General features: G+C 40.6%; 55 protein-coding genes and 3 pseudogenes. 43 read left to right on the forward strand and 15 right to left on the reverse strand.

The window, feature by feature from the left end:
- The first annotated feature begins 134 nt into the window (after positions 1-134).
- Complete coding sequence (locus tag ADI58_RS02355; protein ID WP_049521314.1) at positions 135-692, forward strand: sugar O-acetyltransferase; 558 nt, start codon at positions 135-137, stop codon at positions 690-692.
- A gap of 151 nt (positions 693-843) precedes the next feature.
- Here the strand turns inward: ADI58_RS02355 and ADI58_RS02360 are convergent, their stop codons facing one another.
- Positions 844-1,527, reverse strand: coding sequence for a DUF4956 domain-containing protein (locus ADI58_RS02360; protein WP_049521315.1), 684 nt, complete (start codon positions 1,525-1,527; stop codon positions 844-846).
- Positions 1,520-2,296, reverse strand: a complete 777-nt coding sequence (locus ADI58_RS02365) for a polyphosphate polymerase domain-containing protein (protein ID WP_049521316.1) — start codon at positions 2,294-2,296, stop codon at positions 1,520-1,522. The genes ADI58_RS02360 and ADI58_RS02365 overlap by 8 nt, the downstream gene beginning before the upstream one ends.
- Before the next feature lie 229 nt (positions 2,297-2,525).
- Between ADI58_RS02365 and ADI58_RS02370 the strand changes: the two genes are divergently transcribed.
- Positions 2,526-3,758, forward strand: coding sequence for a carbohydrate-binding domain-containing protein (locus tag ADI58_RS02370; RefSeq protein ID WP_049521317.1), 1,233 nt, complete (start codon positions 2,526-2,528; stop codon positions 3,756-3,758).
- A gap of 249 nt (positions 3,759-4,007) precedes the next feature.
- On the opposite strand, the gene ADI58_RS02375 is transcribed toward ADI58_RS02370, so the two are convergent.
- Complete coding sequence (locus tag ADI58_RS02375; RefSeq protein ID WP_049521318.1) at positions 4,008-4,241, reverse strand: hypothetical protein; 234 nt, start codon at positions 4,239-4,241, stop codon at positions 4,008-4,010.
- Positions 4,238-4,435, reverse strand: coding sequence for a hypothetical protein (locus tag ADI58_RS02380; protein WP_001215751.1), 198 nt, complete (start codon positions 4,433-4,435; stop codon positions 4,238-4,240). The genes ADI58_RS02375 and ADI58_RS02380 overlap by 4 nt, the downstream gene beginning before the upstream one ends.
- 419 nt (positions 4,436-4,854) lie before the next feature.
- On the opposite strand from ADI58_RS02380, the gene ADI58_RS02385 reads away from it, so the two are divergent.
- The 12 genes and pseudogenes from ADI58_RS02385 (at position 4,855) to rpsD (ending at position 17,132) form a co-directional block, all read left to right on the forward strand.
- Entirely contained in the window at positions 4,855-5,571 is a 717-nt protein-coding gene (locus ADI58_RS02385; protein WP_049521319.1) for an ABC transporter ATP-binding protein, read from the forward strand.
- A 1-nt stretch (position 5,572) separates the two neighbouring features.
- Entirely contained in the window at positions 5,573-6,655 is a 1,083-nt protein-coding gene (locus tag ADI58_RS02390) for an ABC transporter permease (RefSeq protein ID WP_049521320.1), read from the forward strand.
- Positions 6,656-6,694: 39 nt separating this feature from the next.
- Positions 6,695-7,318 carry a TetR/AcrR family transcriptional regulator gene (locus tag ADI58_RS02395; protein ID WP_049521321.1) on the forward strand — a complete coding sequence of 208 codons (624 nt, stop codon included), beginning with the start codon at positions 6,695-6,697 and terminating at the stop codon, positions 7,316-7,318.
- A 272-nt stretch (positions 7,319-7,590) separates the two neighbouring features.
- Positions 7,591-8,355, forward strand: a complete 765-nt coding sequence (locus ADI58_RS02405) for a nucleoside phosphorylase (RefSeq protein WP_049521322.1) — start codon at positions 7,591-7,593, stop codon at positions 8,353-8,355.
- A gap of 33 nt (positions 8,356-8,388) precedes the next feature.
- A complete protein-coding gene (locus tag ADI58_RS02410; protein WP_049521323.1) occupies positions 8,389-9,768 on the forward strand; it encodes a TrkH family potassium uptake protein in 1,380 nt (459 codons plus the stop codon).
- Positions 9,769-9,781: 13 nt separating this feature from the next.
- Positions 9,782-10,447, forward strand: coding sequence for a potassium channel family protein (locus ADI58_RS02415; protein WP_049521324.1), 666 nt, complete (start codon positions 9,782-9,784; stop codon positions 10,445-10,447).
- Positions 10,448-10,605: 158 nt separating this feature from the next.
- The gene (locus tag ADI58_RS02420; RefSeq protein WP_049521325.1) at positions 10,606-11,622 is read left to right on the forward strand and encodes a glycosyltransferase family 2 protein; all 1,017 of its coding nucleotides are present in this window, start codon (positions 10,606-10,608) and stop codon (positions 11,620-11,622) included.
- Positions 11,623-11,737: 115 nt separating this feature from the next.
- Positions 11,738-13,979, forward strand: a pseudogene (locus ADI58_RS02425) (SSURE domain-containing protein); the annotation flags it as partial.
- Between the two features lie 353 nt (positions 13,980-14,332).
- Positions 14,333-14,455: pseudogene (locus ADI58_RS11720) on the forward strand (LPXTG cell wall anchor domain-containing protein); the annotation flags it as partial.
- 123 nt (positions 14,456-14,578) lie between these two features.
- A complete protein-coding gene (locus tag ADI58_RS02430; RefSeq protein WP_049521327.1) occupies positions 14,579-15,277 on the forward strand; it encodes a response regulator transcription factor in 699 nt (232 codons plus the stop codon).
- Positions 15,274-16,326 carry a sensor histidine kinase gene (locus ADI58_RS02435; protein WP_049521328.1) on the forward strand — a complete coding sequence of 351 codons (1,053 nt, stop codon included), beginning with the start codon at positions 15,274-15,276 and terminating at the stop codon, positions 16,324-16,326. The genes ADI58_RS02430 and ADI58_RS02435 overlap by 4 nt, the downstream gene beginning before the upstream one ends.
- 194 nt (positions 16,327-16,520) lie before the next feature.
- The gene (gene rpsD / locus ADI58_RS02440; RefSeq protein ID WP_000092756.1) at positions 16,521-17,132 is read left to right on the forward strand and encodes a 30S ribosomal protein S4; all 612 of its coding nucleotides are present in this window, start codon (positions 16,521-16,523) and stop codon (positions 17,130-17,132) included.
- Between the two features lie 156 nt (positions 17,133-17,288).
- Here rpsD and ADI58_RS10580 read toward each other — a convergent pair.
- Positions 17,289-17,525: pseudogene (locus tag ADI58_RS10580) on the reverse strand (tyrosine-type recombinase/integrase); the annotation flags it as partial.
- Positions 17,526-17,960: 435 nt separating this feature from the next.
- On the opposite strand from ADI58_RS10580, the gene ADI58_RS02445 reads away from it, so the two are divergent.
- The 11 genes from ADI58_RS02445 (at position 17,961) to ADI58_RS02495 (ending at position 29,356) form a co-directional block, all read left to right on the forward strand.
- Positions 17,961-18,113 carry a hypothetical protein gene (locus tag ADI58_RS02445; protein WP_239683521.1) on the forward strand — a complete coding sequence of 51 codons (153 nt, stop codon included), beginning with the start codon at positions 17,961-17,963 and terminating at the stop codon, positions 18,111-18,113.
- Positions 18,114-18,163: 50 nt separating this feature from the next.
- Positions 18,164-18,439: a hypothetical protein gene (locus tag ADI58_RS02450; protein WP_080978055.1), complete on the forward strand. Its 276-nt coding sequence runs from the start codon at positions 18,164-18,166 to the stop codon at positions 18,437-18,439.
- A 79-nt stretch (positions 18,440-18,518) separates the two neighbouring features.
- Positions 18,519-18,818, forward strand: coding sequence for a DUF7675 family protein (locus ADI58_RS02455; protein ID WP_049521329.1), 300 nt, complete (start codon positions 18,519-18,521; stop codon positions 18,816-18,818).
- A gap of 61 nt (positions 18,819-18,879) precedes the next feature.
- Complete coding sequence (locus ADI58_RS02460) at positions 18,880-19,149, forward strand: hypothetical protein (protein ID WP_000590877.1); 270 nt, start codon at positions 18,880-18,882, stop codon at positions 19,147-19,149.
- A gap of 44 nt (positions 19,150-19,193) precedes the next feature.
- Positions 19,194-19,436, forward strand: a complete 243-nt coding sequence (locus ADI58_RS11310; RefSeq protein ID WP_049521330.1) for a hypothetical protein — start codon at positions 19,194-19,196, stop codon at positions 19,434-19,436.
- 38 nt (positions 19,437-19,474) lie between these two features.
- The gene (locus ADI58_RS02470) at positions 19,475-19,702 is read left to right on the forward strand and encodes a hypothetical protein (RefSeq protein WP_049521331.1); all 228 of its coding nucleotides are present in this window, start codon (positions 19,475-19,477) and stop codon (positions 19,700-19,702) included.
- A gap of 745 nt (positions 19,703-20,447) precedes the next feature.
- Positions 20,448-21,254, forward strand: coding sequence for a coiled-coil domain-containing protein (locus ADI58_RS02475; RefSeq protein WP_049521332.1), 807 nt, complete (start codon positions 20,448-20,450; stop codon positions 21,252-21,254).
- A 21-nt stretch (positions 21,255-21,275) separates the two neighbouring features.
- Entirely contained in the window at positions 21,276-22,523 is a 1,248-nt protein-coding gene (locus ADI58_RS02480; RefSeq protein WP_049521333.1) for a toxic anion resistance protein, read from the forward strand.
- Positions 22,524-22,836: 313 nt separating this feature from the next.
- Entirely contained in the window at positions 22,837-26,205 is a 3,369-nt protein-coding gene (locus ADI58_RS02485) for a type I restriction endonuclease subunit R (RefSeq protein WP_080982439.1), read from the forward strand.
- A gap of 158 nt (positions 26,206-26,363) precedes the next feature.
- Entirely contained in the window at positions 26,364-27,581 is a 1,218-nt protein-coding gene (locus ADI58_RS11495; RefSeq protein WP_049521334.1) for a restriction endonuclease subunit S, read from the forward strand.
- 173 nt (positions 27,582-27,754) lie between these two features.
- The gene (locus ADI58_RS02495; RefSeq protein ID WP_049521335.1) at positions 27,755-29,356 is read left to right on the forward strand and encodes a type I restriction-modification system subunit M; all 1,602 of its coding nucleotides are present in this window, start codon (positions 27,755-27,757) and stop codon (positions 29,354-29,356) included.
- A 122-nt stretch (positions 29,357-29,478) separates the two neighbouring features.
- On the opposite strand, the gene ADI58_RS02500 is transcribed toward ADI58_RS02495, so the two are convergent.
- The 3 genes from ADI58_RS02500 to rpmF all read right to left on the reverse strand — a co-directional run bounded on the left by ADI58_RS02500 (position 29,479) and on the right by rpmF (position 31,752).
- Positions 29,479-30,963 carry an RNA-binding domain-containing protein gene (locus ADI58_RS02500; RefSeq protein ID WP_049521336.1) on the reverse strand — a complete coding sequence of 495 codons (1,485 nt, stop codon included), beginning with the start codon at positions 30,961-30,963 and terminating at the stop codon, positions 29,479-29,481.
- Positions 30,964-31,404: 441 nt separating this feature from the next.
- The gene (gene rpmG / locus ADI58_RS02505) at positions 31,405-31,554 is read right to left on the reverse strand and encodes a 50S ribosomal protein L33 (protein ID WP_001265622.1); all 150 of its coding nucleotides are present in this window, start codon (positions 31,552-31,554) and stop codon (positions 31,405-31,407) included.
- Positions 31,555-31,569: 15 nt separating this feature from the next.
- Positions 31,570-31,752 carry a 50S ribosomal protein L32 gene (rpmF, locus tag ADI58_RS02510; RefSeq protein WP_000290417.1) on the reverse strand — a complete coding sequence of 61 codons (183 nt, stop codon included), beginning with the start codon at positions 31,750-31,752 and terminating at the stop codon, positions 31,570-31,572.
- Positions 31,753-31,982: 230 nt separating this feature from the next.
- Here rpmF and ilvD point away from each other — a divergent pair, with 230 nt between their 5' ends.
- Positions 31,983-33,686, forward strand: a complete 1,704-nt coding sequence (gene ilvD / locus ADI58_RS02515; RefSeq protein ID WP_000137346.1) for a dihydroxy-acid dehydratase — start codon at positions 31,983-31,985, stop codon at positions 33,684-33,686.
- 256 nt (positions 33,687-33,942) lie between these two features.
- Here ilvD and ADI58_RS02520 read toward each other — a convergent pair whose 3' ends face one another.
- Positions 33,943-34,284 carry a metal-sulfur cluster assembly factor gene (locus ADI58_RS02520; protein ID WP_001206380.1) on the reverse strand — a complete coding sequence of 114 codons (342 nt, stop codon included), beginning with the start codon at positions 34,282-34,284 and terminating at the stop codon, positions 33,943-33,945.
- A 123-nt stretch (positions 34,285-34,407) separates the two neighbouring features.
- Between ADI58_RS02520 and ADI58_RS02525 the strand changes: the two genes are divergently transcribed.
- The 14 genes from ADI58_RS02525 (at position 34,408) to ADI58_RS02595 (ending at position 45,267) form a co-directional block, all read left to right on the forward strand.
- The gene (locus ADI58_RS02525; RefSeq protein ID WP_049521337.1) at positions 34,408-35,259 is read left to right on the forward strand and encodes a helix-turn-helix domain-containing protein; all 852 of its coding nucleotides are present in this window, start codon (positions 34,408-34,410) and stop codon (positions 35,257-35,259) included.
- 200 nt (positions 35,260-35,459) lie between these two features.
- Positions 35,460-36,707: an MFS transporter gene (locus ADI58_RS02530; RefSeq protein ID WP_049521338.1), complete on the forward strand. Its 1,248-nt coding sequence runs from the start codon at positions 35,460-35,462 to the stop codon at positions 36,705-36,707.
- Between the two features lie 228 nt (positions 36,708-36,935).
- Positions 36,936-38,216 carry a histidine--tRNA ligase gene (gene hisS, locus ADI58_RS02540; protein ID WP_049521339.1) on the forward strand — a complete coding sequence of 427 codons (1,281 nt, stop codon included), beginning with the start codon at positions 36,936-36,938 and terminating at the stop codon, positions 38,214-38,216.
- Positions 38,216-38,680 carry a hypothetical protein gene (locus ADI58_RS02545; protein WP_065428648.1) on the forward strand — a complete coding sequence of 155 codons (465 nt, stop codon included), beginning with the start codon at positions 38,216-38,218 and terminating at the stop codon, positions 38,678-38,680. Before hisS ends, ADI58_RS02545 begins: the two co-directional genes overlap by 1 nt.
- Before the next feature lie 9 nt (positions 38,681-38,689).
- On the forward strand, positions 38,690-38,896 hold the full coding sequence (locus ADI58_RS02550; RefSeq protein WP_001176231.1) for a helix-turn-helix transcriptional regulator: 207 nt from the start codon (positions 38,690-38,692) through the stop codon (positions 38,894-38,896).
- Positions 38,896-39,084, forward strand: a complete 189-nt coding sequence (locus tag ADI58_RS02555) for a hypothetical protein (RefSeq protein WP_033687972.1) — start codon at positions 38,896-38,898, stop codon at positions 39,082-39,084. Before ADI58_RS02550 ends, ADI58_RS02555 begins: the two co-directional genes overlap by 1 nt.
- Positions 39,071-39,268, forward strand: a complete 198-nt coding sequence (locus tag ADI58_RS02560) for a hypothetical protein (RefSeq protein ID WP_049521341.1) — start codon at positions 39,071-39,073, stop codon at positions 39,266-39,268. The genes ADI58_RS02555 and ADI58_RS02560 overlap by 14 nt, the downstream gene beginning before the upstream one ends.
- Before the next feature lie 2 nt (positions 39,269-39,270).
- Positions 39,271-40,005 (forward strand): DUF3169 family protein, encoded by a 735-nt coding sequence (locus ADI58_RS02565; RefSeq protein WP_049521342.1) that lies wholly within the window; start codon positions 39,271-39,273, stop codon positions 40,003-40,005.
- Positions 40,006-40,015: 10 nt separating this feature from the next.
- Positions 40,016-40,840 carry an ABC transporter ATP-binding protein gene (locus tag ADI58_RS02570; RefSeq protein WP_000621677.1) on the forward strand — a complete coding sequence of 275 codons (825 nt, stop codon included), beginning with the start codon at positions 40,016-40,018 and terminating at the stop codon, positions 40,838-40,840.
- A complete protein-coding gene (locus ADI58_RS02575; RefSeq protein ID WP_049521343.1) occupies positions 40,833-41,531 on the forward strand; it encodes an ABC transporter permease in 699 nt (232 codons plus the stop codon). Before ADI58_RS02570 ends, ADI58_RS02575 begins: the two co-directional genes overlap by 8 nt.
- Positions 41,532-41,540: 9 nt before the next feature.
- Positions 41,541-42,182, forward strand: a complete 642-nt coding sequence (locus ADI58_RS02580) for a CPBP family intramembrane glutamic endopeptidase (RefSeq protein WP_049521344.1) — start codon at positions 41,541-41,543, stop codon at positions 42,180-42,182.
- A gap of 17 nt (positions 42,183-42,199) precedes the next feature.
- Positions 42,200-42,430, forward strand: coding sequence for a hypothetical protein (locus ADI58_RS02585; RefSeq protein ID WP_000832186.1), 231 nt, complete (start codon positions 42,200-42,202; stop codon positions 42,428-42,430).
- A gap of 154 nt (positions 42,431-42,584) precedes the next feature.
- Entirely contained in the window at positions 42,585-44,348 is a 1,764-nt protein-coding gene (aspS, locus tag ADI58_RS02590; RefSeq protein WP_033675768.1) for an aspartate--tRNA ligase, read from the forward strand.
- Positions 44,326-45,267: a YitT family protein gene (locus ADI58_RS02595; RefSeq protein WP_000806276.1), complete on the forward strand. Its 942-nt coding sequence runs from the start codon at positions 44,326-44,328 to the stop codon at positions 45,265-45,267. The genes aspS and ADI58_RS02595 overlap by 23 nt, the downstream gene beginning before the upstream one ends.
- A gap of 28 nt (positions 45,268-45,295) precedes the next feature.
- Here ADI58_RS02595 and ADI58_RS02600 read toward each other — a convergent pair whose 3' ends face one another.
- The 5 genes from ADI58_RS02600 to ADI58_RS02620 all read right to left on the reverse strand — a co-directional run bounded on the left by ADI58_RS02600 (position 45,296) and on the right by ADI58_RS02620 (position 50,755).
- Entirely contained in the window at positions 45,296-46,282 is a 987-nt protein-coding gene (locus ADI58_RS02600; RefSeq protein ID WP_033675771.1) for a LacI family DNA-binding transcriptional regulator, read from the reverse strand.
- Positions 46,283-46,291: 9 nt separating this feature from the next.
- Positions 46,292-47,092: a DUF1189 domain-containing protein gene (locus ADI58_RS02605; protein ID WP_049521345.1), complete on the reverse strand. Its 801-nt coding sequence runs from the start codon at positions 47,090-47,092 to the stop codon at positions 46,292-46,294.
- A gap of 145 nt (positions 47,093-47,237) precedes the next feature.
- The gene (locus ADI58_RS02610; RefSeq protein ID WP_004236955.1) at positions 47,238-48,080 is read right to left on the reverse strand and encodes a sugar ABC transporter permease; all 843 of its coding nucleotides are present in this window, start codon (positions 48,078-48,080) and stop codon (positions 47,238-47,240) included.
- A gap of 1 nt (position 48,081) precedes the next feature.
- Positions 48,082-49,374, reverse strand: a complete 1,293-nt coding sequence (locus ADI58_RS02615) for a sugar ABC transporter permease (RefSeq protein WP_049521346.1) — start codon at positions 49,372-49,374, stop codon at positions 48,082-48,084.
- 109 nt (positions 49,375-49,483) lie between these two features.
- On the reverse strand, positions 49,484-50,755 hold the full coding sequence (locus ADI58_RS02620; protein ID WP_000095473.1) for an extracellular solute-binding protein: 1,272 nt from the start codon (positions 50,753-50,755) through the stop codon (positions 49,484-49,486).
- Positions 50,756-51,240: 485 nt separating this feature from the next.
- Between ADI58_RS02620 and malQ the strand changes: the two genes are divergently transcribed.
- The 3 genes from malQ to ADI58_RS11655 all read left to right on the forward strand — a co-directional run bounded on the left by malQ (position 51,241) and on the right by ADI58_RS11655 (position 55,483).
- Positions 51,241-52,758, forward strand: coding sequence for a 4-alpha-glucanotransferase (gene malQ / locus ADI58_RS02625; RefSeq protein WP_049521347.1), 1,518 nt, complete (start codon positions 51,241-51,243; stop codon positions 52,756-52,758).
- Between the two features lie 25 nt (positions 52,759-52,783).
- Complete coding sequence (glgP, locus tag ADI58_RS02630) at positions 52,784-55,042, forward strand: glycogen/starch/alpha-glucan family phosphorylase (protein WP_049521348.1); 2,259 nt, start codon at positions 52,784-52,786, stop codon at positions 55,040-55,042.
- A gap of 234 nt (positions 55,043-55,276) precedes the next feature.
- Positions 55,277-55,483 (forward strand): hypothetical protein, encoded by a 207-nt coding sequence (locus ADI58_RS11655; RefSeq protein WP_049521349.1) that lies wholly within the window; start codon positions 55,277-55,279, stop codon positions 55,481-55,483.
- 355 nt (positions 55,484-55,838) lie between these two features.
- Here the strand turns inward: ADI58_RS11655 and ADI58_RS02640 are convergent, their stop codons facing one another.
- Positions 55,839-56,687, reverse strand: coding sequence for a putative RNA methyltransferase (locus ADI58_RS02640; RefSeq protein ID WP_049521350.1), 849 nt, complete (start codon positions 56,685-56,687; stop codon positions 55,839-55,841).
- Positions 56,688-56,817 lie beyond the last annotated feature (130 nt).

The following is a 56,817-nucleotide window of genomic DNA, read 5'->3' on the forward strand; positions in this document are numbered from 1 at the left end:
TTGAGTACGGCAAGGCGACGTTGACGCGGTTTGAATTTGATTTTCGAAGAGTATCAATTGTAGAAAGTGCTCCTTATTCTAGTCAGATACGTAGAAAATTTGATATGATAGTAGGGAACAAGGAGAAGAATACAATGACCAGTGAATACCAGAAAATGATAGCGGGAGAGGTTTACCGTCCATCGGACCCAGAATTGCGGTCCTTGGCTCAGGCTTCTCGCCAAAAACAGTCTGCCTTTAACAAGGAAGAAGATCCCTTGAAGGGAGTCGAAATCATCAAGACTTGGTTTGGGTCAACCGGACAAAATCTTTATGTTAATCCACGCCTGGTGGTCGATTATGGGGTCAATATCCATCTAGGGGAAAATTTTTATTCTAATTGGAACTTGACCATGCTGGATGTTTGTCCAATTCGCATCGGGGACAATGCTATGATTGGTCCCAACTGTCAGTTCTTGACTCCCCTCCATCCATTGGACCCGCAGGAACGTAATTCAGGTGTGGAATACGGAAAGCCCATTACCATCGGAGACAATTTCTGGGCTGGAGGTGGTGTCATTGTCCTTCCTGGAGTAACACTGGGGAATAATGTTGTTGCTGGAGCAGGGGCTGTAATCACCAAGTCCTTCGGCGACAACGTTGTCCTAGCTGGTAATCCTGCGCGTGTGATTAAGGAGATACCTGTTAAATAAAGAGATTGGTAAAAAAGTTTTTAAGATAAGAAAAGCGCATCATATCAGGTGTTTAAAAAACGTTGATATGATGCCTTTTATCATAAATTAGATTAACTTTTTTTCAATTGAGTGTTTACCTAGCTTTTTGAGAGGTTTCACGCTAGAAGTTTTACAAATTCTTTCTCTTCTTAGCATTTTTGGTCAGGGAAACCTGGTAAGTATCCTGTTCTCTAGTGAGGTAATTGATGATTTGAAAGTCGTTGGTTTGAGCCTTGAAATCCACTTCATAGACAGTGGTGACCTGTTCTCCATCATTGCTGGTATCAATCGAGATAAGGTCTAACTCAGTACAGAATTGTGATAGCCCAGATTGGATAGTTTGGAGTTGCTTTTCTTGGTTGGCAATTGTGATGGTTAATAGTCTGCGACGTTGGTGATTGCTCTTGCTTTGTTGCTTTTCTAAAAGAAGCCATACTGCTAAGATAAAGACGGTGAAGAGAATAGCTAGAGCTAGGTAGCCTGTCCCTGCTGCCAGCCCGATAATCATGGCAAGGAAGATCGCAATTAGCTCCCGTGAGCCACTGGTAGCTGAACGGAAACGAATGAGGCTAAAGGTTCCTGCAACAGCGATAGAGGTTCCTAAGCTGCCATTTACCAGAAAGATGACCAAGGTCATCAAGCAGGGGAGTAGGGTCAAACTAACAGCAAATTCCCGTGTATAGAGGGTACGGTGTTTGTAAGCCCAGGTCAGCGCCAAACCTAAAATCAGGCTGACCAAGAGAGCCAGAAAGAGCTGGATAGGATTGGCAGTGGCAGTTGTGTCGTTGAAGATAGAGTTGAAAAGATTAGACATAAGTAGTACCTACACTTTCTGTGCTTGGTCGTGGGCTATAGTCCAGCCCTTGAGACTTGTGGTAGGCACAGCTGTATTTTGAAAATTTCTGCTCTACCAGTCCATATTGGTCGAGAATATCTTGTAGCCATTGGGGTTTTCTACCAGGTGCTTTAATTTCCATGATGACAATGTCCTCGTTTAGTAGAGGGCAACCGTCCTTTCCTGAGAATAAACTGACATTATTATCACGATAGGTTAGATTTTGGTCAATGGTGATACGAATTTTATTGTAGGGAAATTCGCTAATCTCTTTCTTTTCCTTGAGAGAAAAACGGTCGTAGTAAATATACATACGAGGGATAATTGCTTGCTGATATTCCTCTTGGAGTTGTTGAATTTTTTCAATTATCATTCGGTCCTTGATACTGCTATCCAGCTGTCCCTTGGTCATAAACTGGGTGATAGACTGGGGAGTCGATAAGAGACGATGTTTTCGTCCGACACCAGCTCTGTCCTTAGATTTGATTTCTAAAAATACCTGACTATCAGGCTGGACTTGACTGAGATAGGTTCGCATCCGAATCTTTTCTTTACGCTTAGTACCTTGGCCATCCTCCTGAATCATATCAAATTGCTCTGTATCAAAGTAGATGTTGGAAATGGTCGAAGTTGGATAATCATCCTCGACGAGGTATATTTTTAAGTCCTCTATTAAATTAGCCAAGTCAGCTTTGGCAACGACATATTTGGTTTCAATTCGTTTAAAGCTTGTTTCAATTGGTTTCATAAATCCTGTCTCCTTTATCAAACTATTTCAGTACACTATCTTATTAGCAGATAGGTGTGTCTGGGCAAGTTGAACTTGCTTGTAATTAGTCTATGGAATTTTCCTAAAACTTTTGTTAAAGATAACTTAATTGAAACTGAACTTAAGAAAACTTTCAGAAAAAGTTTAGATTTTTTTCAGACTTACCCTGTAAACTAAGGTCAAGCTAAAGGAAGGCGAGGAAAAAAGTATGAAATCAAAAAAATGGACTCTAATCTTAACCAGTTTAACAGCTTTGACCTTGATGACAGCTTGTGGGCAGTCAACGACCAAGTCAAGTACAACTGCAGCGGCAGATACCACTGCTATCACAACTTCAGCTAAAAACAGTCAATCTTCTTACTTTACAGAAAAGGACTACGACACTTCTTATGATGAAAGCACTGCTTCTAAGATTGAGTTATCTGGCTCATCTGCAAGTATCTCTGGAGACGGGGTGACAGTTTCTGGCTCAACGGTGACCATCTCAAAAGCAGGTACCTATGTGATTTCAGGTCAGTCTGACGGAGTGCAGATTAAGGTAGAGGCAGATAAGTCGGCAGATGTTCATCTAGTCCTAAAAGGTGCGACCATGACTAATACCAATGCAGCAATTTCTGCGACGTCAGCAGGTCATGTCTACCTCACTCTAGCAGAGGGAACCACCAACAGTCTCTCTGACTCAAACTCTAACAGTGATGAAAAGGCAAATGCCGCTCTCTTTTCTAAGGTTGATTTGACCATCAATGGCTCAGGAACTCTCACTGTAGATAGTAAGAAAAGCAATGCTATCAAGGCTAACGACACCCTCCACATCACAGGTGGAACCTTTAACATCACATCAGTTGGCGATGCCTTTAATGTCAATGATGAACTTAATGTCACTGGTGCGACCATGACGATCGATGCTAAGGAAGATGGTGTCAAAGTTGACAATGATGACGATATGACTGTCGGAAATATGTATTTGGCGAACAATACCATAACAGTCACAGCAGGCGAGGACGGCATTCACGCTTCTGGAAATCTAGTGATTGATAGTGGTACTTACACAGTCAAGAATGCGACTGAAGGAATTGAAGGGAAATCCATTACAATCAATGGTGGCGATATCAATGTCTACTCGACAGATGATGGGGTGAATGCAGCTAATAAAAATGCCCAGCAAAGTGATATTTACTTTACCATGACAGGTGGCAATCTAACTGTTGAAGTCGGTCAAGGGGACACAGATCCAATCGACTCAAACGGAAATATCACGGTCACAGGCGGTACTATTAAAATGACTGGTCAAACAGGTTTTGACTTTGATGGAACCGCGACCTATACAGGCGGAGACATCTATCTAAATGGCGAAAAACAAACGGAAATCGTTAACTCTATGTCTGGAGGCGGAGGTCCGAATGGAGGTCCTGGCGGTCCAGCCCCTGGCGGACGAGGATAAACAAAAAGGATAGCATTTTAAGAGAAATGTTATCCTTTTTATATCGGTAATAGATTGATATATTACGAGTGATTTTATAATCGTAGCTTTCAAAGGCTAAATTGTTCAGTCATCCGTTTTTGTTTACTTAAATTTCTTGAATTTTAAGAAGGTATTGAGTAGTTTTCCCTTAAATGTTTTGTTTTGGTAGGCGATTGTGAGGGAATTGAAAAATTCAACTGCTAGGTGTTCTTGGTGACCGAGCTCCATCTAGCTTGGGGTTTCTTCTGGGGAAAAGACGCCTAATTTGATGCGGAGTCCACCTTTTTTCATCTTGAACTGATGCATACCATACATCTTGATATCAAGGCTTGTATCGGACATGAGAGTAGCAGTATCACCTGCCATAGAAATTTTTGTATCGGCATCCGGAACGCCTGTTTTTTCAGTATCTAGACTGATAAAGATTTTTTGATAAGTTGGTTGACCGTACTCTCCAATCAACTCCTCACTTCCTGTCCACCGTGAACTCCAGCAAATACAAAATGTTCAGGGTGAATTTTAAAAGGAAGTGCTTGGTCACCCATTTTATTTAGTCCTTGGTTGAAGGCGAAGAAATCTCTCAAAGTAAATCCATCCACGTAAGCAGCTTGTAGGTTACGTCCCTTAACCGAATTCTTAGAAATGCCATGCCGCATTTGGTCTGATTCTGCTAGACGGTCAGCGTAGAGTTCGAGGATTTTTTGACTTCCAAGGGCTAATTTGGTTTCAATTAGGTCTTGAAAATTTCTTAGTCTGTTTCATATAAAAATGAGTAAAATGAATTCCCATTACCAAGGTCATTAGAGTTGCGATAGCAATGACGATGGTTGGATTAGCCGAGAAAAGTAGAGGGAAAATAGGCCTTTAAAAAGTGGACAGAAAGACCATTTCGGAGTATAGAGAGGAAGTTCAAAAATATTTTTAGAAATAAGACATGTGCATTATAAACATCAGATACGAATCTGGTGCTTTATTTTTTAAAGAATTTCAACTTTTTTCTTGACAAGTGAGTAAACACTCACTATAATAGGTCTATATTCAGTAAGTGAGTAAACACTCACCTAGGAGGAAGCATATGAAAAAATTGCTACATTTACAAGATTTGGATAAGTCTTTTTGTCGTCAAATGGTTTTGAATCATGTCAGCTTTGAATTGCAGCCGGGAGAAATTATAGGCTTAATAGGTCCGTCTGGTGCTGGTAAATCGACTATGATTAAGACTATGTTAGGGATGGAAAAAGCTGATGGAGGGGTTGCTTTGGTATTGGATCATACTATGCCCAATCGTCATATTTTAGTAGATATTGGTTATATGGCCCAGTCAGATGCCTTATATGAGGCTTTGTCAGGTCAAGAAAATCTGGAATTTTTTGGTCAGCTAAAAGGGCTATCCAAAAGAGATCTGACAGCTGAAATTGCCCATGTGGCTCAAGTTGTGGATCTGACAGAGCATTTGAATAAAACGGTATCCGGTTATTCTGGAGGAATGAAGCGACGCTTGTCTTTAGCCATCGCGCTTCTGGGGAATCCTCAGCTCTTGATTTTGGACGAACCGACAGTTGGAATCGACCCTTCTCTTCGGAAGAAAATCTGGAAAGAATTATTCGCGCTTAGAGACAATGGGGTTGGGATATTAGTTACTACCCATGTTATGGATGAAGCAGAGTTAACGGATAAGGTCGGCTTATTATTAGGTGGAAAAATCATTGCTTTTGATACACCGCAACACTTAAAAGAAAGTTATCAAGTTTCAAGTATTGAAGAAGTATTTTTGAAAGCAGAAGGAGAGTAAGATGAGAACCATTGCTATTGCTAAAAAAGTTATCAAAGAATTGCTTCGTGACAAACGAACCTTGGCTATGATGTTTGTAGCGCCGGTATTTATTATGTGGCTGATGAACCTCATGTTTTCAGCTAGTACAACCGTGAATGTCAAGTTAGCGACACAAGATCTACCAACTGGTTTGATAACGAAAATGGATGAGCTTGATCATGTGGACATCGAGACTTATCAAGACTTAGATCAGGCCAAAGAAGCGCTAGCAAATGAAAAAGTCGATGCTGTGATTTCTTATAAAGACGGTGAGTATCAGGTCGACTACGCAAATACAGATGCCTCCAAGACATCTATGATACGACAAGTGTTACGAACAAGTATCGCCAGTGAAGGCACCGATCAGTTACTATCTCGTATCAAACAAGATCTTCCACAATTGAAATTAGATGCAAAGGCGCCTGAAATCAAAGAATCTTACCAATATGGAGATAAAAATACTGGATTCTTTGCACGTATGATTCCAATTTTAATTGGCTTTGTGGTCTTCTTCTTTGTCTTTTTGATTTCTGGTATGGCACTTTTGAAAGAGCGCACAAGTGGAACCTTGGATCGCTTGTTAGCAACCCCAGTGAAACGTTCTGAAATTGTCTATGGCTATATGTTGTCTTACGGTATTATTGCGATTTTTCAAACGGCAGTTGTCGTCTTAGCAGCAATTTGGCTACTAGATGTAGAAGTTGTAGGAAATATTTTAAATGTTATAATAGTTAATGTGGTACTGGCTCTTGTAGCACTAGCTTTTGGAATTCTCTTGTCTACTCTAGCAAAATCAGAATTCCAAATGATGCAATTTATTCCTCTCGTGATTATGCCTCAACTCTTTTTCTCAGGGATTATTCCATTGTCATCCATGGGAGCATGGGCTCCAACTGTGGGGAAATTTTTGCCATTAACCTATTCTGGTGATGCAATAAGCCATATTATTCTTTACGGACACAATCTTGGTGATATTTTGCCAAATCTTGGTGTTTTAATGATTTTCTTGATCATTTTAACAATTCTCAATATTGTTGGATTGCGTCGTTATCGTAAAGTTTAGAAATCAACATAAATAATGCTAAAAAGGTGTGAAGATTAGATGGATAAGACTGTTTTTGAATCGTTTGAAGATTACTTAGAAGAAGCGAATTACCCTCAAGGAAAGAAAAAAATCATGCAGGCAGCAGTGGATCTCATATCAACTAGGAGTTACCATGGGACCTCAACTCTTCACATAGCTGAGCGTGCTGGACTAAGCCAGGCAACTTTGTTTAAGTATTTTAAGACGAAGGATGATCTACTGACGGCTATTTTACATCCTGTAGTCCCAGGCATTTTCGGTAGTTTTGTTGAGGAACTCTTAGCTTTTGAAACGACAGAAGAGAGGGCTCGTTATCTCGTCCACGATCGTATGAGCTATCTCAAAAAAAATCGTGCTTTGATGAAAATCATTCTGCAGGAGAGTTTTTCAAATAAGAAACTAAAAAATGAACAGATTTTTATCTGGAATGCTATTCAAGATAAACTTCGAGTGCTTCATAAAGAATTGCTAGCAGATCCACGTGTAAATCCAGAGTTAACGATTCCTCAAATGGTTCGTATTTGTGTTGGTCCATTGTTGGCTTACTTCGCTCAACTTTATATCGTTAGCGACAACGGAGAAATAAAGGAAGAGGACCTAGACTTATTAGAAAAACAGATTTTAGGTGGTTTGTGGAAATAAGGGAGTTCTAGAAGAGCTAAGATTTATTTACTTGACTTTCAAACAAGCTAAAAAAGACATGTTCTGCTTATTTCAGATTCATGTCTTTTTTGTTGTTGGATTTTGTATTCTTCATAAGTCCTCAATCGCTTTGCCAAAACAGAAACCGACTTCTCCAGCGGTGCAACGATTTCTCAAGTGTATGGAAGAGGAGATTTCTGGCTTGCTAAAGAGAATTCCTTGACACTCGGTCAGCATTTGATACAATAGTACAAAATTAGAGGAGGTAGGTTATGATTCAGAAACATGCGATTCCTATTTTAGAGTTTGATGACAATCCTCATGCGGTCATCATGCCTAATCACGAGGGGCTGGACTTGCACTTGCCCAAGAAGTGTGTCTATGCTTTTTTAGGTGAGGAGATTGACCGCTATGCTAGGGAAGTAGGGGCGGACTGTGTCGGCGAATTTGTTTCTGCCACCAAGACTTATCCAATCTATGTCGTGAACTACAAGGGCAAGGAGGTCTGTCTGGCTCAGGCTCCTGTTGGTTCAGCTCCAGCAGCCCAGTTTATGGATTGGTTGATTGGCTATGGTGTGGAGCAGATTATTTCCACTGGAACCTGTGGTGTGCTAGCTGATATAGAAGAAAATGCCTTTCTAGTACCTGTTCGGGCTCTGCGAGATGAAGGAGCTAGTTATCACTATGTGGTAGCTTCTCGTTATATGGAAATTCAGCCAGAGGCTATTGCTGCTATTGAGCGAGTTTTGGAAGTCAGAGGGATTCCCTATGAAGAAGTCATGACCTGGACGACAGATGGTTTTTACCGAGAAACGGCTGAAAAGGTGGCTTATCGTAAGGAAGAGGGCTGTGCTGTTGTGGAGATGGAGTGTTCTGCACTTGCGGCAGTAGCGCAATTGCGTGGGGTCCTCTGGGGAGAGTTGTTGTTTACAGCTGATTCTCTAGCGGACTTGGACCAGTACGATAGTCGTGATTGGGGTTCAGAAGCTTTCGAAAAGGCCTTGGAACTCTGCCTTGAGATAGCCTCTCAGATCTAGGTCCTCTCCTTCTTTTTATGGTACAATGGATGTATGTTATTCAAATTATTTGTGAAAAAACTTGAAAGGGTCTTTGGCGGACTTTCGCCAGCTCGTCGGATTTTCTTAAGTTTCGCTGGAGTTATTTTTATAGGTTCTCTCCTTTTGAGTTTGCCTTTTGTTCAGGCGAGTGGCTCGCAGGCTACTTATTTTGACCATCTCTTTACGACGGTGTCTATGGTCTGTGTGACTGGGCTTTTTACGCAACCAGTGGCTACCACCTATAATGTCTGGGGGCAGTTGATTTGTATGCTCTTGATACAGATTGGTGGTCTGGGGCTCATGACCTTTATCGGGGTCTTTTATATTCAGGGGAAACAAAAGCTCAGTCTTCGCAGTCGTGAAACTATTCAGGAGAGTTTTAGTTACGGGGAGACTCGGTCACTGAAGGCCTTTATGCGGTCCATCTTTTTGACGACTTTTCTGGTGGAGGGATTGGGTGCCTTTCTACTTAGTTTCCGTTTTATTCCTGAGTTCGGCTGGGGACGGGGCATTTTCACCTCTATCTTTTTAGCTATTTCAGCCTTTTGTAATGCTGGTTTTGATAATTTCGGCAGTAGCAGTTTAGTGAATTATCAGACGGATCCTTTAATCAATCTGGTCATTGCAGGTTTGATTATCACGGGTGGTCTCGGCTTTATGGTCTGGTTTGACTTGGCAACCCAGCTAGGAAAGAAGAAAAAACGTCGTCTGCGTTTCCACACCAAGTTGGTCCTCTTCTTGACTGCAGGAATTTTGCTGTTTGGGACAGTATCCACACTCTTTACGGAGTGGCACAATCCAGGAACGATTGGCAATCTCAGTGTCCCAGAGAAAGTGCTGGTTAGCTTTTTCCAAACCGTTAGTATGAGAACGGCTGGCTTTGCTTCTATTGATTACACTCAAGCTCGGCCTGTGACCTTGTTTATCTATATCTTACAGATGTTTCTCGGAGGGGCGCCTGGAGGAACGGCTGGGGGGCTCAAGATTACGACTTTCTTTGTCTTGTTGGTCTTTGCGCGTAGTGAATTGCTGGGCTTGCCTCATGCCAATGTTGCCCAGAGAACCATTGAGGCTCGTACAGTCCAAAAATCCTTTAGTGTCTTCATTATCTTTTTGATGACCTTCTTGTTGGGCTTGATGTTGTTGGGAATTACAGCAGAAGGAACACCGCGATTTATCTACCTCATGTTTGAGACCATTTCCGCCCTTGCGACAGTTGGGGTAACGGCAAATCTGACGCCAGAATTGGGCAAGTTAGCCCTCAGCATTGTCATGTTGCTTATGTTTATTGGCCGTATCGGTCCCTTGACCTTGCTGGTTAGTCTAGCGGATTACCAGCCGGATAAGAAAGATTTGATTCAGTATATGAAAGCAGATATTAGTATTGGATAAGAAAGGAAGAACGATGTCAGATCGTACGATTGGAATTTTAGGCTTGGGGATTTTTGGGAGTAGTGTCCTGACGGCCCTCGCCAAGCAAGATATGAATATCATTGCTATTGATGACCACGCTGAGCGTATCAATCAATTTGAGCCAGTTTTGGCGCGTGGAGTAGTTGGCGATATCACAGATGAGGAACTCCTCAGAACCGCAGGAATTGATACCTGTGATACGGTTGTGGTGGCAACAGGGGAAAATCTAGAGTCGAGTGTGCTTGCAGTTATGCATTGTAAGAGTCTAGGGGTACCAAGGGTTATTGCCAAGGTCAAGAGCCAGACAGCCAAGAAGGTACTGGAAAAAATCGGTGCCGACTCGGTGATTTCACCAGAGTATGAAATGGGGCAGTCTCTAGCACAGACCATTCTCTTTCATAACAATGTTGATGTCTTTCAGCTGGATAAAAATGTGTCTATCGTGGAGATGAAAATTCCGAGTGTTTGGGCTGGTCAAAGCCTGAGCCAGCTGGATCTACGTGGCAAATACAACCTCAATGTCCTAGGGTTTCGTGAACAAGAAAATTCACCACTGGATGTCCAGTTTGGGCCTAATGACCTCTTGAAAGCAGAAGCCTATATCTTGGCTGTTATTAACAACCAGTATCTAGATGACTTGGCAGAACTAAATTCGTAAGGAGGGGAATCCCCTCTTTTTTGATGTCCAAGATAGGAAATAGAGTCAGAACCCCTTGTATTCTAGTAAAAGTCCTTCAAAAACTAGACTTTATGGTAAAATAGAAAGAAGTGACAAGAGAGAGTAAGAAAAAATCAGTCCCCCTAAAGGAGTAGATCATGAAATTATTGTCTATCGCCATCCCTAGCTATAATGCCGCTGCCTATCTTCATTACTGTGTGGAGTCGCTAGTGATTGGTGGTGAGCAAGTTGAGGTTTTGATTATCAATGATGGGTCCCAGGACCAGACTCAGCAAATAGCTGAGCGTTTAGCCAGTAAGTATCCTAGCATTGTTAGAGCCATCCATCAGGAAAATAAAGGCCATGGCGGTGCGGTCAATCGTGGCTTGGCGGAGGCTTCTGGGCGCTATTTTAAAGTAGTTGATAGTGATGACTGGGTGGATCCTCGTGCCTACCTGAAAATTCTTGAAACCTTGCAGCAACTAGAGAGCGAGGGGCAGGAAGTTGATGCCTTTGTGACTAATTTTGTCTATGAAAAGGAAGGCCAGTCTCGAAAGAAGAGTATGAGTTACGAGTCAGTCTTGCCTGTCCAGCAGATTTTTGGCTGGGACCAGGTCGGAAATTTCTCCAAAGGCCAGTATATCATGATGCACTCGCTGATTTATCGGACAGATTTGTTGCGAGCGAGTCAGTTTCAACTGCCTGAGCATACCTTTTATGTCGATAATCTCTTCGTCTTTACCCCCCTTCAGCAGGTCAAGACCATGTACTATCTGCCTGTCGATTTCTATCGTTATTTGATTGGGCGTGAGGACCAGTCTGTCAATGAGCAAGTGATGATTAAACGCATTGATCAGCAACTCAAGGTCAATCGACTCTTGGTAGACCAGCTTGACTTGTCCAAAGTAAGCCACCCCAAAATGCGAGAATATCTGTTGAATCACATTGAAATCACGACGGTGATTTCCAGTGCCCTGCTCAACCGAGCTGGAACAGCGGAACATCTGGCAAAAAAACGTGAGTTGTGGACCTATATTCAGCAGGAAAATCCAGATGTCTTTCAAGCTATCCGTAAGACCATGCTCAGCCGTTTGACCAAACATTCAGTCTTGCCAGCTCGGAAACTTTCCAATGTCGTCTATCAAATCACCAAGTCTGTTTATGGATTTAATTAATATAAGTATTTTATAAGAGGGATTTAAGAAAAATTTTAACTTTTTCTTAATCCTTTTTAATTTTAGGAGATTATACTAGAGTCATCAAATAAAGAAAAACTCTAAGGAGAATCCTATGAAATTCAATCCAAATCAAAGATACACTCGTTGGTCTATCCGCCGTCTTAGTGTCGGTGTTGCCTCAGTTGTTGTAGCCAGTGGCTTCTTTGTTCTAGTTGGTCAACCAAGTTCTGTACGTGCCGATGTAGTCAATCCAACCCCTGCTCAAGTTGGGCCAGATGCTACTTCGGTGAGTGAAAAGAGCGACTTACCAGCAGAACTTCTCAAAGAAGCAGTCGATACAGCTCTTCCTTCAGAACAGGCAGACTCAACACCTAAAGCAAGCTTGGATACTACAAACTCTCCAGAAAAAGCAGCTACGGGTGCTAAAGATCAAGTGGTAGCGCCAAAAGAAGAAGTGCAAGCAAAACCAGAATCTAAGAAAGAAACAGAAGATGCGGTTAAACCTGCGACAAATCCTGCTCCTACAGTTCCTGGACAAGACCGTGAAGCAAATGAAGTTCAACCAGCAACTACCCCAGCTGAGGTGCAAAAGGGTGTGGCCGACAATACTAAAGACACAGTAGATGTTCCAGCTACTTACTTGGATAAAGCCAATTTCCCAGGTCCATTCACAGCCGGCGTCAACCAAGTTATTCCATATGAATTCTTCGCTGGTGACGGTATGTTAACCCGCCTTATCTTGAAAGCATCTGACAAGGCCCCATGGTCAGACAATGGTTCAGCTAAAAACCCCGCTCTTCCACCAGTAGAAAAATTGGGCAAAGGTCTCTACTTCTATGAAGTGGACTTGGCAGGTACCCAAGGTAAATCTGATAAAGAGCTTCTAGACCTTTTGAAACAAAATGGCACTCAAAGTTACAAGGCAACTATCAAGGTGTACGGTGCCAAAGATGGCAAGGCTGATTTGACTAATATCGTAGCGACTAAGGATTTGGATGTCAACTTGAATGGCTTAACTACTCCAGCTGAAGTGCAAAAAGGCGTGGCTGACAATACTAAAGACACAGTAGATGTTCCAGCTACTTACTTGGACAAGGCCAACTTCCCAGGCCCATTCACAGCCGGTGTCAACCAAGTTATTCCATATGAATTCTTCGCCGGTGACGGTATGTTAACTCGCCTTATCTTGAAAGTATCAGATAAAGCCCCATGGTCAGACAACGGATCAGCTAAAAATCCTGCTCTTCCACCAGTAGAAAAATTGGGCAAAGGACTCTACTTCTATGAAGTAGATTTGGCTGGTACCCAAGGCAAATCAGATAAAGAGCTTCTAGACCTTTTGAAACAAAACGGCACTCAAAGTTATAAAGCTACTATTAAAGTGTACGGTGCTAAAGATGGCAAGGCTGATTTGAGCAATCTTGTAGCGACTAAGGATTTGGATGTCAACTTGAACGGCTTGACTACCCCAGCTGAAGTGCAAAAAGGCGTGGCCGACAACACTAAAGACACAGTAGATGTCCCAGCTACTTACTTGGACAAAGCCAACTTCCCTGGTCCATTCACAGCCGGCGTCAACCAAGTCATTCCTTACGAATTCTTCGCTGGTGACGGTATGTTAACTCGCCTTATCTTGAAGGCTTCAGACAAGGCTCCATGGTCAGACAACGGCTCAGCAAAAAATCCAGCTCTTCCACCAGTAGAAAAATTGGGCAACGGCCTCTACTTCTACGAAGTGGACTTGGCCGGCACCCAAGGTAAATCAGATAAAGAGCTTCTAGACCTCTTGAAACAAAACGGTACTCAAAGTTATAAAGCTACCATCAAGGTATATGGTGCGAAAGATGGCAAGGCAGATTTGAGTAATCTCGTAGCAACAAAAGAATTGGATGTCAACTTGAACGGCTTGACTACTCCAGCTGAAGTGCAAAAAGGCGTAGCCGACAACACTAAAGACACAGTAGATGTTCCAGCTACATACTTGGACAAAGCCAACTTCCCAGGCCCATTCACAGCTGGTGTCAACCAAGTCATTCCATACGAATTCTTCGCTGGTGACGGTATGTTGACTCGTCTGATTTTGAAAGCCTCCGACAAGGCTCCATGGTCAGATAACGGTTCAGCAAAAAATCCAGCTCTTCCACCAGTAGAAAAATTGGGCAAAGGTCTTTACTTCTATGAAGTAGACTTGGCAGGAACTCAAGGTAAATCAGACAAAGATTTATTAGACCTCTTGAAACAAAACGGCACTCAAAGTTATAAAGCTACTATCAAAGTGTACGGTGCGAAAGACGGCAAGGCAGACTTGAGCAATCTTGTAGCGACTAAGGATTTGACAGTAAACTTGCATGGACATCAGTCTCTGATTCCGATGCAGTCAGGTTTCGTCCCATCTTCTAATGGTTCAGCTATGCCGGCTCCAATGATGAATAGTCATCAAGATGCGTCTAAGATGAACGCTCAAATGCCTAGTGCCAATCAAGATGAGATGAAATCTAAAATGCCAGCTGCTAGTCAGGATAAGATGATGCCTAACAAAGAGCAGGATAAAACCATGAATACTAGCCAGCCTATGGCAACACCAGGCATGAAACAAGATCAGGATCAAGTTCCAGCAGCCTCAAGCAAAATGCCTGATGAAGGCAAGATGGCATCTAATAACAAGGTGTCAACTCCAATGACGGCTGATCAAATGAAAGACCAAAAAGACATGCTTCCATATACTGGTGAAGCCCAAACCTCAATGGCTACTATTGGATTCTTTGGATTAGCATTGGCTGGCCTGCTAGGTGGACTCGGTTTGAAAGCTAAAAAAGAAGAAAATGACTAGTCTAGCTACAGACTTTCTATCTAGGATATGAAAAATCTAGATATCGTTTAGAATGTTCGTAAAGAGATTAAAATAGTGTTATACTATTGTGGTATAGCACTGTTTTTTTCAAAGGAGAGACAGATGGGAAAGACAATTTTACTCGTTGACGACGAGGTAGAAATCACAGATATTCATCAACGTTATCTGGTTCAGGCAGGATATCAGGTTTTGGTGGCCCATGATGGAGTAGAGGCCTTAGAAATCTTCAAGCGAAAACCGATTGATTTGATTATTACAGATATCATGATGCCTCGGATGGATGGTTATGATTTGATTAGTGAGGTTCAGTATCAATCTCCAGATCAGCCTTTTCTCTTTATCACGGCTAAGACTAGCGAGCAGGACAAGATTTATGGCCTGAGCCTAGGGGCAGATGACTTTATTGCCAAGCCCTTTAGCCCTCGTGAGCTGGTTTTGCGTGTCCACAATATCTTGCGTCGCCTTCATCGTGGAGGTGAGACAGAAGTCGTCAGTCTCGGGGATTTACGGATGAATCACGGTAGTCATGAGGTCCAAGTCGGAGATGTGGCGCTTGATTTGACAGTCAAATCCTTCGAACTTCTATGGCTTTTAGCCAGCAATCCAGAGCGGGTTTTCTCTAAGACAGACCTCTATGAAAAGGTCTGGCAGGAAGACTATGTGGATGATACCAATACCTTGAATGTTCATATTCATGCTCTTAGACAGGAGTTGACTAAACATGCTAGTGCAGAAACACCGACCATCAAAACCGTCTGGGGCTTGGGCTACAAAATTGAGAAAGCACGAGGTAGTCAATGAAATTAAAAAGTTATATTTTAGTGGGGTATATCATTTCAACACTCCTAACGATTATCGTGGTTTTTTGGGCCATCCAGCGAATGCTAATTGAAGAAAGAGAAATTTATTTCCTAGTGGGTATGACTCTCGTGGCTAGTTTTATCGGTGCTGGGATTAGTCTCTTTCTTTTATCACCGGTCTTTACTTCATTGAGCAAACTCAAGGAACATGCCAAGCGAGTAGCGGACAAGGACTTTCCATCAAATCTGGAGGTTCAAGGCCCTGTAGAATTTCAACAATTAGGCCAAGCTTTCAATGAAATGTCCCATGATTTGCAGGCCACCTTTGATTCCTTGGAAGAAAGCGAGCGAGAAAAGGGTTTGATGATTGCCCAGCTGTCGCATGATATCAAGACCCCTATCACTTCGATCCAAGCGACGGTAGAAGGGATTTTGGATGGGGTTATCAAGGAAGGAGAACAGGACCATTATCTAGCAACCATTGGACGCCAGACAGAAAGACTCAATAAACTGGTTGAGGAGTTGAATTTTTTGACTCTAAACACAGCTAGAAATCAGGTCGAAACGACCAGCAAAGACAGCATTTTTCTGGACCAGCTCTTGATTGAGTGCATGAGTGAATTTCAGTTCTTGATTGAGCAGGAAGAGCGAGATGTCCATTTGCAGGTAATTCCAGAGTCTGCCCGGATTGAGGGAGATTATGCCAAACTTTCTCGTATCTTGGTTAATCTGGTCAATAACGCTTTTAAATACTCAGCTCCAGGAACCAAGCTGGAAGTGGTGGCTAAGCTGGAAAATAGCCGTCTTTCAATCAGTGTGACAGATGAGGGACAGGGGATTGCCCCAGAGGATTTGGAGAATATTTTCAAACGCCTTTATCGTGTAGAGACTTCGCGTAACATGAAAACAGGTGGTCATGGCTTAGGGCTTGCGATTGCGCGTGAATTGGCCCATCAATTGGGTGGAGAAATTACAGTCAGCAGCCAGTACGGTCTAGGAAGCACCTTTACCCTCGTTCTAAACCTTTCTGGCAATGAAAATAAAGCTTAAAACCCCTTTACAAATCCAGCCATTCATGGTAGAATGGATTTTGTGCGAAATATCAGCAGGAAAGCATGAAGCTCGTCAACAGGTGTCTTATGATAAGTAACCTTGGCTGTTTAGGCGAAGGGCATCTGCACGAATCAGGGCTTTCTAAGTGACTATTTCCACCGAAATATTATTTATATCAGGAGGACATTCACATGTCACGTTATACAGGACCATCTTGGAAACAAGCTCGTCGCCTTGGCCTTTCACTTACAGGTACAGGTAAAGAATTGGCACGTCGTAACTACGTACCAGGACAACACGGACCAAACAACCGTTCTAAATTGTCAGAATACGGTTTGCAATTGGCTGAAAAACAAAAACTTCGTTTCACTTACGGTGTAGGTGAAAAACAATTCCGTAACTTGTTCGTACAAGCTACAAAAATTAAAGGCGGAATCTTAGGTTTCAACTTCATGCTTCTTTTGGAACGTCGTTTGGATAACGTTGTTTACCGTCTTGGTCTTGCGACTACTCGTCGTCAAGCTCGTCAATTCGTAAACCACGGTCACATCCTTGTTGACGGAAAACGCGTTGATATCCCATCATACCGCGTAACTCCAGGTCAAGTGATCTCAGTTCGTGAAAAATCATTGAAAGTTCCAGCTATCCTTGAAGCAGTAGAAGCTACTCTTGGACGTCCAGCATTCGTATCATTCGACGCTGAAAAATTGGAAGGTTCATTGACTCGCTTGCCAGAACGCGACGAAATCAACCCAGAAATCAACGAAGCACTTGTCGTTGAATTCTACAACAAAATGTTGTAATATTTTATTAAATAAGATAGGCTGTAAAGCCTTGATATTAAGCACTTTGGGGCGCTTTCCCTTAGTGCTTTTTTTGTTTTTACTACCCTTTTAGTTACCCTTAACTAATTTTAGGTATAGTAAGAGGGTAGCCCCAAAATGGGACACCCTTATTATTTATAAATTACTAATAGCCGATTCAAAGATTGAGACGGCTTTTTTTGCTCCCTCTTTGGTAGCATGGACATAAGTGTTTAAAGTCATAGAGATATTAGAGTGACCTAATCTGTATTGTAAGTCTTTGGCTTCTATGCCAGCGTATAGCATGATTGTAGCGTGAGTGTGTCGGAAACCGTGGAAACTAATATCAGGTACACCAGCATGTTTGAAACGTGTGTTTAAACGAGTTGCTAGTGTTTTATTGTTTGGGTATTGAGGAAATTAGAGAAGTTTAAAAGTCTATCATTTTAAATTTGATGTTTACAAAATGATAAGCAGATAAGCAAAGCAATAACTTGCCTTAATTCCTTATCAAATAGTATGGAGAATGGACTTGAACCAAGAGCGAACGCCGAGAAAATGCAAAAAAAAGCACTTAGAAAAATCTAAGCGCTCAAGAGTAGTGGACGGTGTGCCTGTCCCGTCATCTCATACTATGAAGTTGCGTAGCGACACTATCATTTCTACATCACTTCTCTTTAAACTAATTATATCATAAAGGAGTAGCAGCTTGACCACTGACGAAGTAGAAAAGAAGCTAAAAAGCTATTGTAATGGTATCTTGTTGATTGAATATTAGGATAGGAAAGTTTATAATGAATTTAAAGTAAAGGAGGTTTCGTTTTAGATATGATGATACCACCAAGCAAAGAGCTGTTGATTTTTTATAATCAAATTCATAAGTGGATTGACCAAGTTTATCCAGACCAAGATAAACCTTCTGTATCATTTAAGAATGACACTCCACAATCCATTTTAGATTTATTTGATAGTATCAAATAAATCTAAAATTGGTTTTGATTACTCAGACCATAAGTATTGAAATAAAAATTATGGATAAGTTAAACACGAAAAATAAGATATGTGCTGTTTATAAAATTGCGAATCGTCTTGTTTCGATTACTGTTGAGAATCCTGATTTTTCAGATTTGAAAATCAATCATTTTGTAAGAATCGGAGAAAAAGAGTATAGGGTGCGTAGTGTTCCTATGATTTGTTCAACTCCACCTAAATCTATCTTTAGTTTAGATACTTTTACAATCGATTACACAGAGGATGACTTGATGAATAAAGAGGCGGTATTTAGGAGATTGGATAGCGAAGCTTAACGGATCAATTAGAAATTGTAGTAAGAATCTAGTCTTTTTAATAAAAGACATATAAGAAATGATAGGAAAAGTCAGAATAATGACAGATTTTAATGAGAATGAATGCGATGATTTAGAGTTGCTAGATGGGATATGTGACTCCGTTACAGCAGAATCTTTTCTTGAAGGATACAGTGATTTTTACAAAGAGACTGAAGAGTCAAAAATATGGTGGATTGATAAAATAGATTCTATAGGAGAACATCTATTGAGCTTTGATCGGAAAAAAATTTACAACTTATTTGAGGACTATCCTTATAATATGACTGAAGAAGAGGTTGAAATTTTTGATAGTGAAAATCCTTTTTGGAGAGATTTTTTCTCAGACAGGAAATTATAAGCAATCTATTTATATTTGGCTTTTTGGAAATAAGGCTAATAGAAAATAAAGGTATTTAAAGATGATTAAAATTTCAATTAGTTTGTTACTAGATGCGATTGAAGATAACATAAACGACGAAGAGCTTCAATCTATCGATTTCGAGAGCTATATTAGAAAAATTACAAAAGAATTCCAGGGAGAAAATGGTGAATTTTTAGTAAAAGAAGAAGCGTTTGAAACACTCCCTTTGGACAGAGATAAAAAGGATAAAATCATTGAGCAAATAAAGCAAAATAGTCAAAATGTTTTCAAAGACGATTTTGATACCTTGTTGCAATTATATTTTTGAGAGTCAAGAATAGTTCCAGTGCCTTATTTTACAATAAATATAAAATGATAAAGATTGATAAACAAATTATTACGATGTACAAAATAGAAGATGGAGTCTCTAAAAGGCAGTATTCTATTGTGAGTGGAGGTTGTAAAGGTATTGCAACTATCGATAAAATTACTTTGGAATATAGCTATGTTGGAGATGATTTAGGGCAATTTACTTCATTTGTCAAAGATACTTTGACTAAAAGTATTAAGTTAGGAAAAGAATTGCCAGATAAGTTTTCGTATGGCTTTGGATAAGTTATGGAATATCTTATATAGGAGAATCAAGATATATTATGGCGATATTTGATGATTTACGAGCATTGTATGACAATGGTTGGGACGCTTCTTTTGATTATAATGGTCAAGTATGTGGTATTTTTCCTAATTCTGTTTATGACATTGTTGTTATTGTTGCGGACAACGAATATAGAGCATCTTCTTTCGATGAGTTAATTTCTTTACAGATTAAAGGGAAAACTTTGCTGGAAATCATGAGTGAGGCGGAAGTGCAATATGGTTGAAGGACACTAGAGAAAAGATAGGCACACGAATTGAAAGTTGAGAAAAAAGTGATATAATGAAGATATGAAGGATAGAGGTTGAGAATCTGTCACCAACGCGCCACGTATAGTGGGTCGAGAAATGCAGGAGCCCCGACAGTCCTGCCTATCCTTGCAAGTGAATCAGCCCTTAGCTACGAATCTATGGGCTTTTTGCTTTGTCTTAAAACGTTGATTTCTGGGTTTGTTCAGAGATTTGCTAGTAAGGTTATTTGTGTATCTAAGTCTATCTATTCCAAGAATGACGCGATATTGATGATATAATATTTTGGCCTCCTCAGTTTAATGAAGGGAGGTGTTATGTATGCTAGAGTTACTTTCCCTTTTTCTAGCTCCGTTACTTGTTAACGTACTATCTGAGCTTTTCAAGCTATGGATAAAGAGACGTAGCAAGTAGCATTTAACCCTTTTAGAGGGTAGCAAAAACCCCCATTGGTGGCACGGTGGGGGTTTTTAGTTATATATGCTAGAAGCATTATTTTCCCTTTATGCTCTCATTCTAACACAACCCTTTCGATATTTCAAGCTTTTGTTTTGATATTCCTCAGAGTGTGTTTATGATTTGAGTCCGCTTTACTGAAATTAGCCCACGCGCTACTAGCTTCCATTCTACAGCAAAGAAATCAACTCTTTTCTAGGGGATTTCCGCCCTCATTTTGCTCTTTTGTGCTAAAATAGACTTATAAATTGAAAATAAGGAATGTTTATGAAATCGGGTAATGGTTTTTGGAAAGGCTGTCTCTATTTTTGGGGCTTCTTGTTCTTATTGGGCCTTTTGGTTCAATATGCTCTTCCGCTTGCGGCTTGTGTACTGCTAGGCTATGGTGGTTATCGCCTCTATAAACGTTGGCGCTATCCTCTTTTGCAGGATCGTTCGCTCGATGATCGGATTGAGCTTTTAAAAGCTCGGATTCGTCAGGCGGACAAGGATATTCAGCAATTAGAGGGAACTTTAGTAGAAAAAGGCTCAGATTCCTATAAGAGTCTGGCCAATCAAGTATTAATCGAACTGCGGGAAATCCATCAGGAGGCGGATCGTCTCAAGTCCTATATCGATGCTGATGTCTATAATCGTATTGATAAAAAGGTTCGTACAGTAAGGGCAAATATCGATGTTCAGCTAGAACGTTTGGATAGAGAAAGTCAGGTAGATCTTGAAAATGCGGAACCAGAGGAATTAGCTCCAGAATTGTCCCAGACCTTGGCCAATATTGCCGTTGACCATCAGGCTATTTTAGACAAGATTGCTACCTCTGCTGAAGGGGATAAGGAAGAATTGACGGCCATTCATAGTTTGAAAATGGAGAAATTCCAAACGATTCTGGAAGGCTATTTAAAGATTAAGGCCAATCCGAAGAACTATAATCGAGCAGAAGAACGTTTGCAACAAGCTAAAGCAGCTATCGAACAATTTGACCTTGAGCTTGACCAAGTTTTGAGAGAACTCAATGAAACAGATATGCGTGATTTTGATATCAGTTTGCGTATCCTAGAAAAAGATCGTAAAGAATAGGTTAGAAACAAAGGAGTAACCATGACAGAATTTAATTTTGATATTGACCAGATTGCCAATAATACGGTAGCTAAGGTGGATAAAACAACCCAAATCATCGAGACCAATACTGGCTCGGACAAGACCTTGACCTTCCTTGAAAAGTTGAGCCCTGAGCAGCAAGAAGGAATCAAGGCGCACGTGCCTCAGTTAGTAGACCAGTTTGTCACCAATCAAAATGCTCTCTTAGATTTTGGACAATCTGCTGTAGAAGGTGTGAACAATACAGTCAATCATATCTTGTCAGAACAAAAGAAACTGCAGATTCCCCAAGTGGATGACTTACTCAAGAATACCAACCGTGAGTTGCAAGGCTTTGTCGTCAAATACAAGAACGCTGAAATTGCTGAGTTAGAAGAGAAGCCAAACTTTTTGCAACGCTTGTTTAACAAGAGCAAGAATACCCTACAGGAATTTTACTTTGACTCAAAAACAGTGGAGCAAAAGCTGGATGGCATGGCTGCCGCAGTGGTCAAGCAAGAAGATGTGCTAGCTCGAAATATCGTCTCTGCTGAGATGTTGATTGAGGACAATACCAAATCCATTGAAAATCTAGTGGGAGTGATTTCCTTTATCGAAGCCAGCCAGACAGAAGCTGGTAATCGCGCTGCAGAACTGAAAGCTCAAGCTGACCAACTCGATACAAGTACGGTAGAATACCAAACCAAATCACAAGAATTGGCCCGCATGGCTGAAGTGGTCAATACCCTTGAACAACAACACACAGAGTATGTCAGCCGTCTCTATGTTGCCTGGGCAACAACACCTCAGATGCGCAATCTGGTGAAGGTGTCATCTGATATGCGCCAAAAATTGGGCATGCTTCGTCGCAATACGATTCCAACAATGAAGCTTTCTATTGCCCAACTGGGTATTTTGCAACAATCAATGAAATCAGGTGTCGTGGCAGATGCCATTGTCAATGCCAATAATGCTGCCCTTCAGATGCTAGCTGAAACCAGTAAGGAAGTGATTCCGCAGATGGAGAGAATTGCACAAAGCCCGACAGTCGCTGTCGAATCTGTTACCAAACTGGCTGAAAGTCTGGTTGCACAAAACCAAGGTATCGTTGCTGCCATTGAATTGGGACGCCAGAAACGTGCCCAACTAGAAACAACCATCGTCAAGTCCGCAGAAATGATCAACGATTCTGTCAAGCTACGCGATGAGAAAATCGTCCAAGCCCTTCTAGACCAAGGAAAGGCCGCTCAGAAAGAAGTACAAGAATAACACACAAGTCCCTTGTAATGTAGATTTGCAGGGGATTTTGCTTGTTTTAGTAGAAGTTTGAAGGTCAGGGGATTATTGCCAGATTTAGAGAGAATGCCCTAGAAAACCTTTTTATTACTAGTCTTTTATGATACAATGGAAGGAAGTAAAGGCGCTGTTTTTTCGATGTCGCAACGCCTTGGATGAATGAAAAGGAAGAGTCCCTATGGTTAAGCAAACAAGTCCCATGCAGAGAGCTATATTCGTGTCCTCGTGCCCATTTTCAAAACCTGCCAATTTCCTTGGTAGGCTTTTTGCTGAATAGAAGTGGAGGATGGACATGATGTACACTTTATCAAAAGAATTAGAACAAGAACTCATCGTTTCAGCACCTGAGTTACAGCCTAGTTATGCTGCCATCGTAGAATACCTAGAAGCTATCAACCAGAAAGAAGCATCTGGAAGCAATTCTCAGGAACTCCAGAACCAGCTTGCTATTCAGCTGGGACGTTTAGAAGATTTGGTGCAGGGCTATATCCAAATAAAGAAGAACCCGCATCACTACCTAGATGCAGATAAAGAATTGACAGCAGGCTATCAAGCTATAAAAGGGACGGAGCAAGATCTTCTCAAAAAATTGCAATATCTCAATCAAGCAGCCTTGCAGGATTTCCATATCAGCCAGAGACTCTCTCCTAAAGACGAGACTGCTATCCCTGTAGCAGGCAAAGCCAAAACCAAACAGGAATTGGCTATCGAGCGAGATTTAATCAACCAGCTGACAAAGGGAGAAAGTCAATGGGTGTATCGACCTGAGTTAAATACAGAAGACCTCCTATGGGGAAACTTTTTTGCCAAGCTGGAAGCCAATAATGTCCGCATTTTGCAAGACCATCCCCTTACAAATTCAGAGAAAAATCAAATCAAAAACCAACTCAATTTCGTCAACTTCTACGAAGCAGCCAAGTGGATAGCAGGGGAAAATGGCATTGCCAAGGTGCAGGTTCAACGTGAAGATGCTAGTTTAGGCACCATTCGATTGGAAGTCTTGTGGAGAAACAATGTCGCTGGTGGCAAATCCAGCTATGAGGTTGTCAACCAAGTCATCACAGGCGGAGAAGGGATTCGCCAGCGCCGTGGGGATGTGACTTTGTTAATCAATGGTCTGCCCATGATTCAAATCGAACTAAAAAGCCGTTCTCATCCTTATATGGATGCCTTCCGTCAGATTAAGAAATACGACCAAGAAGGACAGTTCAGAGGTATTTTTTCAAGCCTTCAGATGTTTGTCGTCTCTAATGTCACAGACACTCGCTACATCGCAGCTGCCAAAGCCAACAAGCTAAATGAACGCTTCTTGACCAAGTGGGTGGATAGTGAAAATAGACCTCAACCTCAACTATTTGACTTTGCAGAGTCTGTCTTGTCGATACCGAGAGCCCACGAGATGGTCATGCAGTATTCTGTCATTGATGATGACAAGAAGGCCTTGATTTTATTGCGCCCCTATCAGGTACATGCCATTGAGGCTATCCGTGAAGCCAGTCGCCAGCGCCAGTCGGGCTATATTTGGCATACGACTGGTTCAGGCAAGACCCTGACCTCTTATAAAGTTTCTCGCAATCTGCTCCAGATACCATCCATTGAGAAGACAATCTTTGTGATTGATAGGACAGACCTCGACCAGCAGACGACCAGTTCTTTTCAGTCTTACGCAGAGAACGATATGATTGATATCGACGAGACTGATGATACACAGGAATTGGTTAAAAATCTGGCTTCTGATGACCGCCGTGTCGTTGTGACGACCATCCAGAAAATCAATGCTATGATTCGCCAGTTTGATGAAGGGCGTCACCAAAAGGTTTACAATCGTATCAAACAACTCAAACTAGCCTTTGTCGTCGATGAATGCCATCGCGCAGTGACTCCTGAACGCCAGCGCCACCTAGAGCATTTCTTTACAAATTCTCTCTGGTATGGGTTTACAGGAACGCCTATCTTTACAGAAAATAAACGTGAACAAAAAGGAGACCTTGCTCAGACGACCGAAGAGCAGTATGGTGACTGCCTCCACCAATATACCGTCAAAGAAGCCATTCATGACAAGGCGGTTCTTGGCTTTAATGTAGAGTATCAGACAACCATGCCTGGTTGGGCAGAAGATGAGATTGACGAGGAGCGTTATGATGACGAAGGCCACATGCTTGCTGTATTAGATGCCATTCTCAATCGCTCAAGACGCAAACTCGGTTTCCAAAATGGGGTAGGAAAAACCTATGAAGCCATTTTGACCGTCAAAAGTATTGCCCGTGCACAGGCCTATTATAACCTGATTAAGCAAGTCAAAAATGGAGAAAAGTCTCTAAGCATCTCGGAAAATGTTAAAAAGATTTTGCCAGACTTTCCTAAGGTTGCTACTACTTACTCAGTGACAGAAAATGAAGCAGACTCCTATGTCAACCAAGCCTACATGGAGGAGAGTTTAGAAGACTACAATGCCATGTTTGGTACCCACTTTAGCCTAGCAACCATTGCTTCCTACAATAGTGACCTCAACGACCGTCTGGCTCGTAAGAAAGAACGCTTTGCCTTCCGTGAGGAGCAGTTGGACCTGGTTATCGTTGTGGACCGCTTGTTGACAGGCTTTGATGCCCCTTGCCTATCGACCCTGTTCATGGATCGTCAGCCCATGAAACCCCAGCACATCATTCAGGCCTTTTCACGAACCAATCGCCTCTTTGATGAAGGCAAGAAATTCGGTCAAATCGTTACTTTCCAAACGCCTGACCGCTTTAAAGAAAAAGTGGATGAAGCTCTGAGCCTTTACTCAAATGGTGGCGAAACCAGTGTCTTAGCCCCAGAATGGCAGGAGGAGAAGGCCAAGTTTCTGGAGAAGGTTCATCAACTACTGGCTATTGCTCCAAGTCCAGAGCAGGTGCCTGATTTGGATACAGCGACAGATGCAGAATTAAAACGCTTTGCTAAGGCCTTCCAAGAATTTGACAAGCTCCTATCCTCTATACAAGTCTATTCTGACTATGATGAGAAAGTCATCCTCAGAGAGATTGGTCTCAGCCTAGAGGACATCGAGAACTTTGCCGGCCAATATCAAAATGTCATCGAAGAACTCCGCAGACGCAGAAAAGAAGACCAAGAAGAGGAAGGCGTTCTGCTGGATATAGAGTATGAGCTCGAATCCATCCGCACCGACGAGATAAACTATCACTATATCCTCTCTCTCATCCAAAACATGATTGAAAATCGGGGAAACCTTATCGGTAAAAAGGAAAAGAGTCTGGTAGATAACTATATCGAAGATTTGAACAAATCCAATCCCAAGTTATCCAGCCTCATCTCCAAACTCTGGCAGAATGTCCAAGCAGATGCTAAGAGCTATCAGGGGCAGTCTGTAACCCATAAGTTGGATGAGATGATTGAGCTAACAACCCAGAAAAAGATTCGTGAAACGGCAGATTATTGGCAGATAGGAGAGGATGAACTCCAGTTCGTAGTGGATAACTACCGCATCGGACGAGACAAGCAAAATGGCGAAAAAGCCATCACCGAGTCTCAGGACTATCTGGCCTATAAGGAAGCCCACGGAGACAAGGCACTACCAAAACTCAAATACAAAAAAGCCCTCAAAGAGGACTATATGCGCATGATTTCAGAGGATATCTTACCGCTGAGGGGGAGATAAAATGCTTATTTGATTCTTCTTATTTGCTAGGTGTTTAACTCTATCTTGTCAAATCATCCTATCTATTGTTTTAAAATAGGCAAAATTGAAGAATAGAAATCAAAAGAGAAAATCTAAAGTGTAGAAATAAGAAAATGGAGTAATAGAAAGGGAGTAATATGACAAAACAACCAAGTTATCGCTTTGCGGGATATACTGAATCTTGGGAGCAGAAAAAGTTGGGGGCTTACCTTACTGTTTCAAAAAATAGAAATGTAGATGGTGAGTATGATAAAAGTGATGTTTTATCTGTTTCGGGTGATTATGGGATTGTTAATCAGATTAAGTTTCAAGGTAGGTCATTTGCAGGTGCTTCTGTCTTACCGTATGGTATTGTAGAAACTGGAGATGTTGTTTATACAAAGAGTCCTTTAAAAGCTAATCCGTATGGGATTATAAAAACTAACCATGGTAAAAATGGAATTGTTTCCACATTGTATGCTATTTATAAAGTTAATAATGGTTCAAATGGAATATTTGTGGAGTATTATTTTGATGACAATTTAAGATTAAATAAATATTTGAAACCATTAGTTAATAAAGGAGCAAAAAATGACATGAAAGTTACTGATGAAAATGTTTTAAAAGGTGATGTCATTTTCCCCTCCCTCCCCGAGCAAACTGCTATTGGTTCTTTCTTCCAAGATATTGACCAGCTTATTAGCCTTCAACAGCGTAAGTTAGAGGTGCTCAAAGAGCAGAAGAAAACCTACCTCAAATTCCTCTTCCCAGCCAAAGGACAAACCAAACCAGCCCTTCGCTTCGCAGGATTTGAAGATGAGTGGAAGGAAGTGAAGTTGGGGGAAAGTGCAGATTATAAAAATGGTAAAGGATATGAGGATAGACAATCTGATTCTGGTAGTTACGAATTAATTAATTTAAATTCAATTAGTATAGATGGTGGATTAAAGCACTCTGGTAAGTTTATTGACAAAGCTGATGAAACACTTGAAAAAGGAGATTTAGTCATGGTGCTAAGTGATGTGGCTCATGGGAATCTACTTGGAAGAGTTGCTATTATACCTGAAAGTAATAAATTTGTCCTAAATCAGAGGGTTGCATTGCTAAGACCACGACTCAATTCAAATTCAGAGTTTCTGTACTCATATATCAACTCAAATCAATATTATTTTAAATCTCAAGGTGCAGGGATGTCTCAGTTAAATATCTCTAGGTCATCTGTAGAAAATTTTAGTGTTTACTTCCCCTCCCTCCCTGAACAAGAAGCCATCGGTTCTTTCTTCCAAGACCTAGATAAGGCCATTGCCAAGCAAGAGGAAAAAGTCAACCAATTCAAAGAAAGCAAACAAACTCTACTCAGAAAAATGTTTATCTAAGATACTCAGACCTCACAAAGCCCAGTAAAAATAGGAAACTGGGACAGTCTTCGATGAAGACCAGACAGTTTATCTTTTTTACCCAGCTTTTAGGTCGTGTTCAATTCAGAAAGATACCAAGACTGTAAAAAGCTACACCAAACGAATGAAAGGTGAAATGAATAGGAGACCCTATGTCACAAACAGATTTATCAAGAGAACTCTACCAATCCCTCTGGAATGCGGCAGATATCCTGCGTGGCCAGATGGAGGCCAATGAATACAAGTCCTACCTATTGGGACTGATATTCTACAAGTACCTATCCGACAACATCCTCCAAGCCGTCTGTGATAACTTGGACGAGACCTTTGAGTCCTTCCAGCAAGCGCAGCTTCTCTACGAGGAAAACTTTGCGGATGCGGATGTCCGTGAAGACCTCATCGAGGTCTTAAATGACGAGCTGGGCTATGTGATTGAGCCTTCTCTGACCTTTACCAAGCTGGTTCAGTCTATCCACGAAGGCACCTTCCAGCTAGAATCTCTAGCCCAAAGTTTCCGTGATATCGAGCAGGCCAATGAAAAATTTGAAAATCTTTTCGAAGATATTGACCTCTATGCTAAAAAGCTAGGCAACACCCCACAAAAGCAAAACAAGACCATCTCTGAGGTTATGAAACAGCTCAACGATCTTAATGTCTCTGGTCATGCTGGTGATATCTTGGGTGATGCTTATGAGTACTTGATAGGCCAATTTGCCAGTGATTCTGGGAAAAAAGCTGGAGAATTCTATACACCTCAAGCAGTCTCTCACCTCATGACTCAGATTGTCTTTGCAGGGCGTGAACATCAAAAAGGGATGTCGGTTTACGACCCGACCATGGGTTCTGGATCTCTCTTGCTCAATGCCAAGCGCTATAGTAAGGAAGCTTCGACGATTTCTTACTACGGTCAAGAGTTGATTACTTCGACCTTCAACCTTGCTCGTATGAATATGATGCTTCATGGGGTTGCGATTGAGAACTATCACCTCAGCAATCACGATACCCTAGACGAAGATTGGCCGACTACCGAGCCGACAGACTTTGATGGAGTTTTGATGAACCCACCCTACTCACTGAAGTGGTCAGCAGATAGTGGATTCCTGCAAGATCCTCGCTTTTCAAGTTATGGAGTTCTGGCACCTAAGTCCAAAGCAGATTTTGCTTTCCTCCTTCACGGTTTTTACCACCTCAAGCATAATGGTGTCATGGCCATTGTCCTTCCTCACGGAGTCCTCTTTCGAGGAGCAGCCGAGCAAAAGATTCGCCAGCACCTGCTAGAAGAAGGGGCTATTGATACAGTTATCGGCTTGCCAGCAAATATCTTCTATAATACCTCTATCCCGACAACCATTATTATCCTTAAAAAGAATCGCACCAATAAGGATGTCTTCTTTATCGATGCCTCAAAAGAGTTTGAAAAAGGGAAAAATCAAAACAATATGACCGAAGACCATATTGCCAAGATTTTGGAGACCTATCAAAAACGCGAGAATGTCGAGAAGTTCGCCCATCTAGCCAGCTTTGAAGAGATTGTCGAAAATGACTACAACCTCAACATTCCACGCTATGTCGATACCTTTGAGGAAGAACCAGTTGTTCCCCTCGCCGACCTCGCCGACCAGCTCGCAGAGATTGATAAAGAGATTGGGGAGGTAGAAGCCAGACTCGCACACATGCGCAGCCAGCTAGTAGGCACAACACCAGAAGCCCAAGCAGAATTAACCGCCTATCTCGAAAAGTTGAATGAGATTTAGAGAGTAGGGGAAGAATGAAAAAACGCAGGACGGTCAGTTCACTTGAGCCTGCGTTTTGGTTTCCGCAAATTTGGGAAAAGACCATATTATTTCAAAAATTTTTAGGAATGAAAATAAAATATTTAATATTTAGTCATGAAATCTCCAAGATTTTTGATTTGTTGTTTAATGATGTGGTATTGTTCAGTTGAGCTTTTAGGGAGAACATATCTTGTAGATCGTCCCTTACCTTCTATCTCAATATACTTTTTATTTTGTAGAGATTTCAAATTTTCTCTAAATTTATACTCAGTCATGAGAGAATTTTCGAGGACATCATTTTTAGTAATACTACCATTTTTAATGATATATTCAAGTATTATCTTTTCATTATCTGATGTATCCGCATAAGAAGACAATAAGTCTACTTTCCAGATTGTAACAACAGTACTATCAAAGGTAGTGCTTACCTCAGGGATTTTTAGTTTATATTTTTCGGAAATATCAAAAATTTTTGGTCCACCTGATCCAGCTTTTTCGGACATCCCAATTCTACGGAATAATGAAGAGATTGTACTATTTCGCGTTTTGGAAGTTCCGCCATGTATAAATTCGGGAATAGAAATTTTCATCTTACCTGGATTTTTAAATTCATAGAAGTCTTGATAAGCTGTAATAACTATAGGAGAATCAAAGTCATAGTAAGCATGCATTAAGCAGTTTACTAAAGCTTCACGTATAGATTCAGATAGGTCTTTCTTGAATGGTAAACGGTGGGCAGATTCGTTATTAAACTCAAATCTATCATTTGTTGTAGTAGTTAATTTCTTATATGCTAAATTGAAAAAATCAAACATGTTTAAATCAGGGTACATCATATCCCCTGTTGAAATTCTATCGTTCCACCTAGTTGAAAGGGAGGTATCTTTTTCAAAATAGTCTAATTGAAATTTGGGATAACGAGAAATGATAGAATTGTACTTTCCAAAAAATATTAGTCCTCCTGCGGTTAATTTATATGTATTATCAATCCTGTCTTTTTTAAATACACCAATTTCGATTAGAAAATCTCTCAACGAAATGCTATTATATTTTGTATTACCAGTAAGTTCAATTAATAATTGCTTGTAATGTTCTATTGTATCTAAATTTAAATCATTTTCGTCAAAATTATTAAGTAACTCACTATCAATATCATCATGAGAACTAGTCATCAGATATTTAAGTTCTTCTTTATCAAGTCGAACATCGCCTTCACCTAATCTTTTATATGACTCACGATAATCATTTTTTAGATGGACGGGTTTTTGGTGAGGATTCGCTTCTCTTACAGTGATTACCATGAGTTGTTTATTTTTACCTGGAATGTCAATGTATTCAATGTCATTATCGGTAAGTAAGTTACAACTAACTTTTTGTTTGTTTGCGACTAAAGCGAATAAATTGTCTCGTATTTTTTGAGGATTATTGACTCCTTGGTAGGGGTCAATATTTTTTTCGTCTATCCCGAGAATTATTTTCCCGCCATTTGTATTTGCAAATGCTGAGTAGGTTTCCCAGAAAGACTCTGGAAGATCGTTTTTGGCTTTTTTGTATTCTAAATCAACCCCTTCAAATTTTAAGTCCATATTTTTCCTTCCTAAAATATAATGTTGCTTAAATTTATTTTTTTAAATGATTGTCACGCGAAAAAGTAAATTTGATAGATAATTAAAATCTTTGATTTCATCGTATTTCTAAGATATATTTTAAAATATTCACGCGAAAATCACGCGAAAATCACGCGAATATTTGTAATCAAAATTCAATTGAAAAATGTAGAATTTTCAATAATAAAATAGATGGATTTAAAATCTATTTTATTATAACACAGAGATAAGAAAAAATAGATAGTGAGACAAGTTTAAATAGGATTACTCGCTATGAAATGTTAATTACTTTTGATGGCTTAACAAATATTATCAATAATGTAGTCATTCGGTTGATTTTTATTGTAATGTACTGAAATTAACAAAAAGAAAAAACGCTTGAATCAGCGTTTTTCTTTTGTATTGATTCGTATTGAATGCTTACTTCACTTCTGTAAACACAACGTGTTTGCGAAGTTTTGGTGAGTATTTCTTCAATTGAAGACGGTCTGGAGTGTTACGTTTGTTTTTAGAAGTAAGGTACAAGCGTTCACCAGATTCTTTGTGTTCAAGTGTAATATTTACGCGCATGGTATCTCCCTTCTATTATTCAGCTGATGCAGCTTTAGCGATTTTACGTCCTTTGTAGTATCCTTTAAGTGATACGCGGTGAGAACGTGAGTAATCTCCAGTAGTTTCGTCAAAGTTTACAGATGGAGCTGTTACTTTGTAGTGTGTACGACGTTTGTTTTTCTTCGCTTTTGAAGTGCGACGTGCAGGTACTGCCATTTTGATTTCTCCTTTAGGTATTTATATTCGATTCAATCTACTGATTTTCATCAACCATACTAGGATAACACATTTTTTTTGTAAAGTAAAGTTACTTGACAAAAAAAGATGAAAAAATTAAAAGGTCATCAATTGAATTAATCGAAATTTTCTGAAAATTCAAGAATTTTCTTCTGTTCATTGTTTTTAAAATGTGCTATAATAGTAAAAACTGAAATGGGAGGGAACAAATGACTGAATTAGATAAACGTCACCGCAGTAGCATTTATGACAGTATGGTAAAATCACCAAACCGTGCCATGCTTCGTGCGACTGGTATGACAGATAAGGACTTTGAAACACCGATTGTGGGGGTTATTTCGACTTGGGCGGAAAATACACCATGTAACATCCACTTGCATGATTTTGGGAAATTGGCTAAAGAAGGTGTCAAATCTGCAGGTGCTTGGCCTGTGCAGTTTGGAACTATCACTGTAGCGGACGGGATTGCCATGGGGACGCCTGGTATGCGCTTCTCTTTGACATCTCGTGATATCATTGCAGATTCTATCGAGGCGGCTATGGGAGGCCACAACGTGGATGCCTTCGTCGCTATCGGTGGTTGTGACAAGAACATGCCTGGTTCTATGATTGCCATTGCCAATATGGATATCCCAGCTATTTTCGCCTATGGTGGAACCATTGCACCGGGAAATCTTGATGGTAAAGATATTGACTTGGTTTCTGTCTTTGAGGGTATCGGAAAATGGAACCACGGTGACATGACAGCTGAGGACGTGAAACGTCTTGAATGTAATGCCTGCCCTGGACCTGGTGGCTGTGGTGGTATGTATACTGCTAATACCATGGCGACTGCTATTGAAGTTCTAGGTATGAGTTTGCCAGGCTCTTCATCTCACCCAGCTGAATCAGCTGACAAGAAAGAAGACATTGAAGCAGCAGGACGTGCTGTTGTTAAGATGTTGGAGCTCGGTCTCAAACCATCAGACATCTTGACTCGTGAAGCCTTTGAAGATGCCATCACTGTAACTATGGCTCTCGGTGGTTCTACAAACGCCACTCTTCACTTGCTTGCCATTGCCCATGCTGCCAATGTTGACTTGTCACTTGAGGACTTCAATACGATCCAAGAGCGTGTGCCTCACTTGGCCGACTTGAAACCATCTGGTCAGTATGTCTTCCAAGACCTCTATGAAGTCGGTGGTGTGCCTGCGGTTATGAGATACCTCTTGGCAAATGGTTTCCTTCATGGAGACCGCATTACATGTACTGGTAAGACTGTAGCTGAAAACTTGGCTGACTTTGCAGACCTTACACCAGGTCAAAAAGTTATCATGCCACTTGAAAATCCAAAACGTGCAGACGGTCCGCTTATCATCTTGAACGGGAACCTTGCCCCTGATGGTGCGGTTGCTAAAGTATCAGGTGTTAAAGTGCGTCGTCACGTTGGTCCAGCTAAGGTCTTTGACTCAGAAGAAGATGCGATTCAGGCCGTTCTGACAGATGAAATCGTTGATGGCGATGTAGTCGTTGTTCGTTTCGTTGGACCTAAAGGTGGTCCTGGTATGCCTGAGATGCTGTCACTTTCATCAATGATCGTTGGTAAAGGTCAGGGAGATAAGGTTGCCCTCTTGACGGATGGTCGTTTCTCTGGTGGTACTTATGGTCTGGTTGTTGGACATATCGCTCCTGAAGCTCAGGATGGTGGACCAATTGCTTACCTCCGTACAGGCGATATCGTTACGGTTGACCAAGATACCAAAGAAATTTCCATGGCCGTATCCGAAGAAGAACTTGAAAAACGCAAGGCAGAAACAACCTTGCCACCGCTTTACAGTCGTGGTGTCCTTGGTAAATACGCCCATATCGTATCATCTGCTTCACGCGGAGCCGTGACAGACTTCTGGAATATGGACAAGTCAGGTAAAAAATAAACTTAAAAAGCAAGTCGAGATTGGCTTGCTTCTTTTCATCTCCAAAAGTGATTTGCCTGCTTATACTCAATCAAAATTAAAGAGCAAACTAGAAAGCTAGGCGCAGGTTGCTCAAAACACTGTTTTGAGGTCGCAGATAGAACTGACGAAGTCAGCTCAAAACACCGTTTTGAGGTTGCAGATAGAACTGACGAAGTCAGTAACATCTATACGATAAGGCTAAGCTGACGTGGTTTAAAGAGATTTTTGAAGAGTATTAACGAGGTGGTAGTCCAAGAGCAATGCGGCCATAGCGACTGATTCGTGTGATTTTCCAAGCAGGTGACCAGGTAACTTCAACCTTGACATCTTCGATACCCTCGATTTGTTTCAGACCTGCAACGATTTCGATAGGCAAGCTTTCGGCGCAATCACAGGCAGTATCGGTGAAGGTCATGACAATCTTGCAGAGCCCAGTTTCATCCAGATTGATTTCATAAATCAGCCCTAGATTGTAAACATCCAATTCCACATCTGTATCAAAAACCTTCTCTAGTTTTTCGATAATTTGGTCTTGCAAGGCCAAAGCGCGGTCATTGATTTTGATATCCTCCCTCATTACAGTCCCTCCACGTGATAAATATCCTCTATTTTCTCATAATTCTGACAATTTGGCAAGTTTTTGATGAATTTTCTGAAAAATATGATAAAATGAAGAAAATACGGAATCAAGGGGAAGTCTATGGAGCAGATTGGAAAAGTCTTTAGACAATTACGAGAATCAAGAAATATCTCGCTGAGACAAGCAACTGGGGGACAATTTTCTCCGTCTATGTTATCTCGCTTTGAAACAGGTCAGAGTGAGCTTTCGGTGGAAAAGTTTCTATTTGCACTAGAAAATATATCTACCAGTATGGAGGAAATCCTCTTTCTGGCGAGAGGTTTTCAGTATGATACAGATTCTGAGTTGAGAAAAGAAATCATAGATGTCTTGGATCCAAAGAATATAGCTCCGCTTGAGGACTTGTATCGCAAGGAGTATCAAAAGCATGCCCATTCTCAAAAGAAACAGAAACATATTCTAAATGCCATTCTTATCAAGTCTTATATGAAGAGCATGGATGATACGGTAGAGTTAACGGCAGAGGAGGGGAAAGTCCTTCATGATTATTTGTTTTCTACCGAGATCTGGGGAATCTATGAACTCAATTTATTTTCAGTCAGTTCTCCATTTTTATCTGTTTCTCTTTTCACTAGATATGTACGAGAGATGGTACGTAAATCTGATTTTCTAATGGAAATGTCTGGTAATCGAAACCTGTTTCACACTATACTATTGAATGGTTTTTTAGCCAGCATTGAGTGTGAAGAATTTACCAATGCCTCTTATTTTAAACGTGTTATCGAAGAGCATTTCTACAATGAAAATGAAACCTATTTCCGAATTGTCTATTTGTGGGTGGAAGGTCTCCTTGATAGCAAGCAAGGCAGAGTCAAGGAAGGTCAGAAAAAGATGGAAGATGCTGTCCGTATTTTTGAGATGCTCGGCTGTAATAAATCTGCCGAATACTATAGAAAAACCTCCGATTGTTGAATATCTGCAAACTAAGAAAACTATTTGAAATTTTAAGCGATAGAACTGTTGGGCTCTCTCGTGTCACTGGAGAAATTCTATCGTTTCTTTTTGCTCATTTCATTTGTTGCATATATTCAAAAGTTTTTCCTCTAAAATTTCTAAGTGCTATACTATAGTCATACTTCACATAAAACTTCGAACAAGAAGGGAGATTATCTATGAAACTATTGTTTAGAAATCAAGCTTATCGTCTCTTGACTTTGTCACGCTTCTTCAATGCTTTTGGTGCTTCAATTTTCAACCTGGTCTTTATCGTCTATGCATCGACCTTGCAACAAGCCTCTTTTGCGGTTGCTATGGCGAATATTGTCATGATTCTTCCGACTCTCTTTACAGTTTTTGTAGGGATTCGGGCAGATTATACGAGGGACAAGGTCAAATGGATGGTCTATAGCGGTTTGTTTCAGGCGGTTTTATTTTTTCTAGCAGCCCTAGTTGTCCAGCAAGCTAGTCTCTTTGCCTTTTCTAGCTTGTGTTTAATCAATGTCATTAGTGATGTTATTAGTGATTTTGCTGGTGGTTTGCGCATGCCTCTTATTAAGGAAAAAGTAGCTGAAGATGATTTGATGGAAGCTTATTCTTTTTCCCAATTCATCACCTATATTTCAGCTATTGGTGGTCAAGCTTTTGGAGTCTGGCTCTTAGGTCTATCGGTCAACAATTTTTCCCTCGTTGCGGGAATCAATGCCTGCTTTTTCCTCGTATCAGCCTCTATTCTCTTTTTAGGAAAAAGCAAATTGAGCCTGTCAATGTCATCTGCTGATGGTGAATCACTAAAAAATGAGAAGCTTCCTATCAAAGACCAGTTCCTAACAATTTACCGAAATTTACGTCTCGTTTTTCTTAAAGGTGGACAGAAAAACTTTGGTTTTATGCTCTTTGCTGTCTTGCTTATCAATGCCTTGGGTGGCGCTTTAGGAAGCATCTATAACATCTTCTTTTTGAGCCATTCTCTCTTGAATTTTTCTTACACAGAGGCACTATTTATCGAGCAAGTCTGTGTTTTATTAGCAATTATCATCAGTAGCCTTACGGGAAATGATTATTTTGGGAAGCAGTCCTTGCCTAGATTGATGATGTGGGTGACATTAGGAGTCAGTCTAGTTGGTCTGGCTAACTTATTCAATCAAGTCGTGCTTGGTTTGCTATTTCTCTTTTTAACTCTCTATGTGTCTGGTAAAGTTCCACCAAAGATTAATGCCATGCTCCTGAAAAATCTAGCTCCAGAGGTTCTAGCTCGTACCAGTAATTTTTTGGGTTTATTGTTCACCTTATCAGTACCTCTTGGTACAGCCTGTTTTTCACTTGTAGCTGTATGGAATATACAGTTGACTTGGATTTTATTTGTTGTCCTTTCTTTGCTGGCTATTCTTTTGACAGGTCTTAATCTCAAAAATGATATCTAATACTCTTCGAAAATCTCTTCAAACCACGTCAACGTCGCCTTACCGTAGATATGGTTACTGACTTCGTCAGTTCTATCCACAACCTCAAAACATTGTTTTGAGCAACCTGCGGCTAACTTCCTAGTTTGCTTTTTGATTTTCATTGAGTATAAATCCTAATTTTTTCTTACTGTTTTAATCCCTTTATTTATGGTAAAATAAGACTATTAAGTTTAAAGAGGATTCCCTATGAAATTACAAAAACCAAAAGGAACGCAGGATATTTTACCTGCTGAGTCTGCCAAATGGCAGTACGTTGAGGGCTTTGCCCGTGAAATTTTCAAGCGCTATAACTATGCAGAAGTGCGCACGCCTATTTTTGAGCATTACGAGGTTATCAGCCGCTCTGTCGGAGATACAACGGATATCGTAACCAAGGAAATGTACGATTTCTATGACAAGGGTGACCGTCATATTACCCTCCGTCCAGAAGGAACTGCGCCCGTTGTCCGTTCCTATGTGGAAAATAAACTCTTCGCCCCAGAAGTGCAAAAGCCGAGCAAGTTCTACTACATGGGCCCTATGTTCCGTTATGAGCGTCCACAGGCAGGGCGTTTGCGCCAGTTCCACCAGATTGGTGTTGAGTGTTTTGGCTCTAGCAATCCAGCTACCGATGTGGAAACCATCGCGATGGCAGCCCATTTCTTGAAAGAAATCGGCATCCAAGATGTCAAATTGCACCTCAACACTCTTGGAAATCCTGAGAGCCGTGCGGCCTACCGTCAAGCCTTAATTGACTATTTGACACCGCTCAAGGAGACCTTGTCTAAGGATAGCCAACGTCGTTTGGAGGAAAATCCTCTCCGTGTCTTGGACTCTAAGGAAAAAGAAGACAAGGTAGCAGTAGAGAATGCACCGTCTATCTTGGACTTCCTTGATGAAGAAAGTCAAGCTCATTTTGATGCTGTGCGTCAGATGTTGGAAAATCTTGGAGTAGACTATATTATCGATACCAATATGGTGCGTGGTCTGGACTACTACAATCACACTATTTTCGAGTTTATCACTGAGATTGAGGGCAATGACCTGACAGTCTGTGCGGGTGGCCGTTACGATGGTTTGGTTTCTTATTTTGGAGGCCCTGAAACTGCTGGATTTGGTTTTGGACTTGGTGTAGAGCGCCTACTTCTCATCCTTGAAAAGCAAGGTGTGGCCCTCCCTATCGAAAACGCCCTAGATGTCTATATCGCAGTTTTGGGCGAAGGAGCAAATGTCAAGGCTTTGGAATTGGTACAGGCTCTTCGCCAACAAGGTTTCAAAGCAGAGCGTGATTACCTCAACCGTAAACTCAAAGCTCAGTTCAAGTCAGCCGATGTCTTTGCGGCTAAGACTCTCATCACTCTAGGAGAGAGTGAAGTCGAAAGCGGACAAGTGACAGTCAAGAATAATCAAACCCGAGAAGAAGTTCAAGTGTCACTTGATGCTATCAATCAAAATTTCTCAGAAATCTTTGAAAAATTAGGCTTTTAATAGTAGAAAAACTGGTCAGGATCTTATTCCTGACCTTTTTCTTTTACAAAATGACAAAAATAATAAACTTTTTGACAAATATGATTGTCAAAAAGAAAAAGATGTGTTACAATGTAAGCAAGTTAAGAAATAGAAAGCAGAAAGGAGCTATGATGTGGGTAGTATTTATACTATTTATGATTTTCTTTTATTCTAATAATTCTAAAAAAATCAAGAAACTAGAGAATAAAATCAAAAAGCTTGAGCGAAAAGAGAAAGGAAATATAGAAATGTCAAGATTATTGCAAGAATTAATTGGGAAAAATCCAACAATCGTTGGACAAGTGTTTGGAACATCTTTATGGGAAGTTGTGGATGTTGACGAGGAATGGGTCAAACTACGTAGTGTTGATAAAGAGGGAAAAGAAAAATTCAAGTTGCAACGTATTGAGGATATCCAAGCCGTTGAATTTGACGGAGAGTAGGTGTGTAACATGCAACTAAAAAACCGTCTAAAAGAGCTTCGGGCTCGCGATGGTCTCAATCAAACCGACCTGGCCAAGCTGGCAGGGGTTTCCAGACAGACCGTTAGCCTACTAGAACGGGATGAGTACACCCCATCCATTATCATTGCCCTGAAAATATCTCAAATTTTCAACGAAACAGTCGAATCGGTATTTCGTTTGGAGGAGGACGAGTGATGAATAAGTTTAAAGTGATTTATTACATGAGTGTTCTTGCCCTCATTGTGAATGCTTTTGCTATGATTGGAACATTACTAGGTTGGTTCTATTTTGTTGAAAGTAAGTATTTGTTTTGGCTTAATTTATCCCTCGTGTCCATTTTCAATCGGTTGAAGAAAAAGGAGAAAAATGATGAACAAGTATAAAGTGATCTATTATGTAGTTGCCATAGCTCTATTAGTCAGCCTGTGTCTACTAATTGGAGCAAATCTAGGATGGTTTGATCTCTATTACAGTGACCAATTTATTTGGGCCTACTTTGCCCTCATCCCAGTCGTTGACTGGATTGAAAAGAAATCCAAAAATCTAGCAAGTGAAAAAGGAGAATGAATATGAAAAAGAAACATGGCTTGTTATTTTTAATTCCTTTTGTCTTGGGAGTTTTCTTGTACATGTTTGTAGATATGTTTAAGGCTGGTGCCGAATTTCACGGAATTGTTTTAGATGTAAAAATCTTGATACCATGGATATCAGCTATTTGTTTACTGTTAGGTTTCATTAGCATTCTTTTGACTTTCAATTTCTTAAAGAAAAGCAGAAAATTTCACTCCTTGTATCAAGAGGAAATGGATGATGATTTGAATGAAACCTATTATGTGCAAATGTATCGGAATCTCGAGTTTGGAACTATTGCTTTTAATAGTGCAAGCGTAGCGATTTTATTGGCTCTCTTCATTTCAGGAAGTGAAGTAATTGTACTCGATATAAGCCATATAACCTTATCCCTTTCCTTTTTGGGATTAGTGTTGGTTTTCAATGCTCAAAATTATCTTTTTAAGACTATTGCGATTGTTCGTCAGATTGGTTTGGTGTTTTTCTCTACACCAAAGGATATCTTGGAGCATTTCGATTCTTACGATGAAGGGGAGCGCAAGGCTAATTTGGAACAGAGTTTTCGGATTTTATTCCAATTAAATAACTATGTCTTGCCAGGTCTCTACTTTCTGATTGCTCTCTTTTCTTTACTGACAGGAGAGATTCAGTTACTAGCCTTCTTGCTTGTAGGAGCCATCCATATTTATATTAATGTGATGCAGTTACCTATGGTGAAACGTTATTTCAAATAAAGGAGTTTCTATGATTCGTGTTGAAAATGTAAGCAAAAGTTTTGGGAGCAAAAAAGCTCTTCATCAGATTTCTTTTGAGATTAAGGAGGGTGAAATCTTTGGTTTTCTTGGCCCTTCTGGCTCAGGTAAAACAACCATGATCAATGTCTTAACAGGTCAGTTGGCTGCAGATCAAGGTAAAACAGTTTTGTTAGGCAAGAATTCTCAAGATTTAACCTCAAATGATTTGGAACAAATTGGTATTGTTAGTGATGGCAGTGGTTTTTATGAAAAGATGAGTCTTTATAAAAATCTTCTCATCTATGCTAAGTTATATGGTCTCAAGTCAGATAGAGTAAATCAGGTGCTCCAACAGGTTGGATTGGCAGATGCTAAAGATATTATCGCAGAAAAATTATCTACAGGAATGAAACAACGAATGTTCTTGGCTCGTGCCCTTCTTAATGCTCCTAAGATTCTCTTTCTAGATGAGCCAACCAGTGGATTAGACCCTACAACATCTAAGATGATTCATACCCTACTTCAAGAATTAAAGCAGGCGGGGACAACTATCTTTCTGACCACGCATGATATGAATGAGGCAACTCTGCTTTGTGATCGCTTATCTCTTTTAAATAAGGGTAATTTAATAGAGTATGGAAGTCCGCAAGATATTATCCAGAAGTACCATGTGGATAAGAAAGTACGTGTGGTTTATAATGATGGACGAGAACAGATAGTTCCATTTGAAGAATTACCACATTTAGACACGACAGATTTGATGGTGGTTCACTCTTGTGAGCCGACACTAGAAGAAATCTTTATCAGATTGACAGGAGAAAAGTTAGATGTTTAGAAAATTAAATGCCCTACTATGGTTAAGATTACAAGTCCTTATTAGCAATTCATCTTTGTTGGCGACTTTATTGATACCTTTTGGTATTGCTGTTTTATATAATGAATTTTTAAATAAGAATGGACAATTGAGCCTATTTTTACTATCTTCTATCTTGACGATGGTCTTGAGCATGGGAAGTGGTTATATGGTATCGATTATGATGGCAGAAGATAAGGAAAAACGAAATCTTAAATCACTCATCCTAAGTGGTGTGACAGCAACAGAATATACTTTCAGTATGCTTGTTCTCCCTATTCTGATAATGTTACTTGCTATGATTGTACTTCCCATCTATCTTAGAGTAGATGTATCGGGTTATTTATTTGCTTACGTTATCTATTTGCTCCTAGCAACTATTAGTATTATTTTTCTCAACCTTCTAATCGGTGCGGTGTCAGATACTCAATCTAAAGCGCAAGTTTATAGTATCTTCCCTATGTTAATTGTCTCTTTTTTACCTATAATTGCTCTTCAAAATGATACGGCTCAGAAAGTGTTGGATTACTCGTTCGTCGGTCCTATTGTAAATCTTTTAAATAAAAAAGGTGGAGAAATATCTTTTTCTAACATCGGTATGTTACTTGCATGGGTACTTGTGTTAGGAATAGCAAACCTCTTTGTATTGAAAAACAGCTATAAAGCAAGATAGGAGATCTATATGAAATTACTTAAAAATTTTGGCTGGTTTCTTCTAGCCCTTCTATCCTTTGTGTTTATCTATGGTACCGTTCAGAGTGGGGCTGTAGAAGCTTTGAATCTAGGCGCTTCACCCTATGCTACTACCTTGCTCTATGTGGCCTTGGCTGGAGTATATGTGTACGTCATTTATAAATGGTACCAGAAAGCTCATGTCCATATTGAGAAGAGTAGTCTTAACCGATTTATTTGGCTCCCTGCCTTGGTTTGGTTCTTATCTCTTGTCGTTCAATTTTTCCTACCAAATGATCCTTCGGTAAATCAGCAAACAGCGACAGACCTGACCTTGGCTCAGCCAGTTTTCTCATTCTTTGCTATTAATATTTTTGCTCCTTTGACGGAAGAACTTATCTTTAGAGGGATGTTGGCACGCTATCTCTTTCCTAAGCAGGACAATAGCAAACAAACTCTGCTTTTCCTTCTGGTAACTAGTGTTCTGTTTGCCTTGGTTCATTCTCCAGGAACTTTGCAACAGTTTTTAGTTTATGCTAGTCTTGGTTTTAGCTTGGGCTTGGCTTATGTAAGCCGAAAAGGTCTTCTTTACAGTATTTCTCTCCACGCTTTGAATAATTTAGTCAGCTTTTTGATGATTCTCATGCTATAATAGAGTTAGGAGGTCACATGAAACGAGTAATTTTATTAGCAGTGATTCAAGCAGTTGTTCTATTTTTCATCATTGGAGCGCTAGCTTATGCCTTTAAGGGAGATTTCTTCTATAGCCATTTAGCAGTGGTCTTTGCCCCTATTGCCGGTATCTGGCGTTTTGGGACAGCTTACACAACGGAAATCGTCTTGCCTCGAAAGGCAGCCGAAATCGCTGAAAAGCGTAAAGCAGGCAACAATTCAAAATAAAAGAGTCCGATGAAGTTCATCGGATTTTTGTATGGGCGCTAATTTTTAGGGGCTTTACCTGATTTTTAAAGACTGGCAAACTTTTCTGATGATTTTCATGAAGAGCCTGCGCTTTTATGGTAAAATAGTAACAGAATAAAAGAGGAGAGAAACAATGAAACGTAGTATGTATGCTGGTCGTGTTCGTGAGGAACACATCGGACAAGAAATGACCTTGAAAGGATGGGTTGGTCGTCGTCGTGACCTTGGTGGTTTGATCTTTATCGACCTTCGTGACCGTGAAGGAATTATGCAGTTGGTTATCAATCCTGAAAAAGTTTCTGCAGAGGTTATGGCAACAGCTGAAAGCCTTCGTAGCGAATTTGTTATCGAGGTGACTGGTCAGGTCGCTGCGCGTGAGCAAGCCAATGATAAGTTGCCAACTGGTGCAGTTGAGTTAAACGTGACAGCTCTGACAGTGCTTAATACAGCTAAGACAACACCATTTGAGATTAAGGATGGCATTGAGGCCAATGACGATACACGTTTGCGTTACCGTTACCTTGACCTTCGTCGTCCAGAAATGTTGGAAAATCTTAAACTTCGTGCTAAGGTGACCCACTCTATCCGTAATTACTTAGATGAGTTGGAGTTTATCGACGTGGAGACACCATTCCTTTCTAAGTCAACGCCAGAAGGGGCGCGTGATTATTTGGTGCCATCTCGTGTTAATAAAGGGCATTTCTATGCTCTTCCACAAAGTCCACAAATCACTAAGCAGCTCTTGATGAATGCTGGTTTTGACCGCTACTACCAAATCGTCAAATGTTTCCGTGATGAGGACTTGCGTGGTGACCGCCAGCCTGAGTTTACCCAGGTCGACTTGGAAACATCTTTCCTTACTGAGCAAGAAATCCAAGATATCACAGAAGGCTTGATTGCGCGCGTGATGAAGGAAACAAAAGGCATCGAAGTGACGCTTCCATTCCCTCGTATGAAATACGATGACGCTATGGCTCTTTACGGTTCTGACAAGCCAGATACTCGTTTTGACATGTTGCTTCAGGACTTGACAGAAGTGGTCAAAGGTGTAGACTTTAAAGTCTTTTCAGAAGCACCTGCTGTAAAAGCCATTGTGGTCAAAGGCGCTGCGGACAACTATTCACGTAAAGACATCGACAAGATGACGGAAGTAGCCAAACAGTACGGTGCCAAAGGTCTTGCTTGGGTCAAGGTAGTTGATGGAGAACTAAACGGACCAGTTGCCAAGTTCTTGACAGGCATCCAAGCAGAATTGACAACAGCGCTTGCACTTGAAGATAAGGACCTCGTTCTCTTTGTGGCGGATACGCTTGAAGTGGCCAATGCAACTCTTGGTGCCCTTCGTGGACGTATTGCCAAAGAGCTTGGTTTGATTGACAATGATAAATTCAACTTCCTTTGGGTGGTTGATTGGCCAATGTTTGAATGGTCTGAAGAAGAAGGTCGCTACATGAGCGCCCACCATCCGTTCACCCTTCCACAGGAAGAAACAGCTCACGAATTAGAAGGTGATTTGGCTAAGGTTCGTGCCATTGCTTACGATATTGTCTTGAACGGTTATGAGCTTGGTGGTGGTAGCCTTCGTATCAACCAAAAAGACCTTCAAGAACGCATGTTTAAGGCTCTTGGTTTCTCAGCTGAAGAAGCAAATGACCAGTTTGGCTTCCTTCTTGAAGCCATGGACTATGGTTTCCCACCACACGGTGGCTTGGCTATCGGGCTTGACCGATTTGTCATGCTCTTAGCAGGAGAAGAAAATATCCGTGAAGTCATTGCCTTTCCTAAGAACAACAAGGCAAGTGACCCAATGACACAAGCTCCTTCAACAGTAGCTCTCAAACAACTAGAGGAACTCAGCTTACAAGTAGAAGAAGATGAAACAAGCAAAACGAATTAAGCGGTGGCGCTATTATCTGCGCCGCTTTGCTCATCAGATAAAAATTTTACGTGTCTTACAAAGCATCTCTCGTGAAAAATACGATGAGAAGATTTCGGCTTCTCTGGTCTATGGTTTTTTATCAGCAGTAGCGGTCAATTTCTTTTTCCAACCAGGTCATGTGTATTCGAGTGGTGCGACAGGTCTGGCACAGATTATCTCTGCCTTGAGTAATCACTGGTTTGGTTTTCATATTCCGATTTCGCTGACCTTCTATGCCATTAATTTTCCTTTGATGGTCTTGGCTTGGTATCAGATTGGCCATAAGTTCACCGTCTTTACCTTTATCACGGTATCTATGAGTTCCTTCTTTATCCAGTTTGTCCCTGTGGCGACCTTGACGGAGGATCCCATTATCAATGCCCTTTTTGGGGGTGTTGTCATGGGCTTGGGGATTGGTTTTGCTCTTCGCAACAATATCTCCAGTGGTGGGACGGATATTGTCAGTCTGACCATTCGCAAGAAAACAGGTAAGAATGTCGGTAGTATTTCTTTCTTGGTAAATGGGACCATCATGCTGATAGCAGGTTTGACCTTTGGTTGGAAATACGCTCTCTACTCTATGATTACCATCTTTGTCTCTAGCCGTGTGACAGATGCGGTCTTTACCAAGCAAAAACGAATGCAGGCCATGATTGTGACCAATCATCCAGATAAAGTAATTGAGAAAATCCATAAAAAATTGCACCGCGGAGCAACCATGATCCACGATGCAGAAGGAACCTATAATCACGAAAGAAAGGCAGTTTTAATCACTGTCATTACACGTGCAGAGTTTAATGAATTTAAACAGATTATGAAACAGGTGGATCCAGGTGCCTTTGTCTCTGTATCTGAGAATGTTCATATTCTGGGACGATTCGTTGAAACAGAAAATTAGTAACTAAAAAACCAGCACGAGCTGGTTTTTATTTTTCGATAATTTTGTGGGCGATTAACTGACGGTAACAAATTTGTTTATTGCTCTTAGCATCGTTGATAATCTGAAGAATCGTTTCAAATGATGTTTGACCAAGTTCTAGGCTATTGATATCGACATAGGCTGCCAAGTTGAGCTTGGGATTGACTGAGTCGAAGCTGAGAACAGGGACATCCAGCTGGTGCTTAGCGATGTAGTCACAGACTCCTTCAGCTAGGAGGCTATCGGTTGTAATGATAGCATCAATCATAGGATCGTGTTTAAACAAACGCTTACTAAATTGATAGCCCTTTTCTTCTAGGAATTCGTTCGCAAAATAGGTCAAGTTACTATCAAGAGGCAGTTGGTACTGTTTGAGTGCTGACTCATAGCCTGTTAAACGGTCTTGTGTTACGAAGAGTCTCTTAGTCCCTCCAATAAAGGCAATTCGCTTGCAGCCTTTTTTGATGAAATATTCAGTCGCATCAAAGCCAGCTTGAACGTTGTCATTATCGACAAGTGGAATGAAGGGGGACAGAGATTTTCCGAGGATGAGGAAGGGGAACTGCTCATCAGCGACCAGTTTGACTAAAGGATCTTCCTCTTCGGCATAAAGGAAAATTAAACCGTCTACACGTTTACCATAGACCATTTGTGAGATGGCAGTAAGACGTTCCTTCTCATCTTTCCCTGTTGCTATCTGAATGGCATAGTGGTTTTCAGAGGCGACTTGAGAGATGCCACGTAGGACTGATGGAAAGAAAGGATTCTGGTAGAAGGCATCTGAGTCATCAGGGAGCACCAAGCCGATAACTTGGGTATAACTGCTTACCAAACTACGAGCATTGAGGTTGGGGTGGTAATTGAGTTCCTTCATCGCCTTGCGAACGCGTTTTTTTGTTTCGTCGCTAATGGTTGATTTGTTTTGAATAACACGGGTTACGGTTGAAGGCGAAACACCAGCAGCCTTGGCCACGTCTTTAATCGTAACGGGCATAAAAATCTCCTATTTATGGTAATCTGGATCACGGAAATGCGTTTTATAAAAGATAGTGACCAGATAAAGGACAAAAAGAATGTTTTGTATAGTGATGAGGTTTGACATATTTTGGCCAAACAATCCCAAAATAAGCGTAATCAGAGTTGGCAATCCTAAACAGTTCAAGATAAAATGGTAGCACTCTTTAAAGGTTTTAAATGAAAAGAGGCGTGATTTCTTAGTGATATAAAGGAGAAGACTAGCCCCTAGAGAGACGATAAAGAAATTCAAACCAAAGAGGAAGCTAGCACCGAGAACTAGAAAGAGACTGATATAGATACGATTCTGCTGGTACCAGTCTTTAGAAATGGCTTGGGTCAAGCTGTCTTTACTTTTGAAACTCTCAGTCTCAATCGCTCGGTAAGAGACACGGGTCAATTCCTTACTTTCCTTGCTGATGACGAGCTCATTCGTATCGAAATGCAGTTGCAAATCCTTAGGTAATTCCTTGCTTTGACTTGGACCGATTAAAAGAGAAGGGGCTTGCCTAGCTGTTCCTGTATAAGTAAATTTACCATCAACAATTGCAGCATGTTCGGAGAGATTCTGGACAACCTCATCTGTCAATGGTTCATAGACATTATCGATAAAGGTTTCTAGCGGATAAGTCTCCTGTGAGCTGTTTTGGATAGCAATGGGTACCATAGACAAGCTGATAAGGAAGATACTGGTAAAGAGTAGTTGAAACCAGTTGAGCCCGAAACGTTTGGACAGGGGCTTACGAAATCCCCAAATACTTGAAAAATAGGAAAATGGATATGGAAGCATAGGTATCTTTCTAAAAGGTGTTTTCTATATGAGTATTATTATATAGAGAAATGCGCTTTATTTCAAGTCTAGGAGAAAAATTGCTTGTCACAAGGATAGTTTTATAGTCACAAGCTTCAAAATGAAAAAGGGTGGCGGGGATATATTATCCCTTGTCGCCACCACTTGTAAGTCCTGAAACAAAGTTCTTTTGTAGGAAGAAGAAGAGAATACAGATTGGAAGGGCGATGAGGATAGCACCTGCTGAGAAGTAGGCGATCTTCATGTTTTTCACATTGCTAACGAAGGTTTGGAGACCTACGGCAACAGTAAAGTATTCTTTCTCACGAAGCAAGAAACTAGAGAGGATATAGTCTCCAAAAGGTCCCATGAAGGCCCAGAGAGCTTGTACGGCAACCATTGGGCGAACAAGTGGAAGAACAATTTGCCAGAAGCGGCGGAAGTGTCCTGCACCGTCTAGTTTTGCAGATTCGTCTAGAGACATTGGCACTGTATCGAAGTAGCCCTTCATGAGCCAAGCATTCATCGGGATACCACCACCAACGTAGAGGAAGATGAGGAACCAGCTGTGATTAAGGGCGTTCAACATAAGTGCCATAACGAAGAAGGCTGTCAAAGCGGCCATGGTTGGCACCATTTGGATAATCAAGAAGAAGACCAAACTTTGTTTACGAGCCAAGAAGTTGTAACGGCTGTAAGCATAACCAGCAAGTACGATAATACTTGTTTGAACAGCCATAGTAATTAAGGCGATAATCAAAGTGTTGAGATACCAAGTACCGTACAAGGTTTCAGTGAAGAGGCCTTTAAAGTTATCAAAATTGAGGTCGATATTAGTATCTAGTTTAAAGGCTGAGACGTTACCTGCTTTAAAGGCTGACATGATGGTAATCAAAAGTGGATAGATAATCACGATTGATAGGCCAATTAAGTAGAGGTAAGTAAGGGTTTGAGTCAGTCTACGTTTGAGTTTAATTGAGTTATTCATCTTAGACGTCCTCCATATCAAATGCGTGTAGTTTCTTGAATGCAATCATAGAGATTGAGATGACAATGATAGAAATAATCAAGGTAACAGCTGCCGCCATTGAGTATTGAGGAGATGTACCTGTTGTCAAACGGTAGATCCATGAGATCAAGATATCGGTTGAACCAGCTCCACCTCCGACACTACCAGGTCCTCCACCATTGAAGAGGTACATGATAGAGAAGTTGTTAAAGTTGAAGGTGTATTGGCTGATCAAAGTAGGTGCCGCAACGGCCAAGATCATTGGGAAAGTGATGTTGCGGAATTTTTGCCAAGCATTGGCACCGTCAATATAAGCTGCTTCGTAAAGGTCGTTAGGAATAGATTGCAAGATACCCAAAGTTAAAACGTAGATATATGGGAATCCAAGCCAACCTTGCATCATAATCAAGGCAATTTTTGTCCAAGTTGGATCTGTTTTCCAAGGAATAAGAGCACCATCAAGGAAAGGAAGGAATTTAGCCAAGATTGGCAAGACTTGAGTGTTGATGGCTCCGACACTATCGTTAAACATGTTTGAAAATGTCAAGATAGTGATGAAGGCTGGGACAGCCCAAGGAAGAAGGAAAATAACACCAAAGATACGTTTTCCTTTGATAAATGGTTGGTTAGCAATGATAGCTGTGAAGATACCGATGACGATCTGTAAAGTTGAGGCAGATAAAGCCCAAATGATAGTCCAAGAAAGAACAGAACCGAAGGCAGAACGGAAGGTACTCAAGCTCCAAATGTTTGTAAAGTTTGTCAAACCAACCCAGTCCAACAATTTGTTTGGTGGCAAGTGTTGGAAGTCGTAGTTAGTAAAGGCAATCATCAAGGTTACGATAACTGGGAAGATGATTGCAAAAGTCATGGCAATATAAGATGGAATGATCAAGAGGTAAGGGAAGCCATTTTCATAGATTCCTTTGACCATTTCTTTAAAGGTAAGTGCTACTGGAATACCATTATTAATGTGTTTAGCAGTTGTATGTGCATCTTTGATATTTGAGAAATAAAAGAGTACATAAACAACTACAAAGATTAAATGGAAGGCACCACGAATCAGCATAAAGAGGGAATTGTCACGACCTGGCTTGTCACCAAGAGTGATGAGATTGCTCAATTCAGGGGCTGCAAGTGCTAGGAAATAAAGGACAAATACGATGGTTACACCAAGGAAGATAAAACCTTTGGCCTTTTGTTTATTGTAAATCTGTCCTAACCCAGGAATGATAGACAGCAGGGCTGCTTTACTAGGTTGTTGCTTTTCCATAATAACTCCTTTCATAGGATACTGGTTTTTAGATAAAACCTAAACTATTTGTGTTTTTGTTGATAAATTCAAAGGGGGATTTGATTTCCACCCCCCTTGAACAAATTTTTTATTCACCAAATTTTTGTTTGATTGTTTCTTTGATCAATGTTACAGCATCGTTAGCAGCTGTTTTAGCATCTTTCTTACCACTTACAGCTTCAAACAACATTGTTTTAGCTGGGTCCCAAACAGCTGACATTTGAGAGATGTTTGGCATTGGTTGAGCGTTCTTGAACTGTTTGATAACAGCTGTTGTCAACTCATCATTTTTACCTTCAGCGTATGAACGAGCTTCAGTGTTAGCTGGGATTTCATTAGTTTTATCGTAGAAGGCTTTTTGTTGTTCAGTTGAAACAAGGAAGTCTACAAATTTTTGAGCAGCTTCAAGGTTCTTAGTGCTTGATGGGATGATCCAAGCTTTACCACCACCAAATGCTGCGTAGTCTTTTCCGTTTGGAAGAGTTGGGATAGTTGCAACACCGTAGTTTACTTTAGCGTCTTTGAAGGCTTGAGCTTTCCAAGGTCCATCGATGATAGCAGCTGTTTTACCTTCTTGGAATTGAGTTTGGATTAGGTTTCCAGCTCCTTCAGTATCTTGCATACCTTTAGGCCATTTTTCATACCAAGTTTTAGCGTATTCTACACCTTTGATAGCGCCGTCGTTTGCAAGACCGATGTCTTTAGCGTCTTTACCGTTTTGTCCGAATACGTAACCGCCGTTACCAGCAAGAAGTCCGTATGCAAAGTAGAAGTTTGTCCAGTCAGCTAGGAAAGCAGAAGTTTTTCCATCTTCTCCAGCGAATGCGTATTTGCTATCTTTAGCAAGGTTTTCCAAGTCAGCAAATGTTTTTGGAGCTTCTTTTACCAAGTCTTTGTTGTAGTACATAACAAGTGACTCGATAACGGCAGGAGCACCGTAAACTTTACCGTCAGCAGCTGTTACAAGAGATTTAGTTTTATCATCTGTTTTAGCACCGTCGCTCAATTTCACTTCTGAAAGTTGTCCGTCAGTACCAAGGCTACCTACACGGTCGTATGGAGCCATCATAACGTCAGGAGCTTGACCTGATTGGTTGTCAAGAGAAAGTTTGTCAAGCCCACCCATTTGGTCACCAGATTTGATGTTAACTGTTGTTCCTGATTGTTCTTTATAAGCTTTAGCTACTGTTTCAGCATAAGCTTTGTATTGGTCCTCAACGTAAAGAGTGATTTCTTTCGCTTCAGATGAACCAGAATCAGCAGGTTTATCAGCAGTTTTGCTTCCGCAAGCTACCAAAAGCAAGCTAGCAAGTGTAACAGTTCCAAGCACAGCAGCGCTCTTCATGAATTTAGATGACATAGTGTATTCCTCCTAAAGAATAACAAATTTTATAATGAGGAAACGCAAACGTTTTCCTTTATGGGACTAGTATAGCACAAATAGAAAACGGTTGCAAGTGTTTTTTGTAAAAATTTTAAAAAAATTTCACGGAAAGGGTAAGCGTTTTATTTGCTTATAATAGAAGAAAAGTTAGAAAATATATTTTCATGCTTTTACTGAAATTATTTAGGGAAACGATTGCCTAGATTTTGAACAAAAAATAAATTGCTCTAGACCAAAAGTAGGCTAAGTTGAGCCTTCTATTTGTAGTTGAAGAAGATTTTGTAAATAGAAAAGGAAAATGTATATGTATACATAAAGAAGGACAAGTTTTTTTAAAAAAATAATCAAAAAGTTTTTTAAAAACGCTTGCATTTGTCGGGAAAATACGCTATAATTATCTTAACGCAAACGTTTGCGCCCAAAAATGAAAATTTAAACTACAAATACACGAGGTGTTGTTTATGAAAAAACGTCAAAGTGGTGTGTTGATGCACATCTCTTCTCTCCCAGGAGCATACGGAATCGGATCATTTGGTAAAAGTGCTTACGACTTCGTTGATTTCTTGGTTCGCACAAAACAACGTTACTGGCAAATCCTTCCACTAGGAACAACTAGTTACGGAGACTCTCCTTACCAATCTTTCTCAGCCTTCGCAGGGAACACTCATTTTATCGATTTAGATATCTTGGTGGAACAAGGCTTGTTGCAAGCAAATGATCTTGAAGGGGTTGACTTTGGTAGTGATGCGTCTGAAGTTGATTATGCTAAGATTTACTATGCACGTCGTCCTCTTTTAGAAAAAGCGGTGAAACGTTTCTTTGAAGTTGGAGATGTTAAAGATTTTGAGAAATTTGCTCAAGACAACCAATCATGGCTTGAGCTCTTTGCTGAGTATATGGCTATCAAAGAACATTTTGAAAATCTTGCTTGGACTGAATGGCCAGATGCTGATGCTCGCGTTCGTAAAGCTTCAGCACTTGAAAGCTATCGTGAGCAATTGGCAGACAAGTTGGTTTACCACCGCGTGACTCAATACTTCTTCTTCCAACAATGGTTGAAATTGAAAGCTTACGCTAACGACAACCACATCGAAATCGTTGGGGACATGCCAATCTATGTAGCGGAAGATTCAAGCGATATGTGGGCAAATCCACATCTCTTCAAAACAGATGTCAACGGTAAGGCAACATGCATCGCAGGATGTCCACCAGATGAGTTTTCTGCAACTGGTCAGCTTTGGGGTAACCCAATCTATGATTGGGAAGCAATGGACAAAGACGGCTACAAATGGTGGATTGAACGCTTGCGTGAAAGCTTCAAAATCTACGATATCGTTCGTATCGACCACTTCCGTGGTTTCGAATCTTACTGGGAAATCCCTGCTGGTTCCGATACAGCAGCACCTGGTGAGTGGGTCAAAGGTCCTGGCTACAAGCTCTTTGCAGCCGTTAAGGAAGAACTTGGTGAGTTAAACATCATCGCTGAAGACCTTGGATTCATGACTGATGAAGTTATTGAGTTGCGTGAACGTACTGGCTTCCCAGGAATGAAGATTCTTCAATTTGCCTTCAACCCAGAAGACGAAAGTATCGATAGCCCACACTTGGCACCTGCTAACTCAGTTATGTACACAGGAACACACGATAACAACACGGTCCTTGGTTGGTACCGTAACGAGATTGATGATGCGACTCGTGAGTACATGGCTCGCTACACCAACCGTAAAGAATACGAAACAGTTCCACACGCTATGCTTCGTACAGTCTTTTCATCAGTTAGCTTCATGGCAATTGCAACTATGCAAGATTTGCTAGAATTGGATGAGACAGCTCGTATGAACTTCCCATCTACCCTTGGTGGAAACTGGTCTTGGCGTATGACTGAAGATCAATTGACACCAGCTGTCGAGGAAGGTTTGCTTGACTTGACAACAATCTATCGACGAATTAATGAAAATTTGGTAGAATTAAAGAAATAATACAATATCAGGAGACACCTTAAACATGTTATCACTACAAGAATTTGTACAAAATCGTTACAATAAAACCATTGCAGAATGTAGCAATGAAGAGCTTTACCTTGCTCTTCTTAACTACAGCAAGCTTGCAAGCAGCCAAAAACCAGTCAACACTGGTAAAAAGAAAGTTTACTATATCTCAGCTGAGTTCTTGATTGGTAAACTCTTGTCAAACAACTTGATCAACCTTGGTCTTTACGACGATGTCAAAAAAGAACTTGCTGCTGCAGGTAAAGACTTGATCGAAGTTGAAGAAGTTGAATTGGAACCATCTCTTGGTAATGGTGGTTTGGGACGTTTGGCTGCCTGCTTTATCGACTCAATTGCGACTCTTGGTTTGAATGGTGACGGTGTTGGTCTGAACTACCACTTTGGTCTTTTCCAACAAGTTCTTAAAAACAACCAACAAGAAACAATTCCAAATGCATGGTTGACAGAGCAAAACTGGTTGGTTCGCTCAAGCCGTAGCTACCAAGTACCATTTGCAGACTTTACTTTGACATCAACTCTTTACGATATTGATGTTACTGGTTATGAAACAGCAACTAAAAACCGCTTGCGTTTGTTTGACTTGGATTCAGTTGATTCTTCTATTATTAAAGATGGTATCAACTTTGACAAGACAGATATCGCTCGCAACTTGACTCTTTTCCTTTACCCAGACGATAGCGATAAACAAGGTGAATTGCTCCGTATCTTCCAACAATACTTCATGGTTTCAAACGGTGCTCAATTGATCATCGATGAAGCAATCGAAAAAGGAAGCAACTTGCATGACCTTGCTGACTACGCTGTTGTACAAATCAACGATACTCACCCATCAATGGTTATCCCTGAATTGATCCGTCTTTTGACTGCACGTGGTATCGAGCTTGACGAAGCAATCTCAATCGTTCGTAGCATGACTGCCTACACTAACCACACAATCCTTGCTGAAGCCCTTGAAAAATGGCCTCTTGAATTCTTGCAAGAAGTGGTTCCTCACTTGGTACCAATCATTAAAGAATTGGACCGTCGCGTGAAAGCAGAAGTGAAAGATCCAGCTGTTCAAATTATTGACGAGAGCGGACGTGTTCACATGGCTCACATGGATATCCACTACGGATACAGCGTTAACGGAGTAGCAGCACTTCACACTGAAATCTTGAAGAACTCTGAGTTGAAAGCTTTCTACGACCTTTACCCAGAAAAATTCAACAATAAAACAAACGGTATTACTTTCCGTCGTTGGCTCATGCATGCTAACCCAAGCTTGTCTCACTACTTGGATGAGATTCTTGGAGAAGGTTGGCACCATGAAGCTGATGAGCTTGAAAAACTATTGTCTTATGAAGACAAAGCAGCTGTCAAAGAAAAATTGGAAAGCATCAAGGCTCACAACAAACGTAAATTGGCTCGTCACTTGAAAGAACACCAAGGTGTGGAAATTAATCCAAACTCTATCTTTGACATCCAAATCAAACGTCTTCACGAGTACAAACGCCAACAAATGAACGCTTTGTACGTAATCCACAAATACCTTGACATCAAAGCTGGTAACATCCCTGCTCGCCCAATCACAATCTTCTTTGGTGGTAAAGCAGCTCCAGCCTACACAATCGCTCAAGACATCATCCACTTGATTCTTTGCATGTCAGAAGTTATTGCTAACGATCCAGCAGTAGCTCCACACTTGCAAGTAGTTATGGTTGAAAACTACAACGTTACTGCAGCAAGCTTCCTTATCCCAGCATGTGATATCTCAGAACAAATCTCACTTGCTTCTAAAGAAGCTTCAGGTACTGGTAACATGAAATTCATGTTGAACGGAGCTTTGACTCTTGGTACTATGGACGGAGCTAACGTGGAAATCGCTGAGTTGGTTGGCGACGAAAACATCTACATCTTTGGTGAAGATTCAGAAACTGTTATAGACCTTTACGCAAAAGCAGCTTACAAATCAAGTGAATTCTACGCTCGTAAAGCTATCAAACCATTGGTTGACTTCATCGTTAGCGATGCAGTTCTTGCAGCTGGAAACAAAGAGCGCTTGGAACGTCTTTACAATGAATTGATCAACAAAGACTGGTTCATGACTCTTCTTGACTTGGAAGACTACATCAAAGTGAAAGAGCAAATGCTTGCTGACTACGAAGACCGTGACGCATGGTTGGATAAAGTCATCGTTAACATTTCTAAAGCAGGATTCTTCTCATCTGACCGTACAATCGCTCAGTATAACGAAGATATCTGGCACTTGAACTAAGATACAAGTTTATACTAATACATTTTGTAAAAAAGCGAGTTTCGATTGAAATTCGCTTTTTTAAATGCTGTGGATTTGGGTCAATCTTGTCTTAAAAGAAGAGAAAGCATAGACGTATTGAAGGTTTAACACTCTCTTTCAATCTCATGCTTCTTCTTTAGTTGATTACCTCACATTTCTTGTATTCGCTTACATAAAGTATTATAATATGATTGTAGGAAAGAAGGTGTTTTTATGTGGAAAAAATATTTTTCAAAATATAGATGGACTGATTTATTTTGGATTTTATTTATCATTTTGACCTGCCTCTATATAGGTAATCACGATTTGTTTCCTCTCAATCATCAAGAAATCTCTTTTCGTGGTAGCATTTGGGGTTTGGTACTGGCCTTATATCACTTACTGTTTATTGATAAGTTTGTTATCTCGAATCGAAAATAAAGTTTAGGGCTATGCTTAGCTGTGTACCTTTAGGATTGATTTTTGGGGGAAGATTTTGTCTCTATTATTTATTATTTTAAATTTGTTTATCTTGTACAAGATCTATTCTTTGAGACGGCAGAAATCGAAATACTTGATTTATACGTCCTATATCATATTTGGGATAAATGTAATATATGGTATTCAATGGTTATTAAAAGAACTGATTTCAAAGATTTCCACTTAATGTGTATAGAAACTCCAGTGATTTTTGCATAACAAAACGCATAAGATTAAGGTTTTTGAGTACCTGTTCTTATGCGTTTTTGTAATATTGAAGATTTTTGGTAAGTTTTCTGCTTTTGGGAAGTCTAGTTTAGAATGTTTTCCCAATAAGAATCTCAGCCTCAATAGTAATCTCTGTCAGTTGGCTCCAGTCAATCTTGCTCTGGTCAACGTGAAAGAGTAATGGGGTCATACTGAGTAGGGCTTGGAGCTGCTCTGCTGTGATAGGCTTGGTTAGTGAGGCAGTTTTACTGGATAAGATAGTGAAGTTGTTTTGGAAATGATTTTTGATATCTTGGTTGGAATAATCCTTGTTTGTCAGCTGGTCCTGTACCCTTTGACGGATTTCTCTGAGGTGATTTTCAGTTGGGATGACCTTTATCAAGATGCCGTCTTTGGATAAAACGCGACGAAATTCTCCGTAATTGGCAGGGGAAAAGATATCAAGTAAGATATCCATGCTAGCGTCTTTTATAGGAAGACGAGCCAAGTCACCAACGAACCAGTTGACTGCCCAGTTTGGTTCACTCTTGGCAGCGATTTGGACGGAATCTTTGGAAATATCAAAGGCATAGAAGGTTTTGTCAGGATGACTTTCTTGAAGTTTGCGAGAATAGAATCCTTCGCCACAACCGATATCTAAAATTGTTTTGGCATTTTTTGAGTTTGAAAGTAAATCAGAGACGACCTCTAGAATAGCCTGATAAAAGCCGGCTTCTAGGATTTGTTGGCGGTTTTGAAAGTTGTCCTTGTCGTAGTTGGCAGATTGCTTGATTTGAGGTGCCAGATTGACATAGCCAAATTTCGCCAAGTCAAAAGAATGACGGTTGTAACACTTGAAACTAGTCTCTAGCAGAGTCAGATTTTCTTGACAGACAGGACAGGCAAAGGCAGTCGCAGAAGCAAAACGCTGAAGTTTGGGTTTGAGATTTGTATTCATAGTTTAAGTGTATCAAAAGAGGCAAATGAAAGCAACTTTAGGAATAAGTAGATGGGAGATTCAGTAGAAATAAAACTAATACTCTTCGAAAATCAAATTCAAACCACGTCAACGTCGCCTTGCCGTACTC

Source organism: Streptococcus mitis (genome assembly GCF_001074635.1).
Classification (GTDB): domain Bacteria; phylum Bacillota; class Bacilli; order Lactobacillales; family Streptococcaceae; genus Streptococcus; species Streptococcus mitis_E.

Coding starts and splice junctions, on each gene's coding strand:
- ADI58_RS02405 (WP_049521322.1), top strand. CDS start 7,591: ATGATTCAGAAACATGCGATTCCTATTTTAGAGTTTGATGACAATCCT.
- rpmG (WP_001265622.1), bottom strand. CDS start 31,554: ATGCGCGTAAATATTACACTTGAACACAAAGAATCTGGTGAACGCTTG.
- ADI58_RS02580 (WP_049521344.1), top strand. CDS start 41,541: ATGAAATTACTTAAAAATTTTGGCTGGTTTCTTCTAGCCCTTCTATCC.
- ADI58_RS02445 (WP_239683521.1), top strand. CDS start 17,961: ATGATGATACCACCAAGCAAAGAGCTGTTGATTTTTTATAATCAAATT.
- ADI58_RS02525 (WP_049521337.1), top strand. CDS start 34,408: ATGGAGCAGATTGGAAAAGTCTTTAGACAATTACGAGAATCAAGAAAT.
- ADI58_RS02415 (WP_049521324.1), top strand. CDS start 9,782: ATGTCAGATCGTACGATTGGAATTTTAGGCTTGGGGATTTTTGGGAGT.
- ADI58_RS02455 (WP_049521329.1), top strand. CDS start 18,519: ATGACAGATTTTAATGAGAATGAATGCGATGATTTAGAGTTGCTAGAT.
- ADI58_RS02475 (WP_049521332.1), top strand. CDS start 20,448: ATGAAATCGGGTAATGGTTTTTGGAAAGGCTGTCTCTATTTTTGGGGC.
- ADI58_RS02395 (WP_049521321.1), top strand. CDS start 6,695: ATGGATAAGACTGTTTTTGAATCGTTTGAAGATTACTTAGAAGAAGCG.
- ADI58_RS02570 (WP_000621677.1), top strand. CDS start 40,016: ATGATTCGTGTTGAAAATGTAAGCAAAAGTTTTGGGAGCAAAAAAGCT.
- ADI58_RS02615 (WP_049521346.1), bottom strand. CDS start 49,374: ATGGAAAAGCAACAACCTAGTAAAGCAGCCCTGCTGTCTATCATTCCT.
- ADI58_RS02380 (WP_001215751.1), bottom strand. CDS start 4,435: ATGCGGCATGGCATTTCTAAGAATTCGGTTAAGGGACGTAACCTACAA.
- ADI58_RS02560 (WP_049521341.1), top strand. CDS start 39,071: ATGAACAAGTATAAAGTGATCTATTATGTAGTTGCCATAGCTCTATTA.
- ADI58_RS02555 (WP_033687972.1), top strand. CDS start 38,896: ATGAATAAGTTTAAAGTGATTTATTACATGAGTGTTCTTGCCCTCATT.
- rpmF (WP_000290417.1), bottom strand. CDS start 31,752: ATGGCAGTACCTGCACGTCGCACTTCAAAAGCGAAGAAAAACAAACGT.
- ADI58_RS02355 (WP_049521314.1), top strand. CDS start 135: ATGACCAGTGAATACCAGAAAATGATAGCGGGAGAGGTTTACCGTCCA.
- rpsD (WP_000092756.1), top strand. CDS start 16,521: ATGTCACGTTATACAGGACCATCTTGGAAACAAGCTCGTCGCCTTGGC.
- ADI58_RS02605 (WP_049521345.1), bottom strand. CDS start 47,092: ATGCTTCCATATCCATTTTCCTATTTTTCAAGTATTTGGGGATTTCGT.
- ADI58_RS02420 (WP_049521325.1), top strand. CDS start 10,606: ATGAAATTATTGTCTATCGCCATCCCTAGCTATAATGCCGCTGCCTAT.
- ADI58_RS02385 (WP_049521319.1), top strand. CDS start 4,855: ATGAAAAAATTGCTACATTTACAAGATTTGGATAAGTCTTTTTGTCGT.
- ADI58_RS02520 (WP_001206380.1), bottom strand. CDS start 34,284: ATGAGGGAGGATATCAAAATCAATGACCGCGCTTTGGCCTTGCAAGAC.
- ADI58_RS02435 (WP_049521328.1), top strand. CDS start 15,274: ATGAAATTAAAAAGTTATATTTTAGTGGGGTATATCATTTCAACACTC.
- ADI58_RS02480 (WP_049521333.1), top strand. CDS start 21,276: ATGACAGAATTTAATTTTGATATTGACCAGATTGCCAATAATACGGTA.
- ADI58_RS11310 (WP_049521330.1), top strand. CDS start 19,194: ATGATAAAGATTGATAAACAAATTATTACGATGTACAAAATAGAAGAT.
- ADI58_RS02410 (WP_049521323.1), top strand. CDS start 8,389: ATGTTATTCAAATTATTTGTGAAAAAACTTGAAAGGGTCTTTGGCGGA.
- ADI58_RS02470 (WP_049521331.1), top strand. CDS start 19,475: ATGGCGATATTTGATGATTTACGAGCATTGTATGACAATGGTTGGGAC.
- ADI58_RS02595 (WP_000806276.1), top strand. CDS start 44,326: ATGAAACAAGCAAAACGAATTAAGCGGTGGCGCTATTATCTGCGCCGC.
- ADI58_RS02550 (WP_001176231.1), top strand. CDS start 38,690: ATGCAACTAAAAAACCGTCTAAAAGAGCTTCGGGCTCGCGATGGTCTC.
- glgP (WP_049521348.1), top strand. CDS start 52,784: ATGTTATCACTACAAGAATTTGTACAAAATCGTTACAATAAAACCATT.
- ADI58_RS02640 (WP_049521350.1), bottom strand. CDS start 56,687: ATGAATACAAATCTCAAACCCAAACTTCAGCGTTTTGCTTCTGCGACT.
- ADI58_RS02620 (WP_000095473.1), bottom strand. CDS start 50,755: ATGTCATCTAAATTCATGAAGAGCGCTGCTGTGCTTGGAACTGTTACA.
- ADI58_RS02390 (WP_049521320.1), top strand. CDS start 5,573: ATGAGAACCATTGCTATTGCTAAAAAAGTTATCAAAGAATTGCTTCGT.
- ADI58_RS02485 (WP_080982439.1), top strand. CDS start 22,837: ATGGACATGATGTACACTTTATCAAAAGAATTAGAACAAGAACTCATC.
- ADI58_RS02530 (WP_049521338.1), top strand. CDS start 35,460: ATGAAACTATTGTTTAGAAATCAAGCTTATCGTCTCTTGACTTTGTCA.
- ADI58_RS11495 (WP_049521334.1), top strand. CDS start 26,364: ATGACAAAACAACCAAGTTATCGCTTTGCGGGATATACTGAATCTTGG.
- ADI58_RS02370 (WP_049521317.1), top strand. CDS start 2,526: ATGAAATCAAAAAAATGGACTCTAATCTTAACCAGTTTAACAGCTTTG.
- ADI58_RS02565 (WP_049521342.1), top strand. CDS start 39,271: ATGAAAAAGAAACATGGCTTGTTATTTTTAATTCCTTTTGTCTTGGGA.
- ADI58_RS02610 (WP_004236955.1), bottom strand. CDS start 48,080: ATGAATAACTCAATTAAACTCAAACGTAGACTGACTCAAACCCTTACT.
- ADI58_RS02575 (WP_049521343.1), top strand. CDS start 40,833: ATGTTTAGAAAATTAAATGCCCTACTATGGTTAAGATTACAAGTCCTT.
- ADI58_RS02450 (WP_080978055.1), top strand. CDS start 18,164: ATGGATAAGTTAAACACGAAAAATAAGATATGTGCTGTTTATAAAATT.
- hisS (WP_049521339.1), top strand. CDS start 36,936: ATGAAATTACAAAAACCAAAAGGAACGCAGGATATTTTACCTGCTGAG.
- ADI58_RS11655 (WP_049521349.1), top strand. CDS start 55,277: ATGTGGAAAAAATATTTTTCAAAATATAGATGGACTGATTTATTTTGG.
- ADI58_RS02460 (WP_000590877.1), top strand. CDS start 18,880: ATGATTAAAATTTCAATTAGTTTGTTACTAGATGCGATTGAAGATAAC.
- malQ (WP_049521347.1), top strand. CDS start 51,241: ATGAAAAAACGTCAAAGTGGTGTGTTGATGCACATCTCTTCTCTCCCA.
- ADI58_RS02600 (WP_033675771.1), bottom strand. CDS start 46,282: ATGCCCGTTACGATTAAAGACGTGGCCAAGGCTGCTGGTGTTTCGCCT.
- ADI58_RS02500 (WP_049521336.1), bottom strand. CDS start 30,963: ATGGACTTAAAATTTGAAGGGGTTGATTTAGAATACAAAAAAGCCAAA.
- ADI58_RS02360 (WP_049521315.1), bottom strand. CDS start 1,527: ATGTCTAATCTTTTCAACTCTATCTTCAACGACACAACTGCCACTGCC.
- ADI58_RS02430 (WP_049521327.1), top strand. CDS start 14,579: ATGGGAAAGACAATTTTACTCGTTGACGACGAGGTAGAAATCACAGAT.
- ADI58_RS02585 (WP_000832186.1), top strand. CDS start 42,200: ATGAAACGAGTAATTTTATTAGCAGTGATTCAAGCAGTTGTTCTATTT.
- ilvD (WP_000137346.1), top strand. CDS start 31,983: ATGACTGAATTAGATAAACGTCACCGCAGTAGCATTTATGACAGTATG.
- ADI58_RS02495 (WP_049521335.1), top strand. CDS start 27,755: ATGTCACAAACAGATTTATCAAGAGAACTCTACCAATCCCTCTGGAAT.
- aspS (WP_033675768.1), top strand. CDS start 42,585: ATGAAACGTAGTATGTATGCTGGTCGTGTTCGTGAGGAACACATCGGA.
- ADI58_RS02365 (WP_049521316.1), bottom strand. CDS start 2,296: ATGAAACCAATTGAAACAAGCTTTAAACGAATTGAAACCAAATATGTC.